The sequence below is a fragment of the Gottfriedia sp. NPDC057991 genome (assembly GCF_042886615.1).
Lineage (GTDB): Bacteria > Bacillota > Bacilli > Bacillales > Bacillaceae_G > Gottfriedia.
On sequence record NZ_JBHVQN010000005.1, the window covers coordinates 1 to 56,080 of the forward strand.

Below are 56,080 nucleotides of genomic sequence, written 5' to 3' on the forward strand. Positions count from 1 at the left end.
ATACAAATGCTGAATTGTTTCCTATAAAGTGAACACATAAAAAAAGAGACTGATGACCAGGACATAAAAATACCCGAATAATAGACTCTTATTTTAAGAGTCTATTATTCGGGTCTAAGACAACCCTTTTTTGTCATTTAGTAGATTTCAATCCCCCTCCAAACTAAGAAACTGTCCATTTCGAAAGCTATAAATCTACTCTCTATTTTGTTTATAAAAGTCGAATTTCAGTTTACAGAGTATAAAAAAAACATGAAATATATTTATATCTCATGTTTAAGTCATTTTCTTATGACTTTATATACTTTTAATCACAATGTAATGAGTTTCAGGGCGTGCATTTAACCTAAGTGGTATAGTCGTTGTTCCATATCCATTACTTATTATTTGAGTTATCCCATTATACACATGCGTTTTACCTTTTTCATATGGACCATATCCGAAAATTCTTATTTGTCCTCCATGCGTATGACCACTAAATACAAGCGATACTCCATGTTCTTCCTTTAAAAACTTCAAGATTCTTGGATTATGACTTACTAAAAGCTTAAATGCATCCTGTTTAACACCTTGAAAGGCAAGATCAATATCCACCTTCCCCGTTTTCAAATCATCTACCCCAATTAATGCCCATTCTCTTTGCAAATGGTTTAAGGTAACAGAAGCGTTCTTCAAAACAGTTACATTCCATTTATTAAAAATAGTCAGTAAATCCCTTTTTTCAATTTCTATATCATTATTACCCCAAACAAAGTAGACCTCACCAAGACTACTTAATTTTCGAATATTTTGTTCAATCCTTTCAAGAGCCACTCCTTTTTCTAATAGATCGCCACCAATAATGACAAGATCAACTTGATTAGACATCTTATTAATAATAGAAGAATCTATTTTTCTTCTATGAATATCAGAAATAAAAAATATTCTAATTGGCTTTTCAAGGGGAATATTTGAAAAAGAGAATTCATGTTTTCGAATTATATTCATATGAGCCTCTATAAACATATACACTAACAACATAAAACCTAGTAATATACAAATAAAAAATAGATAAACCATATAGCACCCCCACTTTCAGGATTGGAAATATTAGATTCACGTTGTATTTATTTCTAAAAAGCCTTCTCGTAAAATCCGTTACTTAATTTCCTTAATAACTCTAGCTGGATTCCCTCCAACAACTACATTATCAGGCACATCTTTTGTAACAACGGCCCCAGATGCAATCACAACATTATGTCCAATCTTTACTCCTGGATTTATGATCGCCCTTCCACCAATCCAAACATTATCACCAATCGTAACTGGTTTACCAAATTCAACTCCACTAGCCCTTTCAACAGGATCAAGTGGATGAGTAGCGGTATAAATATGAACCCCAGGTGCCATAAAGCAATTTACACCAATATGTACTGGGCAAACATCTAAAATGACACAATCAAAGTTTGCATAAAAATTTTCTCCTACATGAATATTGTATCCATAATCACAACGAAAGGTAGGTTCAATATATATGCTTTCACCCGTCGAACCGAATAACTGTTTTAATACACTTTCCCTTTTACTACTTTCCGTTTCAAGCGTCAAATTAAACTCGCGCGTCAAACGCCTTGCATTAACTCTTTCCTCAACCAATTGAGGATCCCCCGCTAAATACATCTCACCATTAATCATTTTTTCCTTCTCACTCATCTAATCACCCTTCATCTATTTCTATTAAGCTTTTCTAAATTCCAAGTACTTGCTGCTTTTCTGACCTTAATCTTTCCCTGCATTTCCTGCCTCTAATTTGTTAAAGTAGAATAATAAAATCTCACAAATATATTAAAAGAGGTATTTAATTAGATTTAACTATTTACTTGTCTTTTATTGGAGTATCCTTCTCATTAATTATAGCACCTGGACCAGATAATATTTTTGTTATGGCACAAAGCATTTCATACGGAAAAAAAGAAGGAATTGCAACGGCATTTGGCCAATGTTCTGTAGTTACAATCCATACACTTGCTGCTTCAATTGGATTATCAGCCATTTGGTATAAGTCAGATATCGCTTTTCCATTTTAAAATACTTAGGTGCTTTTTATTTACTGAACTTAGCTTACCAGGCCTTTCGTTCAAGCAATGAAGTAAGCTCTTTCACGGAACCCCAAAAATAAACTTTACCTTCTTTATATCGTCGAGGATTTTTAATGAACGTACTAAATCCAAAGGTATCTTTATTCTTCCTAGCGTTTTTGCCTCAATTTATAGACAAAAGCGGTATGGCAGTTCCCCTACAAATGATCGTTTAAGGTTGAACTTTTATGGTATTAACTCTCATTGTATTTTCAATTATAGCGATTTTTGCAGGTAGCTTGGGTGAAAAATTGTTACAAAATGAGAAATCATCTAAAATTATCAATCTAGCACAAGGCATTATTTTTACCGGAATTGGATTGAAGCTGTTTTTTATGGATTGATCGTAATCACTAAAACAGAAAAATGAGTACTGTGGATAGTACTCATTTTTTGTTTTGTAGGGAAGGAACTGTATCAATCATGATCCATTTTACTGGATTTCGTTATGTTTTAGTCGATTTACAATCTATTTTATTGTTGTTTCTTTGAATTTAGTAGGTTTCACTCTATTTATTTGTGATTAGTGAGAACTTATTTGCAGATTCCGAAATTTTATTTGCAGTTTTGAATTTTTTAATTGCAGATATGCAAATTTTAATTGCACCCTGATTGATTTATTTGTACTTTCACGGAATTTATTTGCACTTTCAATATCTTTATTTGCAGCTCATCAAACATATAACACTCAATATATTTATAATATTTTCAACTCTCCAGGTTTAATCATATTTGCTTGTTTTAAGAATATATACACAATATACGAAATGATTCCCGGTACTAATATGTAAGTAACAATCATGGGAATTATTACTGCACTCCCATATGTAGCTAATAAATTCATTGGGGCAACTAATGCGCATAACCCTAAGCCTGCGATTTCTTTTGGTGCTTCAATATGAAATAAGAAAGCTGATACTGGTCCTGCCACAGCACTTGCAACAATAGTTGGTATAAGTATCCTAATATTCCTAGTTACATTTGGTAGCTGTAATTTCGGCGTGATGATTAATAAACCAAGAATACTTCCTGGATCGTTTTCTCGTGCAGAGATCACAGCTAAACCAACAAATTGTGCTGCACATCCAGCTAATGCAGCCCCACCAGCAAGTCCATCTAAATTCAATGCGATCGCTAACGCAGCAGAAGACGCTGGCGAAACAATCAATATTCCCCAAACGACTGCTAATACAATCGAAGCAATAATTGGCGAACCTTCTGTTGAACCTTTAATAAAATTCCCAACCGCTATTAAGATTGGAGAAATCCATTTTGATAAATACAAGCCAACCAAACCTGAAATTAAGATGGCAAATAAAGGCACAACCATTAAATCTAGTTTCGTTTTACCTTGAACAGCTTTTCCAATCAGAATTGCAACTAAAGCTGATAATAAAGCTCCTACTGGTTCACCCATTTTAATGGTCATAGCCGTATCTACCATTAATAATGCACCGGATCCGATTAGTGCAGCAGACATTGCAGAAAAAATGATTAATGTACTTGATCCTAATAAAACGGCTATACCTGCGCCAATAGCTGGTGCCATTAATAATTTAGTTGAAAATCCGATTGTCATTAAAGATTCAAAATGAAAAATTTTCCCAAGACTATCAAGTAAAGAACCGATCCCGATCATTACAAAAACAGCATGTGCTATACCTTCTGAAGCTCTAAATACCCTACTTTTTTCTTGCGTACTCATATAATACCTACCTTTTTTTAGTAACTACTTCTAGTATTTGCATAATGAATAGAAAATTATTAATTAGAAGCACAAAAAAACGTCCAAATAGATTGGACGCTCTTAAATAGAAAATTATACCATATTTATTGTGATACTTAAACACTCTTCCGCTTTCATTATTTGTTTCCAAACTTCATTTGTAGATGTTCCACCTTCACTTATTCTTGCTTCCATTACCGTTTTTGGATTTAATGTATGATAAATATCTTCTTCAAACACTTCATTAATCATCTTAAATTCCTCAAGATTTAATTCCCCAAGAAATTTATGATTCTCTATAGCATATAAAACCGTTTTTCCAACGATTTCATGAGCTTGTCGGAATGGGATATTTTTTCGAACTAAGTAATCAGCAAGGTCAGTAGCGTTTGAATAATCATTTTTAACAGCTTCGTACATTCGAGTTTCATTTACTTTCATTGTATCAATAATTCCTGATAGCAATTGCAATGCTCCCACAACAGTATAAACAGTATCAAACATACCTTCTTTATCTTCTTGCATGTCCTTGTTATATGCTAAAGGTAGTCCTTTTAAAACAGTTAATAACCCGATTAAGCTGCCATAAACTCTCCCAGTTTTACCTCGAAGTAATTCTGGGACATCTGGATTTTTTTTCTGCGGCATAATACTAGAGCCGGTACAAAAAGCATCATCTAATTCAATAAACTGAAATTCTTGACTAGACCAAATGACAAATTCCTCTGATAGTCTAGAAATATGCGTCATTAGTAATGACGAATCAGAAAGGAACTCTACGATAAAATCACGATCACTTACTGCATCTAAACTATTATGATAGATATCGCTAAAACCAAGTAATTCAGCGGTACGATGACGGTTAATTGGAAATGTAGTTCCAGCTAATGCACCTGCACCTAATGGTGAAATATCCACTCGTTTTAAACTATCTTTGAATCGGCCTTTGTCGCGCTCAAGCATCCAAAAATAGGCAAGTAAATGATGTGCAAATGAAACAGGCTGTGCTCTTTGTAAGTGCGTATACCCAGGCATAATTGTATTTACATGCTTTTTTGCTTGCGTAACGATTTTATTTTGAACTTCTTCAATTAAATGAATAATGGAAGACGTATTATTTTTTAAAAATAGGTGCATATCAGTTGCAACTTGATCATTTCGACTACGACCTGTATGTAGTTTTCCTCCTACAGGACCGATTTCTTCAATTAACAAGCTTTCGATATTCATATGAATATCTTCATTTTCAATACTAAATTGAACCTCATTTTTCTCTACTTTTTTTAAGATATTATTTAAACCTTCTATTATTAGTTCAGCTTCATTAATTTCAATTATGCCACATTCTCCAAGCATCGTTGCATGTGCAATACTACCTGCTATATCTTCTTTAGCCATTATTTGATCAAATTCAATTGATGCCGTAAATTCTTCTACTAATTGGTTTGTTTCCTTCGTAAAACGTCCGCCCCAAAGTTTTGACATAACTGCCTCCTTAATCCACCCTATATTTTATTTACTTAAAACTGTATTTTTCTGAGTAACTTCGCTATAAACCTTTGTTGGTAATCCCCATAGTTTAATAAAGCCTACCGCTGCATTATGATCAAATAAATCACCCTTTGAATAAGTTGCAAGCTCTTCATTATATAGACTAGTTTCCGATTTTCTACCAACTACTGTATGAGTCCCTTTAAATAATTTCACACGAACAACACCACTCACTGTTTCTTGTGTTGTATTGACAAACGCATCTAAAGCACCCATTAAAGGTGAATACCACAAGCCATCGTAAAGCATTTTAGAAAATTGTTGTTCAATACTTACTTTAAAATTTGTCACCTCACGAGGCAATGTAAGGAACTCTAATTCTTTATGAGCATTGATTAAGATTAGCGCTGCTGGATTTTCATATACTTCACGTGACTTTATGCCTACTAATCTATTTTCAATATGGTCGATTCTTCCAACACCGTGCTTTCCACCTATACCATTTAATTGTTCAATTAGTTGAACTAGTTCAATAGGCTGACCGTTTAAGCTAACAGGTACACCTTTTGAAAATTCAATTTCAATATATTCAGGAACATTCGGAGTATTTTCAATTGCATTCGTCCAATCAAAAGCTTCTTCAGGTGCTTCATTCCATGGATTCTCTAATACACCTGCTTCACAAGCTCTTCCCCATATATTTGCATCAATTGAAAATGGATTGTCTAGATCGACCGGAATTGGAACACCGTTTTCATTTGCATACTGTATTTCCTCATCACGAGTCATGCCCCATTCACGAACAGGCGCCACTACTTTAAGATTCGGATTCAACGCCATTACTGAAACTTCGAAACGAACTTGATCATTTCCTTTTCCTGTACAACCATGTGCTACCGCAACTGCACCTTCTTGCTGGGCTACATCAACTAATAGTTTTGCAATTAAAGGTCTTGATAGAGCAGATGAAAGTGGGTACTTACCTTCATATAATGCATTCGCTTTTAAAGCGGGAACAATATATTCATTTGCAAATAAGTCCTTTACATTGATCATATATGACTTAATTGCTCCTAAATTTAACGCCTTTTGACGAACAGCTTCAACATCTTTTCCTTCACCTAGATCAAGACAAAGTGCAATTACATCGTAGTTGTATTTCTCCTGTAACCATTTAATACAAACTGATGTATCTAAACCACCTGAATATGCTAAAACAATTTTTTCATTTCCCATGTTATTACCCCCGATTAGATTTTTAAAAAATATAATAGATTTTAAGAATTATAAATTACCCATTAAGGCAACTAAGATCGCTTTTTGAGCATGAAGTCGATTTTCAGCTTCATCAAATACTACCGAATGCTTACCATCAATTACCGAAGCTGTTACTTCTTCCCCTCTATGTGCAGGTAAGCAGTGCATGAATAAATAATCTTCTTTTGCGTTTTCTAATAAGTGATCATTTACTTGATAAGGGCTAAAATCTTTTAAGCGAATTTCAGTCTCTTCCTCTTGCCCCATACTGGTCCAAACATCTGTTATCACAACATCAGCTCTACTTACACCATCTACAGGATTATTAACTACTTCAATAATACTTCCAGTTGTTTTTGCAACATGCTTCATCGATTGAAGTACAACTTTATTAGGTTCATACCCAATGGGACATGCAATCGTTAAATAAACACCAAGCTTAGCTGCACCTTCAATTAATGAATGACAGATGTTATTATTTCCATCTCCTACATAAGCAATCTTCAAACCTTTTAATCTACCTTTATGTTCAAGAATTGTTAAGAAATCAGCCATAATTTGAGCAGGATGGTGCAGATCAGTTAATCCATTAACAACAGGAATTGACGAGTGCTCAGCAAACTCCTTCACCATCTCATGAGTATTTGCTCGAATCATGACTCCGTCTACATAACGAGAAAATACTTTCGATGTATCATGGACAGTTTCTCCTCTACCAAGCTGTAAATCTTTACTGCTCATAAAGATTGCATGACCACTTAATTGCATCATCGCGATTTCAAATGATAATCTCGTTCTAGTAGAATTCTTTTCAAAAATCATCCCTAGCACTTTGTCTTTTAAATAAGGATGTGCCTCTCCCGCCTTTTGCATATTTTTCATTTCTAATGATTTTTCAAGTAAGAATAATAATTCACTTGATGAAAACTCACTTATAGTAAGAAAATTTTTCCCTTTAAAGTCCGACCATTTTACAGAGCTAAAATTTCCTTTTGTAACATTCCCTTTTGTCTTTTGAATATAACCATTTTTCTTTACATGGTTTTCTTTCAATACTTTACTCATAAATCCATCCCCTTTTTTTAGAAGCTCAGATTCTTATATAATGAATGATTATACACAAATATAAATAATTATACAATTAATTTTTTAGTTTTTTTTGGTAATTTTTTATTAATAATTTTAACGCGCAATCAAAACCCTTATAAACACTTGTTTTACACTAGGAAACAAGATAAAAAAAAACGGATAAAATAAAAAAAGGTGAACTAACCAATCATATTTAATGATTGGTTAATTCACCCATTTAAATATTTATTCATTTACCAAGAAATGACTTTAACATCCAAAGCATCTTTTCAATTTCAGCAATCTTACCCAAAAATAAGTCAGCTGTTTCTTGATCATCACTTTCTTCTGCAATTGAAATTACATCACGCGATTCTTGTACAACTTTTTCATAGTCTTTAATTAGATCAGATACCATTTCTTCTGCAGAAAATGTATGATTACCTTCTTTAATCGTAGCTGTTTCTAAGTATTCACGAAGTGTTGCAATTGGTTTTGAACCAATTGTTAAAATTCGTTCTCCTAAATCGTCTACCATTACTTTTGCATCGTCATAATACAATTCAAATTTTTCATGTAGCGTAAAGAAATTCGGTCCTTTTACATACCAATGATAGTTATGTAATTTTACATATAACACATTCCAATTCGCAAGTTGTTGATTTAATAAACTTTCTAAATTTGCCAACTTCATTCACACTCCAATTTCTTTGTTAACATACAAAGAAATTTTTCCCAAAAAGTGTGTAGTCTATTCTATTTTTCCCATGAATGTTCAATTGTCGTTCGAAATAATTCATTTAAGTTCCGGATATTCACCTTGTTCGATTCAGTAATCCCCTTTACATACTCTTCAAAAAACTGAATGTTATTTTCAATGAAATCGTTTAATACTTTTTTTCTAGGCTCTAGATCTAATTCTTCACCTTGTTTTTTTCGGATTAATAACTTGCCTACTTCTTCTAAAAATTCCTGTTCTAACCCTTCCATTTCTAGAAGTTCATCAAACAATATTGGAGGAATTTCATTGTATTTTTGGATCCACATACAAGCTAAAATTGGTCTTAATACATAAAAATACTTTTTAATCTTAACTTCTTCCCCTTGCAAATAATCACGGTAATTCCCTTTGGCCATATGGAGATAATGGTAAATACACGCCTTTTTAGAAAGAATTTCATTACCCATTTTTCTTAATACTTCTGAAATCGTTAAGTCATCATGATAAATAATTGGAGATCTTAACCATTCTAATAATGCCGGGTTTGATTTTGCAAAGAGATTAAGAGCCTTTTTTAAGTCCCAGCCACTAAAGTCGAGTAAATCATTGATTGGATATTCAATTACGTCACGTCTTTGGTCAATGCTTAAATACCAATCTTTGCGGTGAACATAAACAAAACGTACATCATAATCGCTGTCTTTAGATGGAAAACCCCACGCTCTACTACCGGACTCAACGGCAAATAGTATTTTTACGTCATGTTCGGCCTCTATTTGCTTTAGTTTTTCTATAATGATTTCCTGCATATTTATCACCCTTATAGTTAATGTTTACGTGCTATAGTATAACTATTATAATCGATAGGATGTGGCTTAAGTGGAAAACTTTATTTATGTTTTAAAACCAGTTCGATCAACTTTTTTACACGATTCAACCGAAGAAGAACGCAATATTGTATCGGAACATTTTCATTATCTACAGAACTTCAATAAAGAAAAGACGGTATCTTTAGCTGGAAGAACCGAACAAGCTGAATTTGGTATTGTCATCTTAAAAACAGAAAGCCTACAGCATGCAAAGGAAATCATGCAAAATGATCCAGCTGTTAAAAAGAATGTAATGACTGCTGAATTATATCCATTTTTAATTGCACTAAATTAAATACAAAAAGTGCATCAAAATTGACTAATTCAAGTCATTCCCGATGCACTTTTTATTGTTAATTACTTAAAATTAAAAAATATATTTTCTAATTCTCTTAACGTAGTAGCTTTCTTAGCTACTTCAGACTTTTCTTGATAGAAACTAATATTACTAAAACGATGTAGTAATAAATAGGTCATTAATTCTATTTGTAAGTCCTCGTTTAATTCGTTATTCGTATAGCCATAGCTTTCTAGAAAAATTTTATTTAGTCCTTCAAATGGATAAAACATAAACGCTATTGGCCCAAGCAAATCATATTTAGAATCTCCTACAAAGCAATCAGCAAAATCAATTAAACCAGTAAACCTCCACATGTCCTCAACTTTATTCATGATTAAATTAAATGGTGTGTATTCTCCGGTTAATAACACGATCTGTTCTTTTCCTTGCAATGCATTATCTTCTACATAGCTTGTTAATTGGGTAAATAATTCATCATTCATACCGTTGTTTCTATGATGATTCTCTACTTGCTCTAATTGATTCATAATAAATTGCTTCCAATGTTCTTGATCATATTCTTTTGTTGAGATCGTTGCGTCATGGATTTCTCTTATTATTTTTCCTAAATCAAACGCAATTTGCTTTTTCTCCTCAAAAGACAGTTCATCAAAAACATCAATTAAAAGAGTCCCTTTTAGTTCACTCATTATTAAATAGCTCCAACCTTCAAATTGACCAGTTGAAATTAATTTAGGAACATCTACAGATAGAGTTCGGCCGTTTAAAAACCCAAGAACCTGCTTCTCCTTTATGAACTCGTCATTCACATATGAAGGATATAATTTAATTACCATTTCACCATCTATACTAAAAACAATATTTCCACCGTACGAAAATCGAGTAAGCTTCTCAAAATCGATCTTTTCTAACTCACAAATTTTACGAATCTTACCTTCCCAAAAACAGTTTTTCTCGCGCATTATTTTATATTTATCTTTTGTTATTTTATAAAGATAGGTCATTCATTCTACCTCAATTAAATTATTTTTTTTAAAATTTTCCTGCTACGCAGAAAGATTCTGATTTAATACCGCTCTTTTTTTAATATTAAGCACAAATAATGTTGCAACTAAACAAAAGATACCTGCTGCAATAAAGATTGATTGGTAGGCATTTAACCAAGAATAAACTAAACCTCCACCATATGCTGCAGCTCCAGCACCTAATTGATGGGCAGTATAAATCCATCCATAGATTACCCCTACCTTCTCTTTCCCAAAATGGTCCGTTGCTAGTTTAATAGTTGGCGGAACCGTAGCAATCCAATCCATTCCATAGAAAATGGCAAAAGCACTTAAATAAATGATTGAATTCGTAGATAAAGCAAAAGGAAGAATAAGTAATGATAATCCTCTTAAACCATAATACCAAAATAATAACCAACGATTATCAAAGCGATCGGAAATATATCCGGATAAAGTCGTTCCAATAATATTAAATATTCCCATGAACGCTAAAATACTAGCAGCCGTGACCTCTTTATATCCATAATCAATACAAAGGGAAATAAAATGAGTACCAATCAAACCACTAGTTGAAAAGCCACAAACGAAAAAACTAGCCGCTAATAACCAAAAAACTTTCGATTTAGCACCTAATTTTAAACCCTCAAAAGCTGCCTTTACTGGATTGATATTGTTTGCTTGCTTCTTATTACTTTTTTCAGCTCCTAAAGGTAAAATCCCTACATCTGACGGATCATTCTTCATAAAAATCCATAGTAAAGCATAAATGAAAACACCAAAAGAGAATATTGTTAAAACTGCACTTCTCCATGAATAGTTTTCAACGATATATGCCATTAACGGTAAAAAAACCAGCTGACCAGCTGCAGAGCTAGACGTTAAAAGACCTAGTGCTAAACCACGCTTTTTTTCAAACCAAGTTGTTGCAACGTAGGCATTTAATACAGTCAAAAATGCTCCTGCACTTAGTCCAATAATAATTCCCCAAATAATAAATAAATGCCATAATTGCGACATAATTGTTGTTAGTAAAATAGCAGCTAATAATGTGCCCATCCCTACTAACAATACATTTCTAACACTAAACTTTTGATATAAACCAGCTATAAATGGACCAGAGAATCCAACAAGAGTTATACAAATCGCAAACGCACCTGAAATTGATGCTCTACTCCAACCGAATTCCTTTTCAAAAGGAATCATCATCACTCCAGACATCGTATTTGTTACAGCAGCAATAATGACGGATAAGAACGTAACAATTAAAATAATCCAAGCATAATGTATTTTTCCGCTTTTCAATCAAACTCCTCCTTCATTCTTAGACCATTATCTTACTCTCATTTAATAACACACTTTTCAAGCGATCTACACTATTAACAATTGCATTCGCTCCTGCATCAGTTAATTCCAACTCACTTCCATAACCGTAAGTTACTCCAATTGCATCAATATTAGCGATTTTTGCACCTTTTATATCGTGAAGTCGATCCCCAACCATCACTGAGTCTTCTTTAGAAAGATCATTATTCATTTCAAAAATATACTCAATAATCTCGCCTTTATCGATTCTTGTGCCGTCTAGTTCACTTCCAACAATTTGAATAAAAAACTCATCAAGTTGGAAATGGCTCAATATTTCCCTTGCGAAAATAGTTGGTTTTGAAGTTGCTACATATAATCTTTTATTCTCTTTTTGCAACTCGCTTAGAAGTTCACGTATCCCATCATATACATTATTTTCAATCATACCACTCTGCGAAAAGTATTCGCGATAAAAACAAACTGCGTTTAACAATTCTTTTTCACTAAATTGACAAATTTCAGAAAATGATTGCTGAATCGGAGGTCCAATAAATTTTAAAAGCTCTGATTCTAATGGAATAGCTTTTTTCATTTTCTGTAATGTATACTTTACCGAGTTCAAAATCCCTACCTTTGGATCCGTCAGTGTACCATCTAAATCGAACAAGATTGTATGATAAGTCATTATTTTTTTCCTCCATCATTATTACTCCATAAAAAAGCGTTAGCATTTTTAGCTAACGCAAAATTGATTCATTTACTTTTTCCAGTCCTTCTTCAACATACTATAAACAGCTATATCATAATACTTTTCTCTAATTTGCTGTGCTTCTCTTTGGATACCTTCTTGATTAAAATTTAAACGTTCAGGAATTGCCCTACTCTTCGCATTTTCAACAGCTGCTCTAATCACTACTCGATTAAGATTAAGCTCATCATAACAATATGAAACTAAACTTTCTACAGCACGAGTCATTATTCCTTTACCTTGCATATGTTCACTTAACCAATAACCTATTTCAGTTGTTTGATTCGACCAGTCTATATAATGTAATCCCAACATGCCTACTAGTTCATTTTTATAAAAAATTCCCGTTTCAAAACCATTATTATCTGCAAATTTTTGTAACCACATAGGTATAATCGATTTTTGATAATCCTCGATCAATGGAATATTTTCAGCCCAAACCAGCCATTCTTTTAAGGAGTTTTGATTTTCCTTTAGCGCCTCTACTAATATTTCTGCATATTTTGGTGTTAATAAATTGATTGATAAATCCTCACTTAATTGAACTTTAAACATGTCCATCCTCCTTTTTTTACAAAGACATTATTCCTAAATAGCTAATTACATTTCTTCAGATTTAGGAGAAGTATTTTACAAAATCTAATTTCTGATTTTATATTAATCTACTTTAATTCCCTATTAACTGTTCTAAATCCTCTGACTTTGAAAAAAAATTCTCTCATACAATGCTATTACAGTGTTCACTAGACATAAAATCTACATTTTATTAGTTATTTGTTTATTATATTTATGGAACAAGTTTCACAATTACTTGCCTAAATCACTAGTTACATAGTATATTTTTTCACAAGGAATATTAAAAACTTCTAATTATTTCTTAAAAATAAAAATCAAACTTGAGGTAATATCATGCAAAACTGGATTATTGAAACAATGGATACATTTGGCTATTTAGGTATCTTTTTATTAATTGCATTAGAAAACATATTTCCTCCAATTCCTTCCGAAGTAATTTTAACGTTTGGCGGGTTCATGACTACAGAATCTTCACTATCTAAAATAGGTGTTATTTTCTTTTCAACTTTAGGGTCAGTAATTGGAGCAATCATACTTTTTTGGATTGGTACTTTACTAGATATAAAAACGTTAGAAAAAATCGTAGGACGCTGGGGGCATTTTTTACGTTTAACTAAAAAGGATGTCCATAAAGCGGACGAATGGTTTTCAAAATACGGTGTTTGGACAGTCTTTTTCTGTAGACTAATTCCATTAATTCGCAGTTTAATTTCTATTCCAGCTGGAATGGCTCGAATGAATTTTTGGATCTTTTTGTTATTTACAACTTTAGGCTCATTAATATGGAATACAATTTTAGTTTTAGTTGGTGCATCAGTTGGTGCATCTTGGGAAAAGATTGTTGAGTATATGGATGTGTATTCAAGTATTATTTATGGAATTTTAGCGATTGGATTGTTCGTTTTTATTTTCCTTTTTATTAAAAAAAGAAAACGCTCTGCTAAATAAGACGAAAAAACTCAGACTAATTTCGTTTAGTCTGAGTTTTTTAGCTTTATTTATGTCTTAATACTCTCATCGAGTTCAATACTGCCAATACAGTAACACCAACGTCTGAAATTACGGCTTCCCACATTGTAGCTATTCCGATTACACCTAGTAATAAGAAAAATCCTTTCACTGCTAAAGCAAAAAAGATGTTTTGCCATACAATTTGTCTTGTACGTTTAGCGATTTTAATTGCATCAACAATTTTTGAAGGTTCATCCGACATTAATACAACATCAGCAGCTTCGATCGCTGCATCGGAACCAATCCCCCCCATTGCAATTCCAATATCTGCTTGAGCTAAAACTGGTGCATCATTAATACCGTCCCCAACAAATGCAATTTTTTCTTTCGATGATTTTATTTTTTCGATCAATTCAAGCTTTTCTACTTTCTGATGTGGAAGAAGCTCTGAATAAATATCATCTATTGCAAGTTCTTTACCAATGCTTTTCGCAACTGAGTTAGAATCACCGGTTAACATGACCGTCTTTTTAATTCCAACTTTTTTAAGCTCAAGTATAGCTTTTTTCGCATCATCTTTTAGTTGATCTGCAATGACAATCGATCCGATATAATGCTTATTTTTTGCTAAATAAACTGTTGTGCCTACTTCTCTTGTTGGTTCATATAAAATTGAATGACTTTCCATTAGCCTTGAATTACCTACTAACAGTGCGTCTCCATTAACCATAACGCTAATTCCATGTCCCGCAATTTCAGTATAGTTAGATAGCTTTGCTTCAACAATATCTTTACCATACTTTTGACGAATTGATAATGCGATTGGGTGAGTAGAATAAAACTCTCCATAAGCAGCTAATTCTAGTAGCTCCTCTTTCGAATGACCACGTGTAGGTATAATCGAGCTTACTTGGAATTGCCCTTTCGTCAACGTTCCAGTTTTATCAAACACAATATATTTCAAATCATTTAATGCTTCTAAATAATTACTTCCTTTTACTAATACTCCTGATTTTGAAGCTGCTCCGATTCCTCCGAAAAATCCTAATGGAATTGAAACAACTAAAGCACATGGGCATGAAATAACTAGGAAAATTAATGCTCGATATACCCAATCGTAAAGTGTTTCACCAGGAATAATAATTGGTGGGATGATTGCAATAATAGCTGCTGTGATCACAACTATAGGTGTGTAAACCTTTGCAAATTTTGTGATAAAGTTTTCAGTAGGTGCCTTTTTATTTGTTGCATTTTGAACAAGTTCTAATATTTTTGATACTGTCGATTCATTAAATTCCTTCGTGACTTCAATTTCAAGTAAACCTTGAACATTTATAAATCCACTTAATACTTCATCACCTTCAAATATTTCTCTTGGTAATGACTCACCAGTTAATGCAGAAGTATTAACACTTGAAGATCCACTTTTTACAATTCCATCTAATGGAACCCTTTCCCCAGGTTTAACGATGATTATGTCACCAATTTGAATCTTTTCAGGAGATACTTGTTCAGTTTTGTCACCATTTTTTAAATTAGCATAATCAGGACGGATATCCATTAATTTCGAAATCGAATTCCGTGATCGATTTACTGCAATACTTTGGAACAATTCACCTAGCTGATAAAATAGCATTACTGCAACAGCTTCAGGGTACTCTCCGATAATAAATGCACCAATTGTCGCTACTCCCATTAAAAAATTTTCATCAAATACTTGCCCTCTGAAAATATTACGAATAGCTTTTAAAACAACGTCAGCACCCGCTATTAAATAGGCCGCTATAAAAATAATCAATTGATAGAGCATTGGTACATTAAGTAATTGAGCTAAAATTAATAAAGCAGTACCGATTCCTAATTTAGCAATAAGTTTTTTTGTTTCATCATTCATTCCCTGTTGCTTCTCTTGCCCAAGTTTTGAATCCATTTTTGAAACAGGATTAATATGCGGTTCTAAAACGCGAATCTTATCTTTAGCGCTCTCGATAACTGATTCTTTTTGTTCCTCACTCGTTGTAATTGTCATCGTTAATGTTGCAAAGTTTACTGAACATGCATCAACGCCTTCAAGTGTGGAAACTCCTTTTTCAATCTTCATTGCACAATTAGCGCAATCAAGTCCTTCTAATTTTAATTCACTATTTACTTGCCTTTGCCCCCTACTCAACAAACTCAACTCCTCTCTCAAGAAACACCTATATTAATCCTCTAAAATATGTTCTAGTGCTTGATTGAAAATTTGCGTAACATGATCATCTGCTAACGAGTAATAAACTACTTTACCTTCTTTACGATTTTTTACTAAATGCGCCTGTTTTAATACTCGTAATTGATGTGATATAGATGATTGAGTCATTTCTAATAAATAAGCTAGGTCACATACGCACATCTCAGATTGACTTAGTGCATGTAATATTCTCGTTCTCGTCTTATCTCCAAGAACTTTAAAAAGTTCGGCTACTCCTATCAGTGTTTCAATATTCAACATGCTTTCTTTTACTGAAAGAATTATATCCTCATGTATAACCGTTTGTTGACAAGCTTCTTCACATACTTCGTCAACTTTCTTCTTTTCTTCAATCATAAACTGTCCTCCTATGAATACCTGAACAATCATTCATATGTTTTCTATAATGTATATTATATGAGTGATTGTTCATATGTGTCAAAATATTATTTGTAAAATTTAAAGGAATATTACATATGATAAAGAAATGATTAGTAATGCATACAAAAGGAGAAAATTAATGACTCTAATCGGATATCTTTTTTGGGGAATTTGCTTAGTAGCCGTATTATTTATGTTTTTAATCGAAAAAAAATTAGGAACAACTCCTCCTTATAAAACAGAGCATCAAGTATTATATGAAGAAATTACGAAAATTGATCGATCTATAATGCAAGAATAAATAGTAGAAATAAAAAAGTCAGACAGTTACTAGAATTTCTCAGTAACTGTCTGACTTTTTATTTACTATCACTTTTTTTCCTATATCCTTAACCCTGTTCTTTTGGCATTGGTGTATTTGTTGGCTTGGCATATCCATCTTTAAATTTATTGTCAATGTATTTTCGAATTTCTAAAGGCGTTTTCCCTTCTTGCTGTAATTTCGCTGATTCAACTGCAATCTCCATACAGTTGACGCATGAAGTTGCATGGCTATCCCATACGATTGAACCGTCTTCTTTTTCATCATGAATAAAGCAATCTAAATTACTTTTATGACCTATACTTTCACCGCAACCACAATAACATGGAATATTTTTAAGTAATTCAGTATGCTGTGCTGCCACCATATAGATTTGCTGAATTTGTTGTTCTTTATCACCTAAAAACTTAGGTAAAGTTTCTTTATTGATTGTTTGTTCTCTAATATCACTTGTTTGAATATGTTCGGCATGATTTTCGTGGCTCTTTGTAGTATTCGTTTCAGCTTGTTGATTACTGCATCCTGTAAATAAAATGGATATCGTTAAAGCTGAAAGTACACTATGAATTGTTTTTCGTTTCATCCTTTCCCTCCAATATTTCCTCTTTTAATCTTATTTTAATAATTATTAGAGTGGAAAACAAATACTTGAACATTCACTATGAATAGATTATTGAATCAATCAACATTTGCAATAAACTTGTAAATAAAAAGAAAAATCTAATCAAAAAACCAGTCCATGCAAAACGTCTATATTTTTCCCAACGTTCCTGATTATCATTACGTTTACAGATCCACATTAATATCCAAAATCCAAGTGGTAAAATTGGTATTTCAATTCGATATTGATCAAAATTCAAATTAATACTAAAGACAAATAAACCGATAAGCATTGCAATAATAGCCTTCCATACTTCTGGCTTCAAATCATTTGTTCTATAGATCCAAATTAGTAAAATTCCAAGAGTTATATAATTTACTAGCGTAATAATAATGGTAGAAACAAAGTGAAATTCATCAAAATGGATATTAAAGTCCATTAGATTCTCCTTTTAGTTAATTTGATGATTTCTAATAATTATGACGGTCTTTACGATAATATTTAGTTAATTCATCATTTTCATCGTCTATTGATTCTAAAATTAAATTAAACCCTTTTTTCTCAAGGATTTTTACTGAATAGATGTTTTTTGCTTCAACGGTAGCTACAATAAAATTTAACTTTCTGATTCCAAAACAATAATCTTCTATTAAACTAGCAATTTCAGAGCCGTAACCATTTCCCCATTCTTCTTCAGCTAATCGATAGCCTATTTCAAACTCTTCTGCTTCATTTTTAATGATCGCACATGTTCCAATCAATTGATTAGTCTCATTTTTACAAACTGCCATCACTTCAAAATCTGAATTTTTCTCCTTATACATTTGCAGAATCTTATTTAATTCATTTTCAGTTTCTTCTAATGTTTTGGGACGATTTGTTATGTATCTCATTACATTTGCATTAGATTGAAGTATGTGTAGATGATCTAGGTCGTCCATTTTAAGCTTTCTTAAGTATAGTCTATTTGATTTCATAATCATGGTTATCTCCCGTTTCTCTCTAATAAAAAGTCACCATATAAATAGGTGACTGATCAATTTAACAAATACATGTTTTTTTCTTTACTCCAAGCTTTCCCCTCGCCTCAACCTTTTCAATATAATCAGTCGCTAAAGGTACCTTACAAGCCGTATCTCCTACGTTCACGTGGACTTTTCCAATCTTTTGACCAACCATCATCGCTTCAACTGTAAGACTTGGTACAAAACTTCCTACTGCAATTACAAACCCATTCATCGTATAACGAACTCTATTTTTTGAAGTATGTATATTATTTTCAATATAATTAAGTAATTTACGAACTTCTTCTTTATCAATCTCTTCATCTGGTGCAATTGATAAATAATGACTATAAGTGCTCCATCCACAATTTTCAATTAATTCATCATCTGACTTCAACCATTCTCTAGCTAATTCGATTGCATATATGCTTTCTGCGGCAACAGCACCTACTATACTTTCAGCAATCATAGACCAGTGAGCTTCTTTCGCCCAATTTTGAAGCTGTTCTTTTGTCATTAACTTTGGATTAATTGATAAACCTGCCAAATACATTGCATCTGAATTTCCAGTTTCAAAAAGTGATAGCGCTAATTCTTGATCCTTTTTAACATATTTAACAAGCTTTTTCAGATCACCAATTTTAACGCCAAAAAAAGGTTCCTTTGCACCATGGCGCAAAAAAGTTTTTTTCGTTTGCTCAGTTCCCATTTCCTCTAATGATTTCATTACTTCTTCTAACGTCATCATTTTCTCCCCCTAATAAATGTTTGTTCCGTAACATCGTTGTCTAAAATGTATCCTATCATACATATCAAGGAAGGAAAGTACAAAATGAACTATTTTTATCTATTCATCATACTATTCAGTCTTACATTCTCAGCCTGTTCAAATAATAAGATCGTGCATGAGGTTCATCTAAATAAATCAACAGTTTCAACTGCAAGAAATGAAGACTGGTCTTACACAGGGAAAACTGGACCTAATTATTGGAGTTCACTCAATAAAGATTATTCACTATGTTCAAATGGGAAACAACAATCTCCAGTTAATATTGATCAAACTATAAAAAAATCACTACCTTTAGGGATAAACTATCATAATGATCTTTTTAAAATAGATAGGTCGCAGTACACGGTAAAATTCATTCCAGTAAATCACTCCAACTCAATTAATTTAAATGGATCAAATTATACATTAAAACAATTTCATTTCCATACTCCAAGTGAGCATACAATAAATGGGAAACAAAGTGATTTAGAGATTCATTTTATAAATGAAAATAAAAAAAAATCTTTAATTACCATCGGAGTACTTGTTGATCGTGGTAGATTGAATAAAGAATTCCAAAAAATCCTTAATGCAAATCCTATGGATGAGGACCTTGGTGGAAAAGTTGTAAAACTAAATTTACAGTCCTTTATTCCATATACTAGTAAAAAGTTTTCATACACTGGCTCTTTTACAACTCCTCCATGTACTGAAGGGATTAAATGGATCGTCTTTAACAAACCTATACAATTTTCCGAAGAACAAGTCCATTCTTTTCAAAATTATTTCGGTCCAAATAGCCGTCCCGTTCAGCCATTATATGGTAGAGATTTATTTGAATCTTGGTAAACATAACGGGTTTATGAGTAAGTATCGTTACTTGATTATGAAAATAACTTACTCATAACAGGTTCATGAGGAACTATTAATGCTCAATTTCCAAATTTACTTCCTCATAACAGGTTTATGAGGAACTATTTAATACTCGAAGTTGAAAATTACTTACTAATAACATCCTGGTGTGAAATCAACGGATAATTCCTATTTAGCTACCATCTTCTTTTTCAACACCACAAAAAAAGTTATCCTACTTAAAGGATAACTTTTTTGTTTAACGTTATTCAGCAGTTTTTTCATCTCGATGAACTACTTCTAATTTTCCTGTATGTGGGTCAATTACTAAACCATGAATTTCAACCTCTTTTGGAACAAGTGGATGGTTTTTAATAATTGAAACGCTGTGGTTAACACTGTCGTATACATTCGTAAAACCAGTTAACCATTTGTCTAAATCTAAACCTGAAAAACCTAAAATTTCTAGGTTTTCTTCTTTAATTCCTCGTTCAACCATTTTTTCTTTCATTCGTGTAGGATTTGTATTACCCATTCCACACTCATGGTGACCGATTACTAATACTTCTTTAGCTCCAAGTTCATAGATTGAAACTAGAATACTTCTCATAACTGAACCAAACGGATGCGCAATAACTGCACCAGCCGTTTTGATCATTTTCACGTCACCGTTTCTAATATCAAGAGCCTTTGGTAAAAGCTCAACTAGGCGTGTATCCATACAAGTAACAACTACAACCTCTTTATTCGGAAACTTTGAAGCTATGTATTGCTCATATTCCTTATTCTCAACAAACTTCTTATTAAAATCTAAAATTTGATCTAACATAATTTCCCCTCCAAACAAAAATAAAGAGCATTTTTCCTATACCTATATTGAAGGAAAAGCTCAAAATATACAACCATTTTGCACTCATTCATAGTATTATTCTAAAATTATGTTTTCATTTATTCCGTTTTATTTTTATTTTTTAGTATGGAACAACACGTTCAGACAATTTAACCAATCGAATTGCTTTTTTATTAAATTACCATTAATTGCTATCAATTTTTTTTATTTTTAAAATTTATATTGTACACTAGACTTAGTCTTTAATAAGGAGGGAATTAAAATGAAGTTTGAACATTCTATTGCATTACATAATGGAGTTAAAATGCCTCAATTAGGTTTAGGTGTGTGGCGTGTGTCACCAGAAGATGGTGTAGATGCAGTCCGAACAGCTATCGAAGTAGGTTATCGTCATATTGATACTGCAGCTGTCTATCAAAATGAAGAGCAAGTAGGTGAAGCAATTCGCCAATCTGGTGTTGCTCGTGATGAACTTTTTATTACAACAAAAGTTTGGAATGCTAATCAAGGTTATGATTCAACTTTAAAAGCACATGAAGAAAGTCTTAAAAAATTAGGCTTGGATTATGTTGATCTTTATTTAATTCACTGGCCAGTAAAAGAAAAATATTTAGATACATATAAAGCATTAGAAAGACTTTACGATGAAAAGCTTGTGCCAGCAATTGGTGTTTCAAATTTTCATGTCCATCACTTAGAAGATATTGCGGCTCATCGCAATATTAAACCAATGGTCGACCAAGTCGAATTGCACCCAATGTTTCAACAAAACGAATTACATGAATATTGTCATAAAAACGGTATTGCATTAGAAGCATGGAGCCCATTAATGCAAGGTGGCGAAGCTTTAACAAATCCTGTTATAAAAGAGATTGCGGATCAGTATGGTAAAACTACTGCCCAAGTCATCATCCGTTGGCACTTACAACGCAATGTAATCGTTATTCCTAAATCAATAACACCTTCACGAATTCAAGAAAACTTTGAAGTATTCAACTTCGAGCTTTCATCAAATGATATGCAACAAATTGCTACACTTGATGCAAATAAGCGTGTAGGTCCAGATCCTGATAATTTTGATTTCTAAGAGGCAGATTTGGGCGTAGAGGAAATTTATAATAATGAATTAGAAATGGCTACCCATCTTTTGAAAGGTAGCCATTTTTTCTTATACATTAGATGCACGAATTTAATATTCATTTTTACTGAATTAATAAATTTATATAATCAAATTAAATAAATTTCGATCCGTTCTTTCCCTCCACCTATATTGTTTCGTTTTAACTTTATTCCTTTAATTTCTCCTGTTCGCTTAATATGTGTCCCACCGCACGAAACTTTACCAAAGCCTTTGATTTCCCAATATCTTCTCTGATTTTTCAGGTCATCAAACTCACTATTTATTTCCAAATCTGCATCAATCAGTTCCTTTGCTTTTGTCTCTAAAAGTGGGAATGTTTCCGAGATTTTTCCATCCCAATAAAAATCAATCCTAGCTTTATCATTAGTAATATTTGCACCAATTTTTTCAGGCTCATTATAGCTTTGATACATTAGCTCCAAGATGATTTCTGCAGCAAAATGTAATTTCATAATTCGATATCGTTTCTCCCAGTCGATCTCTATCACTACTTCCTGTCCTTTTTGAAGATTATGATTTTCTGGCAAAGTGTATCTAATTTCTAATCCTTCCTTCTTAGCTTCAATCACCTCATAATCTCCAATTCTCCCAGAGTCTGATTGTTGCCCACCTGAAAAGGCATAAATAATCGTTTGGTTTAAAGTAACCTCCCTGCCATCTACTTCCGTAACAATTGCAGAGGCTTTTGTAAGATAAGGATCTTGCCAAAAAAGTTTTTTTACTCCCATCGTTTTACTCCTTATTCGTTTTTGGTTTGATGATTTCTTTTTTATGTTTAGTAAAAAAAGGAACAATTTTTATGAATTGTCCCTCTTCTAACTAAACCCTATAACTTACTTTGATACAACTTCACTACTTTTGACTAATTCAATACGCACTTTTTTAAGTCCGTCTTTTTCATCAACATATGTACTTAATTTCCAATTTGCTGCAAGTGTATGATTAATTAGATTAATTGCTTCTTCAGATAAATGAATTCCTTGAATTGCAGTTCCCATATCTTCATAATCTTTTTCAACTTCAATGCCAAATTTATATCTTAATAAAGTCATTAATGAGCCTTTTGTTAAAAATTTGATTTGATAGCCATCATTAATAATTTTTTTAAAATTCTCTTCATTACTTTTGTACAGATTTATCAATGTTTCCCAGTTAGGAAAACCATTACCATATTGATTTAAAAACTCGAAATTCTCTTCTTTCACAGTGTTTATTAACTGAATGTTTTCTACACCAGCACTACGTAGACTTTCAATCATAATTGCATTATTAATAGCAATACTAACAAAGCTCATCTTTGTTCTCCCTCCAAATTAAACGAATTTTCTTTTTATTCAACTTTATCATAAAATATGGCACTAAACTATTAAATTGATGAGATTTACACGGAGATTATGAGGATTGGGAATGCTTTGTGAACTTTACTGTTTATTAAAACAGATTGGTATACGAATAAGTTTAGTCTAAGTTATTGATGATTAAATCGCTTCAATATATTACTAAATACGAAAAAAATCACAAGATCCTGTAACAGATCTTGTGATTTTACTTCTTTTTGGAGAATTTAAATTGTGTTTAAAGTGATGAAGGCAGTTGTGCCTTCTCCATTTATACTTGTAATTTGTAGATTGCCACCATAGTTTTCAATTAGGTCTTTTGCTATTGATAATCCTAAACCATTACCACCGTTAGCTCGACTTCTCGCTTTATCAGCTCGATAAAATCGGTCAAATATATGATTGATATCTTCTTCTTTAATACCGATTCCGTTGTCTTTCACTTTGATTTCGATCTTGTTTGCAACTTGAGAAGTAGTTATATCGATAATGGTGTGATCTTTACTGTATTTAACTGCATTATCAAACAAAATAATTAATATTTGCATTAAATGTTCTCTTGCAATGTTTGCTTTATCAACAATTTGATTAGGAGTATGGAAGTAAATTTCCAAATCTTCATGTAATAGCTGATAATTGTTTATGATCTCATTTAATACTTCATTAATATTTGTTGGAGCATACTGTTCGATCTTTTCGCTATTTTTCTCTAGCTTCGTCAACTGTAGAAGCTCATTCGTTAAAATAATCATTCTGTTTGTTTCATTAATACATGTATTTAATGAGTTTTCTAAAACAGTTTCGTCTTTTTTCCCCCAGCGATTAACTAGTGATAAGTGACCATGAATGATTGCTAAAGGTGTTCTTAATTCATGAGAAGCATCTTCAACAAATCGCTTTTGTCTTGTAATTGATGCCTCTAGCTCATCCATCATTTTGTTAAAAAGTAGACCGAGTTCAGACAACTCATCTTTTGTTTCTCCTACATAAACACGCTCTTTTAATTGATTATTTTTAATTTTAATCATTGTTTGGTTTAAATTTTTAATAGGATTTAATATTTTTTTAGATAAGAAATAACCACTGAGAATACTTAAAATTAACGAAATGGTTGTTCCTAGAACGAGAATCATGAAAGATTCTTTAATTAATTTCGAAAAGATGTCTACATTCATCGCAACTTCTAATACACCGTCAAAATTCTTATAATGTAACACCTTACTATTAATTAATATTTCTTGATTGTTTTTTCTATGTTTTTGAATTTCACCGAAGTCTTTTTTAGTAATAGGAATTTTAGGCATTTTTCTAGAAACTGTAAAAATTACTTTTCCATCTTTATCTAATAATCGGATCATTTCATTATTTTGTATAATTTTTTCAAAATACACTTTATTTTCTACTAAAGAGCTAGCATTTGGTCTCTTTGTTTTATACTCTTCATCTAAATAAGCTGACGTTTCATTTAATCTTTTTTCAATTCGATTTTGCTGCTGTTTCATTACAGACATTTGAATCAATGCAGATTGAATAAAATTACATAATGTAAATATGAAAAACATAAGCACTGCGATTGTAATTGTTATTTTCCATCTAATCGAAAGCTTATTTAACAAGGTAAAATTCACCTCTACATCCTCATTACATACCCAGTACCCCTTACAGTGTGAATATAGGTATTGTTTTTATCATCTAGTTTTGTTCTTAAATAGCTAATATAGACATCTACTACGTTTGTTTCAATTGTAGAGCCATAGCCCCATACAGTTTCTAATAAAATTTCTCTAGTTAATACACGATTTACATTGCTCATTAATAAATACAATAAATCAAATTCTTTTTTAGTTAAATCAATGATTGCTTCATCTTTTTTAACAACTCGAGCTGCAGAATCTAGCGACAAATCTTTAAACTTTAAGCAGTGTAAATTTGTTGAACGATCGATTCGTCTAAAGATTGCTCGCATATGAGCTAAAAGTTCTTCAATAACAAATGGTTTTGAAATATAATCATCTGCACCACTATCCAAACCTGAAATTCGATCAAAAACACTATCTCTTGCTGTAATCATAATAATTGGCGTGTCTTTATGCGCTCTAATTCTTCTGCAAACTTCAATTCCACTTAAATTAGGAAGCATTAAATCAAGCAAGATCAAGTCAAATTCTTGGTCGATTGCTAGGTTTAAACCGTCTCTACCATCATTTGAAATATGAACTTCATTTCCTTCATACTCTAATTCTAAACGTATAAAATTTGCTAATTCTTTCTCATCTTCTATAATTAATATTTTTTTCATTTAATTTATCCCTCATTTTTTTTATAATAACATCTATAAAATTATTATTTGTATTGTATAAGGATATCTGTTTAAGATGAAAATGGCTTTACGAATATTTTAAAATTCAATTAGAGTTTTATTAGAAATTTTTAATATTTTAACTTAATAATCTTGATATTACTACCTATTGTGTACATTTTCTAATAATTCCACTTAAAAATGATTAAAATTTATTTAAGAATATATTTAACGCTTTCCAAAAGATAAGGTAAAAGTTTTATAATTTCCGCTTATTTTATGTAATTTTTAAAGGTTAATTTCTAAGATTTCAAAAAAAATGGCTTTAGCATTTGCTAAAGTCATTTTCATACTAAAAAAATAATTTGTCAATGAAGTAAGTCACACTACAATGATCATCACTGATTTTAAAATCAATTTTCCTAATCTTCCTAACTTATTTATAATTAGGAAACTGAATCGGAATATTTAGTATATGTTCAGGTTGGCCGTCTTTTGCACTTGCTACATATAGTGTAAGTACTCCATTTGGACTAGTTGGCTGGTCATAATTTATCACTAATTTAAAGTTCCCCCATTCTGGAGCCCCTATATCAGCCATTGTGTGACCTTCTGCTAATACATTATGACCATCTTCTATTCGATAAAGAAATGTTGCTTCAAAAACACTAGCTTTCCCTTCAACAATTAACACATTTTTACCTGTTGAGTCATTTACAACTGAAGTAACTTTAAATGCATCGTTTTCAACTGGTGTAAATACTTTTACTGGTGGCTTAGTTTCATCCTTTTTTGGTGGATTATTATTTCCTTTATCAGTATTTTTGTCTTTATCTGGTGTAGTGCCCTTATCAGTATTTTTGTTCTTATCTGGTTTAGTCCCCTTATCAACTTGTGATGACTGATCATCTTTTTTGCCATAACCGTAGTCACTTGACTGACAGCTTGTTAAACAGAATATGCTTAAAATTATAAGTCCAATAAATAAAAATCTTTTCATTCTATTAATCACCCCTAGATTAATTTATTGCTGCAGATTAAAAATTGTTCTGAATCAAACTATTTATTTTTAGTAAAAGATGAAATGCATTTTTACCGAGGATGACTTCTAGGAATAGGAATGAAGTTTTAAATACATTAAAAGAACGTACTAGAAAGCTGTATTACAATTGGTAAAGTTAGACTACTTAATATCGTTGAGGTAATTACAGTTTGTGCTGCAAAACTTGCATGCGGACCTTTGAATGATAGTAATGCGCTGTTTCTTGAACTTGGAAAGGCACTACCTATAAAGAGGGCTTTTGCAACCACGCCTTCAAAACCGAAAATTTTTATAAGAGCAAATGCAATAATCGGACCACCAATTAATCTTAAGAAGTTACTAATCGCTAAATTGTTCCAGCTAATTGCTTTCCCCGATTCAGCTAATTGAGCTCCAAGTGTAATTAGCGCAAATGGGGCGAATGACTCAGTAATAGGATTTAAAATGGTAACTAATTCATGATTTAATTTCACATGAGATAGTTGAAGGATAAAACCAAGTGCTACACTATATATGATTGGTAGTTTAAGCATTTTCAAAATTGCTTCTTTCATTTGGACCGAAGCCTCTGCATTATATACACCAACAGTAAATGTCATTATATTTTGAAACAAAACGATTAAAACTCCAATACTCAATGCAAAAGGATCATTTTTAAAAACTAACGCATTTACAGGTAATCCAAGATTTCCTGAATTATTTAATGCGATGCTATTAGCAAATGTACCTTGCATAGATTTTTCAATTCCTCTCCATCTGCAGATTAATGTTGAAATTAGAGACATGAAGACAAATTGAATTACCAAGTAAAATAAAACGCCACCTGCAACTTTACCTGATAACGGACTATCGTATATTTTCATAAATACTGCTACTGGAAGAAATAAGTAAACTAAGAGGGTTGTTAACGTACGTAAGTGAAGTTTAAAAAGACGATTAAATAAATAACCTAATATAACATAAAAAAATAGAGGTAACATAACTTCTAGTAGTAATTTTAGTACCATTTCTTTTCCTTCTTTCAGATGATAAACCACTTTTTATTTTTCTACATATCTCGGTTAAAAACTTTTTCCTTTTGTTTTTGAAATTCACTTTCTGTGATCACCCCGTCATTTTTTAATTTATTTAATTTATTTAATTTATTTAATTTATTTAATTTATTTAATTTATTTAATTTATTTATTTAATTTATTTAATTTAGGAAGTTTCACTTCAAAGTCCTCTTTTTCTCTTGTAATATACTCTTCAGCATTTACTTCATATTTTGATAAACCGCGAACACTAAAAACGTTATATCCATTAATAAGCGTAATCATTAAAGCAATTCCGATCCATAACAATCCGAACAAACCAGCTTTTGGTATTACAATTGTAAAACCAAGAACGATAAAAATAATGCCAATCATTAAACCAAAAAATGACTGCCCTTTACTTGGTTTAACTCGAATCTTTCTCAAATTTCCACCTCTTTTCATTTTAAAATTACTTTCTGAATGAAATAGAAGCTTTGACCTTTAAATTTGATAAAATATTACTTTGCTTTCGAAATACTATATTCGACAAATTATGTTTAAATACCTATTGCAATAATAAAAAACCACCTAATTAGGTGATTTTTAAAATTTTTTCATTAACTTATTTACACTATTTTATATTCAACCTGAAAGGTTTCTAGAAAATAATTTTCACACTATTTTTCAACAAATATCAAAAGAGTTATTTTGAATATTTTTCTTTCCATTCACTTAAATAGAGAACTTCATTTGTTTTTACAGATTCTCCATCAAGAAGTGAAATAAATTCTAAACTATTTCCATCAAGATCTCGAAAATAAACACTTGCTGCTGGCATCCAAGTATGCACAACTGGTTCAATTGGATTTAGTCCAAAAAAATTTTCAGTTGGTTGAATTCCTCTCTCTTTTAGCCATTCAATACTATTCTCTAGTTCATGTAGACTTACCCCAAAAGCGAAATGACCTTTGTGAAATTCCTTACCTTTCTCTAATTCCCATAGTCCGAGCATTTGTTTGTCCTCACCAATTAAAAAGAAAGCTACTCTTCTTTCTTCAATTTTATGAGCAAGCTTAATACCTAGTTTTTCGTAAAACATAATAGATTCTTCTAAGTTTCTCACTTGTAAATGAGTTTCATATATACTTTTAATCATCGCTTTTTCCCCTCTTTTCAAATGAGTTAACTTTGTATTACTTTATCCTATTAATCTTTATTTCTCCTCGATCACTTACTTTAATTAACTTTTCATTATCGACTGTAATGACGACCGGAAAAATTTCAGCCTGCTTATTTGAAAATAACCATTTTCTATTTGGCGGTCCTAAAAGAATATAACAACCTTTTGCCCCCATAAAATTCAAACTATTTACCATTTCTTTATTATTTCTTACTAAGATACCATTAGAGATTAATTGCTTACCTACTGGAAATACATCAAGTGTAGTTAGGTTTATTTCACTAATATTTATGATTGATTGAATAGAGAATGGTTTAGAACTCTTCGGTGAAATAGAGTGCCTCGAAATAAACTCCACAATATTTCCAGAAGGATCTTCAAAATAAAATGAATGCGCATCTAAAAATTCAAAGTAAATTTCATCAAGTCCATCTTCTATTGTTAATTTTACAAAAGATTGTGCCCATCTCTTTGCTTCTTGAAAGTGATTTGATGAAATATTGAAAGCGAAGTGATAGAAGGGATTAGCGTCTTCTTTTGTTTCTACAAACTCTAATAAACTTTCTCCTACTTCAATTGTGAAGCTATTACTCTTCATGCTTAGGCAGTTGAATTTTAAGTGGTTAATATAAAATTCTTTCGTTTTATTTAGTTGGCTAGTTTGTAAAACTACTTTATTGATTAACATATTGTTCTCACCTACTTATTCATTTAAGTATTTATATTTTAGCACTAAGCTCTTTAATTTTAAAAAATTCTGAATTTAAAACTCCTCAAGAATATCTCCAAGATGATATGATTTAATTAACTTTAACTCCAAATACAAGGAGGTTTGTACGTGATATTCAAAAAAAATAAGCTTACTATTCGTAGGTTAAAAGAAAGTGATGTTCCCCTTCTTGCAAAATGGCTTTCGAATCCTAAAGTTCTTCAATATTATGAAGGGCGTGATAATCCGTTCACCGCTGAAAAAGTTAAACGTATTTTTTTTACGAAAGATCCCTCTATTCAAATGTGTATTGTAGTTTATGAAAATATTGAGATAGGCTATATACAATTTTATAAGTTAGACGAAGAATCAAAAATTGAATATGGATATGAAAATACAAGTGAAGTTATTTACGGTATGGATCAATTTATTGGAGAAATTGATTTTTGGAATCGTGGGATTGGAAGTTTACTTGTCTCATCGATGGTGAATTTCTTAGTGAATAATCAAAACGCAAAGAAAGTAGTAGTAGATCCACAAACATGGAATGTACGCGCGATTAAATGCTACGAAAAATGTGGATTTAAAAAAGTTCGATTACTTCCGAAACATGAGTTACATGAAGGCGAATATAGAGATTGCTATGTGATGGAACATAAAAGGCTGCCTAATTATAATTAGACAGCCTTAATTTTATTTATTTGAAAGATGCATACCCTTCGTCTGCCATTACTACACTACCGTTAATTGCACTTGCTTCTTCTAAAGAAAGTAAGTAAACTGTGTCAGCAATTTGCTCTGGCCCTGTTAATTTATTCCCCATTACTTTTGCTTTCATCATATCAATAATTCCTTTGTCTTTATATCCTTGGATGATTGGTGTATCAACTGCGCCAGGTGCAACCGCAACAACTCGTATACCATATTCAGCTAATTCAAGAGCTGCTGATTTCGTCATCATAATTACAGCACCCTTCGTTGCATGATAAGCAAAAGTACCATGTGATGCTAAAAATCCAAATACTGATGCAGTGTTTATTATCACACCTTTAATCCCTAGCTCTTTCATTTTACGTGAAGCAGCCATAATGCCATATGCAACTCCGTGTTGATTAACAGCAATTGTTTTGTTATAAACTTCTAAATTCATGTCAATTAATGGTGAGTTCGCACCAATCCCTGCATTATTAAACATCACATCAATACGGCCAAATGTTTCAACTGTTTTTTCAACTAAGCTCTCAACATCCTCAAATTTAGAAACATCCGTTTTTACGAATATTGCTTCTCCACCCTCAGATTTAATTAAATCAACTACTTCATTTCCTAGTTCTTCATTGAAGTCTGCAACAACAACTTGGTCGCCTTTTCGTGTAAATTTTAATGCAGTTTCTTTCCCGATCCCACTAGCTCCACCTGTGATTACTGCTACTCTTTTTGTTGTCATTATGTTTTCCCCCTTAAGATCTAATAAATGATTTATTTATGTGTAGAACTTTATTACAACTTAATTGTATCAACGTTTTATATTAAATAAAATTTAGTTATACTTACTAATAATTCACTTAAACTTAATATAGGAGAAAAACATGAATCTTGAACAATTACAATATATTATAGAGGTTTCAAAATCGGGATCTCTAACTTTGGCAGCCCAAAAATCACATATCACTTTATCTGCAATTAGCCAATCAATCTCATTGTTGGAAAATGAACTTGGTGTATCTCTTTTCACGCGCTCTAGAGGTCAAAGTGCAATACCTACTCGAGAAGGTAAAGTAATTATTGAGAAAGCAATTGAAATTTTAATGAAAGTAAATGAGTTAAAAGAAGAAGCAAATGATTTTAAAAATACTTTATCAGGTGAACTTAGAATTGCAACGATTCCTGGTCCAACTCACCTACTTATTAATACTGTTTCTCGTTTTAAACAAGATTTTCCGTATGTAAAAATAGAAATTTTTGAAAGGGGACCAAATGAAATTATCGAAAATATTCAGTCCCACAAAATTGACATTGGGTTAATTGTATCCGAGGATTTAATTCCTAAAAACAGTGGATTAATCTATGAAAGATTACTCGAAGGTAAAATGGTCGTAGGGGTTAGCTCAACTTCACCTTTATCTTCACTAAAATCGCTCTCTCCTGAAAAACTGCAACAAGAAACGCTAATTCTTTATGACGATCCAATTATCAAAAATTTCGTAGAAGAATACATTTCTAAATTTGGGAAGACAAACATTTTATTTACGACGAATAATACTATCGCTATTGAAAATGCGGTAATGAGCGGTTTAGGCTTAACAATCGGTTTAGACTTTTCATTTTTGAAAAATAACGGTCTTGTTCCAATTGAAATTAAATTACCTAATCCATTACCTGTTCATTATGGTTGGGTTCGACACGATGGAAAGTTTTCATCACAAGCCGCTAAAACATTTTTGAACAGACTATCTTTAGAGATATAAGGTTCGGATGTTTTATAGGTTTAAAACAGTATGAGCAGAAATGTGAATCTAATCAATCTAATCTAATTGACTACTGGCAAATAATAAGGGATCTCTCACTTTTTGAGAAATCCCTTATTATCAAATATTTTAAAGTTATTGAACAAAAACTTGTTTTAAAGGTTGATCGGCTGGCCCTTCTAATACTTCACCATAAATTGAAAATCTTGAGCCATGGCAAGGACAATCCCATGATTTTTCACCATTATTCCACTCAACCTCACAACCTAAATGAGTACAAGTTGTGTCTACACAATGAACTTTACCATTTACATCTTTATATGCTCCAACTCTTTTCCCATCTAGTGTTACTACTGAGCCCTCATCATTGTATAACTCTTCTATTTTTCTAGAAACAGGTTCTAATTTCCCTTCAATTAAATGTTTAGCTACATCTATGTTTTGCATTAAGAAATGCTTGATACTAGGGTCTGCTTGAAATCTCGAAGGAGTGAATACATCAGCATCAACAGCTTCTTTTTCTAAAATTAAATTACTAATTAACTGGGCAGAGACTGTTCCAGTTGTCATACCCCATTTACGAAAACCTGTGGCAACATAAATGTTTTGATGTTTTGATGATGATGATAGTCTCCCAATGTATGGCATTTTATCTAAAGTGATTAAATCTTGGGCAGACCATCTGAATTTAACATCTTCAATTCCAAAGGTTTCTTCACCGAAGAGCTTTAAATTTTCATAAAAACTCATTGTACGAGTTTCTACACCAGTTTTATGACTTTCCCCACCAATTAGTACCAATTCTTCATTATTATATTTAAATGATCTTAGAGACCTTTTCGGATTTTCCGCACTTATGTACATGCCTCCTGGATATGCTGTTTTTACTTTTGCAGCTAGGGCATATGAACGATCAGCGTGTAATTTCGTAAAAAACATTTGATTCCCATCGTAGAAAGGAAAATGGGCTGCACTCACAACATGCTTACATTTAATTTTTCTTCCACTTTGAGTGACTACGACTGGACAGTTGCCTGTTTCAACATCAATGACAACAGTTTCTTCGTAAACCTTTAATCCATTTTCAATTGAGGCTTTTAATAAATGAATCAAATATTTTAATGGATGAAACTGGGCCTGATCCCTCATTGTAATCGAATATTTTGTATCAAAAGGTAATAATATTTTTACTGCTCCAAATGAGTCAATTCCTAACTTTTCATAAGCTTTCAATTCATTTTCTAGATTTCTTACATAATCATCTGAAGTCGTATAGATTGTTGCATCTTGGGTCTCATAATTACATTCTATTTGGTTATCATTCGTATATTTTCTAATAAAATCCATTGCATTTTTAGTAGAATGATAAAAGATTTTTGTCTTTTCTAATCCAAAATGTTGAATTAGCTCATCATAAACTAAATCATGCTGAGCTGTTACTTTTGCTGTCGTATGGCCAGTTGTTCCATTAATAATTTTATTCGCTTCAAGTAAAGCAACCTTCATTCCCGCTTGCGTTAAAAAATATGCGGTCGAAATTCCCGTTATTCCGGCACCTACAATTACTGCATCAAACTCTTCGCCATCGTTATATGGTTCAAAAGTAGGGATATTTAGTCCACTTCTCCATATTGGCTTTGAGTGCTTCGGCAAGCCATTATAATCAATCTTTTCATTCATCTTTGAATACCTCCATTTTTGTTATGTGGTTATTATTACCAAATTGATGGATGTTCATTAACCTAACTTTTCAATACTACAAATTAGTAAATATTGTTAAAATGGAGATAATGATGAATGCTCATCTAACAAAGTAAAAAAATAGTTAATAATTAGTAAAGAGGGTAATTTACATGGCTTATAGAATTAAAGACACATTAATTTCTGAAACTGATTTAAGAAATAGAGTAAAAGCACTTGCTGAACAAATTGAAAATGACTTTAATAACGAACCCCTTATCCTTGTAGTTGTATTAAAAGGATCTTTTGTATTTGCAGCTGATTTAGTTCGTGAAATGAAGAGTAATATTAATGTAGACTTTATTTCTGTCTCCAGCTATAGTAATCAAACTGAATCAACTGGAAAAGTCCGACTACTAAAGGATTTAGATGAGAATATCACGGATAAAAACGTAGTGGTAATTGAAGATATTATTGATAGTGGTCTAACATTGCACTTTTTACGTGATCATCTTCAAATGCATAAGCCAAAATCGATTAAGATTTGTACTTTATTAGATAAACCTGAAAGAAGAAAAATTGATCTACCGGTTGATTATGTAGGTTTTGTCATTCCAGATGAGTTCATCGTTGGTTATGGAATTGACTATGCACAGCAGTATCGAAATCTACCATATATCGCAACTGTAGAAGAATATTAATTTAAACAAAAACAGGCCGTTTGATTTCTTATCAAACGGCTTTTTAATTTATTCCTTGTTAACTTTTTTATTAATGAAGTCGATTAATAAGTTTCGATCCTCCGGATAACTAAGCTCTGATACAAGAATTTCCTCTGCTGATTTCCAAGTAATTTCATATATTAATTGATCAGGGTCTTGGATTTTAGCATAACCTCCAAAAATTCTAACCTCAAAATAATGTACTTCCACTTGAAAACCAAACTAGATCCCTTCTTTAATAAATAATTGCTTCATTACTTCAACTTCATATCCCGTTTCTTCGAGTACCTCTCTTTTACAACACTCATCAATCGATTCATTTTTTTCTAAACCGCCTGACGGAACAGCCTAAAGTTTTTTTTCATCAGGCTTGCCTTGAAGAAGCATTAAAATCTGCCCTTTACGATTGATACAAATACAAGCTGCCCCAATCCATTTCTCCATGAAAAGCCACCTCTTTTAGTTTCTTAATCTTAGCTATTCGATCATTTAATGGTTTATCCGGCCTGAAAATGATTGACTTTACAATATCGTCCTTTTGATATTTATATAATTTCTTGGGAAAAATAAATCAAAATAATTAAACGGGGTGAATTTATGAATCGCAAATTACTACTCTCTTTCTTGATCGTTGTTTGTTTAATTTTTCCGAACTTTAGTTACGCCGAAACTACTACTAACTCGTTAAAAATTGCGTTTATTCGCGATGGATTCGTTTGGATAAAATTAAATAATAAAGAGGAAAAAATAACAAAAGCAAAAGGGGTTTATTCGAATCAGCCCGAGTGGTCATTTGATGGAAATTATTTATTGTACCAAAAAGAAATACCTACTGGTCCTACAGCTTCTTATCCTACTCGTTCTGAAATATGGATTTATAATTTGAAAACAAAAAAAGAACAAAGGATTATTTCCGATGGTGAGAATCCTAAATGGTCCCCTACTAAAAATATTTTTGCGTTTCTAGATAGTGGAGTGTTGAATGTCTCTGATTTTAAAAATTTTTACAATATTGCACTAGGTGTGGATGATTATAATTGGATTCCAAATGGTAAAGGTTTTATAGCTTCATCAGCCGCATCGCTAAATCCGGACGGTTGGACAAATCCAGTTTTATATAAAATCACCTTACCAAAGGATTTAAAAAATATTACTAGCGTTACAAACAATGTAAAACAATTTTTTGTTGTTCCCAAAACCTTAACAAAAGGCAATACTTCCATTCCGTCCATAAATGCGTCAACATTTCAATTTTCGCCTGATCAAAAATGGATTTCTTTTATTGTTAACCCAACAGCTTCTTGGTCTATGGATAGTGACATGCTTTGTATCATTTCTTCAGATGGAAAGGTTTTTGAAGTTCAAGATGAAATTATTTTACATTTAGATAATCCAAAATGGGCTCAAACTAAAAATATATTAGGATACATTGCAGGTGGAGGCAGATTAGTTTTCGGATACAAAAATAAAAAGATGAATATTACTGAAATGCCAGCATTTACATCTACAAATTTAACGCCATTACATTATGCTGAATTAGGATTTACTTGGTGTGATGATACATCAATTGTTGTTTCAAGAGTAAAAGAAAGTGAGTGGTCAAATGATGAAAAGAAACGACCAAAACCATCATTAAATGTGATTAATCTTTCCACTCATAAACAATTAAAAATAACGAAACCACCAACTGGAAAGGGAGATTATAACCCAATCTACTCTAAGTCTTCCAATAAAATAACATGGACTAGAAAAGGCGAATTAGATGTTGTCGGTAATGTATGGATCGCCAATTTGGATGGTAGTAAACCTAAAATTTTATTAAAAAATGTTAGTGCATATTCTATTTTTGAGCGTAAATAAAGGATGAATTAGTTTCATCCTTTTTCTATTTCAAGACCATTAACGAAGCAATCATTTTGTAAAACTGGAACTACCTTAAACCGGTTTAATTGACTACAATGTGTAACATCATCTTCAAAGCCCTTCATTCTTAGCTCTCTTCCACTTCCACATTCCCAAATCAATTCTTTAATTTTATGTTTCGAGTGAAGAAACGCACCAATACAGACTTCCGCTTCAGGTGATTTTGTTCCTTCTAACTCTGCTAAAATTGCTCCTGCTCCTAAATAATCTTCAATTGAAGGTCGTAGTGCATCCTCATTTTCATGTAAATCATTCCAAACCTCACCGCACGGAATGACTGTTATATTAACATTTTTTTCGTTTTTTAGGCGATTAGCCAAACTTGCAGCCGAAGACGCATTAAGTAAAGAACCAATCAATAACGCTGGCACCTTTGAAGCGATCCATGAACAAAATGCCCCATTTAGTGAACATAAAACAAATTTATTATTGGCATGACGTTCATTAAATGAGACCGGTGAGAGAGTTGCTTTCCCTAAACTGGCCGCTTCATTTCTTCCTAAAATATACTCCGCTCCGATCTTTTTAGCATAAGCTTTGACATCTAAATTTGGTGGATATGGATAGACGATTGCGTTTTGAAATACTGCTGAAACAACAGTCGATGAAAAACTAAGAACATCAACAATAATTGTGATATCCCCGCGTTCCGCTGCTTCCCTAGCTCCTCTTTTTCCCCACTCTACACGGCATTCATAATTAGATTGATTGAACACTTTTCCACCCCTTTTTTAGTCTTTTAGAATCGTCATCCATAGAAAAAGCAATACTCTTTATAAGTATTGCATCAGTGTGTAGACAAAGTATAAGATTTTCAGACTGATTGCAAGTGTTAGGCGGGCAGTCTGAAACGGTTAACGATATGTAACTTCTGTAAACCCTAAACTATTTTTTGTTGTCTTTATCGGCTTATTAGGATATCATAACTTCCTTATTTTAATTTATTCAGGAAAAGAGCACACCCCTAAACGATTTCCTTCTAAATCTTTAAATTCAAACCATTTAAACGTTTCATCTTCATTCAATTGTTCTAATTCTACATCGTGTTCTTTTAAATGATTATAAGCTTGTTCGATATTTGGAGTATAAAAATTAAAACTCATATGTGTATTTGGATTTTCTACTTGATTTGTTTTTCTCACTAGCGTTAATGCTGTTTCCCCAATATTTAATGCAGCATATCCATTCATCGGATCGTTCCATCTAATCGTAAAACCCAGTACCGAGCAATACCAATCTACTGCTTTCTCAAAATCAGTTACTTGCAGAAAAACTGTATCAATTCTTTTAAAATGCTCTGACATAGCTAAGTCCTCCTTTTTTACTACTTACTATTTATTCAACATTTGTAATCTATTTCCTTTTATAATTTCATGCTAAAAATAAAGGGATTTCATTATAAATAGTCAATTATTTATAACTATTGAAACTAGATATTGGAGGAGAAATTTTGATTAAAATCGTTAAGGTAAAAAAAGAAGAGGAATCAAAATTACACAATTTAATGCAATTTTATATTTATGAATTTATTAAATATCTTCCTGAAATTAAACTCGGGGAAAACGGATCTTTTCATAAGTTTAATTTGGAAAAATACTGGCGGGAACTAGATTATCAGGCTTTTTTTGTGTTGTATAAAGAAGAATTAATCGGTTTCGCTTTAATTGAAACTTCATCAGAATCCACTCCAAATTGTATAGAAGAGTTTTTTATAATTGAAAAATATAAAGGGCATGGTTTTGGCAAAAAAGTAGCAATAGAACTTTTCAATAAATTCCCTGGAAAATGGAGTATTTCACAGATTGAAAAAAATGAACCTGCCCGAGCTTTTTGGAGAAATGTAATTCAATATTATACAAATGGCAACTTTACTGAAAGAGTTGATGAGAATAAAAAGACCATTCAAGAGTTTGATACGTATGAAATTATAGAAAATTAATTTAAAACAAAGCTACCGTATAGGTGGCTTTGTTTTGTAATATAGTTAGAATTAATTTGCTTTGAAATTATAAAGTGGTTTAATAACTTTAATAACTTCGATTGAATCCTTAGTATTTTCAATAATTTCTTTCATTTCCTTATAAGCCATTGGACTTTCGTCAAGCGTACTCTCTAAAACTGAAGTACTCCAAACATCCTTCATTGTTTTCTTAAACTCATCAAGTGAAAGAGTTGCCTTTGCCTTTGTACGACTGAGAATTCGACCTGCACCATGAGGGGCCGAGTAATTCCAATCTGGATTTCCTTTTCCGATTGCAATCAAACTACCATCTCGCATGTTAATCGGAATCAATACTTTCTCACCTTTCTGAGCGGAAATTGCCCCTTTACGAAGAATCATATTTTCGATATCAATATAATTATGAACAGTTGTAAATTGTTCAACCACTGTTAACTCCATATTCTTTACGATTTCATCCATCATTGCCTTCCTGTTCCATAAAGCATATTCTTGGGCAATAGCCATATCGTGCATATATCGATCAAACCATACTCCTTCTAAATACGCTAGATCCTTTGGAATATATTGCGAAGGAAGGTTTTTTAATGCAGCTTCAATTTCTTTTTCACGGCCTTCATCCCTTAATTGTTGAATGACTTTTGAACGATTTTCGGACTGGCTCTTTAATAATTCATACGCCTTTTTCTGATAAAATTCCGCTACAACTTTACCTAAATTTCGGCTTCCGGAATGTATAACAAAATAAATATTTCCGTCCTCATCAGAATTGCACTCAATAAAATGATTTCCACCACCAAGTGACCCTAAGCTAAGCTTTGTTCTTGTTTCATTTAATTCCTTAAAGCAGTAAAGCTGTGAAAAATCAATTTTCTTCACAAAATCATGCTTATTATTTCGAATTGAAAACCCTGATGGTACATGTTTACGAATGACAGCATCTAGTTTTTTAAAATCGATATCTTTTTGTGAAACTCTTATTGTTTCCATTCCGCAACCTATATCGTACTTTAACCTCTAATTTCTTAGAGAGTGGACTATACCTTCTCTACAGTCAGCGGAGTATGCAGCTCCTTATGTAGGCTCGCCGTGTTAATTATTCCATTCGAGATTAGGAAGTAGAATAATTCTGCACAATCGTCTGCTAACAACGTGCAAGTCTCTGAACCATTTGACTATGTCACCATAACCTCTGGCTGCTGATTGCCCTCGACTAGATTTTACGTTAGGGTTTCCAGCAATTGAGCGAGTTTTTTAACGTTGGAGCCGTTTTAGTTAACCCCAACGAGATTTGGAACGATTTTATCTTGAATCGTCATTGTCGTTCCAATCGTGCATCCCTTACCTGCATGAGTATCAGGCATAATTCTAATTTTAGAACTTTTCACGAACTCTTGATTACATAGTTCAATAATTTGTCCAATTGCTCCTTGTTCCACATTATCTGTAAATATTTTAGCTTCATTAAATGAGCCTTTAACTGTAAGCATCATCTTCTCCTTCAAGTTAGTTTTATTTTAAAGCCTGACTTTATTAAACTATTTCAAAGCATTTGATAATAGTTCTTTTTTGACGAAGATTTTCATCAATTTTATTTACTACGATTATTTGAAGATTACCTTAAATTTTCTAAATTTAATGAATACGAAAGAAATTCTTTATCAACTTGATAGCCATTTTTTTCGTATAATGCTTGTGCCGATTTATTATCAATCGCAGTTTGTAAATCCAATGCTTTTGCGTTCGATTCGATTGCAAATTTCTTTGCTGCATTTAACAGCATTTGAGCTACTCCTTTTTGCCTTGCCGTTTCGGTTACATATAAGTCATTTAAAATCCATAACTTTTTCATTGATACCGAAGAAAATGACGGATATAACTGAGTAAATCCTAGAGATTGATTTTCTTCTTTCACAAGAAAAATAACAGAATCTTTGTTATTGATTCTTTCCGTAATAAAATCAATTGCTCCATTTAAATTACTTTCTTGTTTATAAAACATTCTGTACTGATCAAATAAATTTGCTACTTCTGAAATATGCTCTGATTTTGCACGAACTACTTCCATCATGTCACCTCTTCTAACTGTTAATTAATCTATTAGTTAGTTCGGTACTTTTCATTTATTTCCTCTAATCACTGCGAAGGTTACACAGCCTACAATAAATAGTAATTTTTAATTGTAAAGTTAATAATATAAAAATGATCTGCTAATTTTCCAAAATTTAGGTTTTCATATGAATTAACTTATAATAATATTGAAGATGAAAAACTAATTTAATTTTTTCTATTATGTGAAAAAATTAACATTCTTGTTATTTGGGGTGATTAATAAATGGATAAAAAAGCGCTCATTATTATTGATTATACGAATGACTTTGTAGCAGATGCTGGTTCATTAACTTGTGGTAAACCTGCACAAGTTATTGAGCAAAGTATTCTTCAATTAACTAAAAATTTCATAGAAAATCAAGATTATGTTGTATTTGCAGTAGACGTACATGATGAGAATGATCCGTTTCATCCCGAAACAAAATTATTTCCACCTCATAATATTAGACATACTAAAGGAAGAGATTTATATGGTGGATTAATGGACTTATACAATTCATCAAAAGGCAATTCAACTGTTCAATGGCTCGATAAAACTCGTTACTCCGCTTTTGCCAGAACAGACCTTGAGATAAAACTAAATGAAAGAGGCATAAACGAACTTCATTTAATAGGAGTTTGCACTGATATTTGTGTATTACATACCGCGGTCGATGCTTATAATAAGGGTTATAAAATAGTCATTCACCAGCAGGCAGTTGCAAGCTTCAATGCAGCCGGACATGAATGGGCTTTAAGTCATTTCAAAAATACTTTAGGGGCGGAAATAAGATGAATTACACCTTTCAAGATGATAGCTTTGCACTTCATACAGACCTTTATCAAATTAATATGGCAGAAACTTATTGGGGAGACAATATTCACAATAAAAATGCCATTTTTGAACTTTATTTTCGTAAACTCCCATTTGGAAATGGATATGCAATCTTTGCAGGTTTAGAAAAAATAATCAGTTATCTGCAGAACTTTAAATTTAGTAGTTCAGATCTTGACTATTTAAAAGAAGAACTAGGATATAAAGATGAATTTATTCAATTTCTGTCTAATGTAAAATTCACAGGTTCAATTAGAGCAATTCAAGAAGGTGAATTAGTATTTGGCAATGAGCCAATTTTAAGGATTGAGGCCCCGCTAGTAGAGGCACAATTAATTGAAACTGCCTTATTAAACATTGTCAATTATCAAACATTAATCGCTACGAAAGCTTCACGAATTAAACATATCGTTGGTAATGATACGCTAATGGAATTTGGAACAAGACGTGCTCAGGAATTTGATGCTGCTATTTGGGGAGCAAGAGCCGCTTATATTGGTGGATTTCATGCGACTAGTAATGTTCGTGCTGGTAAATTATTTAACATTCCTGTTTCAGGTACACATGCTCATGCGCTCGTGCAAGCATATCGAGATGAATACATAGCTTTCAAAAAATACGCAGATTGTCATTTTAACTGTACATTCCTAGTTGATACATACGATACACTAAAAAGTGGAGTGCCTAATGCGATTAAAGTCGCAAAAGAACTAGGTGATAAAATTAACTTTGCAGCAATCCGACTTGATAGTGGTGACTTAGCCTATTTATCGAAAGAAGCTAGAAAAATGCTCGATGAAGCTGGTTTCGTAAATACGAAAATTGTTGCTTCGAATGATTTAGATGAATATACAATTTTAAATTTAAAATCGCAAGGAGCAAAAATTGATTCTTGGGGAATCGGAACAAAGCTCATTACAGCATATGATCAACCGGCTCTAGGAGCTGTTTATAAATTAGTAAGTATTGAAGATGAAAATGGGAATATGATCGATACAATAAAAATTTCTCAAAACCCTGAAAAAGTAACAACTCCTGGACTAAAGAAATTGTATCGAATTATTAATACAGTTAACCATCACGCTGAGGCTGATTATATTGCTCTTGAAGATGAAGATCCAGGATCTGAAGAAAAAATAAAGTTATTCCATCCGATCCATCCATATATCAGTAAGTTTGTAACTAATTTTGAAGCTAGAGAACTTCATCACCAAATCTTTACTAAAGGTGAATTAGTCTACAAAGTGCCTGCAATTAAAGACATACAGGATTTTGCTGAAAACAACTTAAGTGTACTTTGGGAAGAATACAAACGTGCATTAAACCCTGAAGAATATCCAGTAGACTTAAGTCAAAAATGTTGGGATAACAAAATGGAAAAAATAGCAGAAGCTAGAAAGAAAACAGAGGAAATGAAAAATGGCTAAAATTGGGATTTACGGCAGTTCGTTTGATCCGATTACAAACGTTCATTTATGGACTGCAAGTACGATTGCTCATCGTTGTCAATTAGACAAAGTTATCTTTTTACCATGCTCTTCAAAAAGAAGAGATAAACAATTACATAATACTGATGAACATCGTTGGAATATGTTAAAGTTGGCAATTCAAAACAACTCAAAGTTTATTGCAGACGATTATGAAATGAGTAAAGAGGCTTGGGAAGTTTTCACTTACTATACAATGAACCATTTTAAAGCTACATATAGTGAAGATGAAGTTTATTTCATAATGGGAGCTGATCTCCTAGAAGATATTGCAGAAGGAAAATGGAAATACGGTGATCAATTAGTTTCCGAAAATAAATTCATTGTAATGGCCCGTGATGGAATTGATATGTTAAAAACCATCTCTCGTTCTCCACTATTACGAAACAATGATAATGGTTCAAGATTTCATCTAATTGATAAAGGATTAGCGATGGAAATTAGTTCTACATATATCCGAGAAGAGTTTGCTAAAGGCGGAGAGCCAAGATATTTATTACCTGAGGATTGCTACGCTTATATTAAAAAATACAATCTGTATCAAAAGGAGAATGAAGATTGAACAGTTTACAAAAAGAAATCGTCGAAGAAATGAAAGTAAAGCCAGTTATCAATCCTAAAGAGGAAGTAAGAATAAGTGTTGATTTCCTAAAAAACTATCTTAAAAAACATCCCTTTTTAAATGGTTATGTATTAGGCATTTCAGGTGGCCAAGATTCAACTTTAACTGGTAAACTTGCACAAATGGCAATAGATGAACTAAATAGTGAGCAATCAGAAAAAATATATCTATTTATCGCAATTCGTTTACCATATGGCGTTCAAATGGACGAAGAGGACTGCCAGGAAGCATTAAATTTTATCCAACCAACTAAGACCTACACAGTGAATATTAAAGCTGCTGTAGATGCTAGTGTTAAAACATTAAAAGATATTGGCGTTGACCTTACTGATTTTGCAAAAGGTAATGAAAAGGCTCGTGAAAGAATGAAAGCTCAATATAGCATTGCTGCTATGAATGGATGTGTTGTCTTAGGCACTGACCATTCCGCTGAGGCTGTTACTGGTTTTTATACTAAATATGGCGATGGTGGTTCAGACCTATGTCCGATCTTCCGTCTAAATAAACGCCAAGGAAAGATGCTGCTAAAAGAATTAAATTGCCCACCAAAGCTATATGAAAAAGTTCCGACTGCTGACCTTGAAGAGGATCGTCCACAATTAGCAGATGAAGTCGCTCTTGGTGTTACATACGATGACATCGATGATTATTTAGAAGGTAAAGAAATTAATGGTGACTCTCAAGCAAAAATCGAATCATGGTTTAATAAATCTAGACATAAAAGACAAATGCCTTACACTGTATTTGATAAATTTTAATACAATTCAAACTGCCCGAAAGTGCTCGCTTCACTCAGTCTGAAATCAGGCATTTAGAACTTTATCAATACAACACAAAAGCTACCTATTTTGGTAGCTTTTTCACTTTTGTGCTCAATAAATGGATATGAAAATTAAAATTGGAAAAGGTAATAATACAGTCATTAAGAAAGGAATGTTCATATTATGTGGATTTTATTTTTTATTCTTTTAATCTTATGGGTATTAGGTTATTTTACTTTCCATATCGCAGGCGGACTAATTCATATTCTATTAATTATCGCAATTATTGTATTTATCGTTAACCTATTTAGACGTAAAAAGTAGCAAATTTTCAAAGTCTTTTTCTACAAACTGAGAGCTTGATTTTTCAAGCTCTTTTTCTTATGCCATTTCTATATCTAATCCTGCTTTTAAACTCTTCTATATTCCTCTATTTTTGAATAAACTTCTATGAATGTCATAAATATAAAGGAGCGAAATTATGCCAGTTAGTATGGAGCCTCCTATATCAATGGAAGTAATGCTTCAAACAATTCGTACCGGACTACCAAAAACACTTGAGCCTAAAAATATTATTATTGTTGGTGCTGGGATATCAGGTTTAGTAGCCGCTTCACTTTTAAAAGGAGCAGGACATGAAGTAACAGTTCTCGAAGGAAATGATCGAATTGGTGGTCGTATTTTTACTAATCGTAATTTTTATGCAGGACAGTATATGGAAAATGGTGCAATGCGATTACCGTCTATTCACTTGCTTGTATTAGAATATATTAAGAAATTTAACCTTCCTTTAGAAGAATTCATTAATAGCACTCCAAACGATATTATATACGTAAACAATGTAAGAACCATTCAAAAGCTTTATGAAGAAAATCCCGATATTCTTAACTTCCCTACTTCACCATCTGAAAAAGGTAAAACAGCTGAATATTTGGCTCAATATTCCATGCAACCTGTAACTGACTTCATTAAAAAGAATCCAAAAAAGAATTGGGAAATCGTTATTAAGTTACTTGATCGTTATTCGATGGAATATTATTTAAAATACAATCCATATGGTAGAACATTATCAGTTGGAGCCATTGATATGATTAAGGTTATGCTTGGGATGGAAGGCTTTCCTGAGCTTTCATTCACTGCCTTACTTCGAGAAGTAATGATTCTATTTACTCCTGGACTAAAGTTTTATGAAATAAAAGGTGGAAATGATCACTTACCGTATTCATTCCTACCTGAATTAAAAGAAAATATTTTTTTTCATCAAAAAATGAAAAAAATAGAACAACACGACTCTTCTGTTACGATTCATACAGAGGATACACAAACGTCGCAGGCATATACGGTAACTGGAGACTTAGCCATCATTACGATACCTTTTTCATTACTAAACTTCGTTGAAATCATTCCACGCGATTTATTTTCTTATAACAAATATAAAGCAATTCGACAATTACATTACGTTCCTTCAACTAAAATTGGATTACAATTTAAAACTAGATTTTGGGAGAAAGAAGGTTTTATTGGAGGAAAAATGATTTCTGATCTACCTGTTCGTTATTCCTATTTCCCTAGCCAATCCGTTGGCTCAGAGGGCCCTGGAGTCATATTAGCAAGCTATACATGGGAAGATAATGCATCAATTTGGGATAGCTTAACTGAAAAAGAACAAATAGAGAATGCGCTAGAAGATTTATCCAAAATTTACGGTAAAGAAATATATAATGAGTTTATTACTGGTAATACATTTAGTTGGTCAGAGAATCCTTTTTCAGGTGGAGCTTTTGCAATTTTCAAACCTGACCAGCAAACTGAGATTGCTCCATATATTTCAACTCCTGAAGGACTGATCCATTTTGCTGGTGATCACACTTCTACAGCACCAGGTTGGATTCAAGGAGCAATCGAATCTGGAATAAGGGTCGCTTATGAGGTTAACGATTTACCTAAATCAACGGCAAATGAGAATTTTGAGGCACATGATCAAGGGTAAACATGAGTAAATTTAGTCATAAAAAGTGCACCCCAAAAGTTAGACTGTGTCTAACTTTTGGGGTGCACTTCAACATAACCTAGTGGGTTTTCATCATGATTTTATCCAATTTTCAAATAACCTACTGAAGGAACGAAAGAGTAACCTTGATTTATTACCATATCTGTTATTTCTGTCGTTTCAGTATCTCTGATTTGATGAAACAATTTATATTTTATTGATTTTACTTTCTTTCCTCTTAATACATTATTTAAATAAATTAACTCAATTTCTAAAAAAGGTATTCTGTACTTTAAATTATTCGTGATTCTATTTGTGATTAGTTCATTAAACTCAATATCGGCATTATTAACAGAATTTATTTTCATATCCTCTACTAATTTATTCTGTTTATCAGTAAACTCACTAATAATATATTCGATTTCCACTTTTGATAGGGAACGAGTTTCTTTTAATGGCAATGTAACTTGATTTGTTTTTTCTTTACTAAATAGTCGTTTAAAAAATTTAATCATAGTCCCGTCCTCTTCAATTTTTCTTATTTATATTTTGTCATGATTAAACAAGATTGTAAAAATAATTTTTTAGGCACTAATACTATTCTATTATTAAACCGAAAATCCTTTGTAGAATTGCTGCTCTTTTAAAATTTTTAAGACAAAACTTAATAATTCCAAGAGTCAGGGATTGAATTCGAAAATAAAAGACCTAATCAGATAAAAAACACCTAGAATTAGGTGTTTTTACTCTGTTTCACACGCGTAATTATCATGATCTCGATCCATTTGTGCTTGGTATACTTTATTCCCTTTTGGTACTCCATTTGGATAGACTTTTCTTAAGGCCGCGCAATTTTTAAAATACTGTTTATTATTTTTAGACGAATTATTCGTTTTTGTTTGATTGGTTTTATTTTTGCTCCATAATCCAACACCCTGCTGCTTAGCAGTTGCTTGTAAGCTTCTTAGCTCTGATTCATAGGAATAATTACCATAATCATAAAATTTTTCTACATAGCCTTTTTTTATGATTTCTTTTTGAATTAGTCTACCATCAATCCAAACCCATGCAAGTGTTCGATTATATTTATCCTTTTTTGGACCATCATACTCAAGCTGAATTGTTTTTGCACTTTTTAATAGATTACATGTATATGCTGAAGCTTCTTTTCCATATGGCTCAATCGTCCTTGTACTTTCTGGCGTATCGATATATAAGAATCTTGTTGTACCAACTTCTGTAAATTTGGCAGTATCACCATCAATACATTTTATAAGCGCAACTGTAAATTTTGAATCAGTTTTCGTATTAACTGATGCGGTTGACTGTGAACACCCACTAAGTCCAAGAATAGCCATTACAGTTAATAAAATAAATCTTTTCATGTTGTTCCCCCAATTATTCTTGTTACTACACACTATTTTAACAATAAATACCAATTATGTATCGAAATATAGGGGGATTTTTCAATTTTAGTGAACTTTACTTTGTATTACTTATTTAGGAATATAATGATCTCCATAAATAAAAAGTTACGTAAGCTTCCCAGCCCTTCCATTTTGTAGCCATTTTCTTAATTTCTTCAATTGAAGGTTTTTTCTCTAATGATAGCAGATTTTTTAATGCATTATGTATTCCTACATCGGCTATTGGAAACGCAGATTTCTCTTGTAAACATTTCATCAAAACGTAATCAGCAGTCCAGTTCCCTATTCCGCGAATTTCTAATAACTTATTTAACTTTTTCTCGTATGAATTTAAACGATTGAGAGATTCTTTGGAAATGAATCCTTCTGTCATTAATTTTGCGATTCCAATCACGTATTCAGCTTTTCGTGTAGTAAATTTCAGACTGGTTAAATCGGAAACTTCAAGTTTGGATATTCCATCTGGAGTTGGAAATAGCCAAAAAATTTCATCATTCCATCTAAAGCTTTCTCCATATTTTTCAACAAAGCTTCTTTTTAAAGAAAACGCAAATGACAGATTGATTTGTTGACCCATAATAGCCCATGTAAATGCTTCAAACAAATCCGGAATTCCTATTACGCGAAGTCCAAAATACTGATCAAGTAACAACTTTAGCATTTGATTATCTTTACTTAATTGGTAGAACTCGGTTAGGTCTCTGCTTAAATCAAATAATTCCCATATAAATGCTGCTGCAGCTACTTTTATTTCTTCACTTGGATTTTGGTCTGGAAATTCAATTAATAATTGGTTATGATCACTACTTACTTTTAGTAAAATTAATCTATTTTCTATTTTAATAAGTTTTAAAAAATATTCCCCATTAACTTGATGGAGTACCTCATTCCTAGACCGTGCTAAAAATACTAAGCATTCTTTAAAACTAAAATCTTTTGGTGTTAAGATGGAGATCGAATTCTTATTTTTATCTAATATAAGTGATTCATTGAATTCTTTATACATATTAATCACCTCTTTCCACTAGGGTAGTATTCAAAAAGTATAAGTATTATCATTCTGTTTCGTTATTTGAATTTCACTAAAATAACCTTTCATAAATTAACAGTTTCCCTATCTTGCTGTACGGACTTACCCCTCTGTGAAAGATAACTGTGTAAGATCATTCCAATCATTATAATAATCATTCCAATCCAAGAAATAATAGATGGAGATGCTGATGATAAGAAGATCATTTCACCAATTACCGTGAATAATACTTCCATGGATTGGGTTGCTTCTACTGCTCCTAATTTTTGCATATTTCCCCTTACTAAATCAGTAGCTTGAAAAAATAATACAGTAGCAATTACTCCTGATGAGATCGCTACAATTAATGATTGTGATACTTGGTTCTGACTTGGTAGTCCTTCAGTATATAAACCATAGATTGATAGGATGATCCAAAACGGTAAACTCGCTAAGGTCATTCCTAAAACGCGTTGATATACATCCAGCTTTCCATCACATATTTCCATCATTTTCCGATTGCCAAGTGGGTATGCAAATGAGGCAATAATAACTGGTAAAATACCTGTTAAAACTGTTGAAATAGCTATTTTTGTAGCTAACTCAACCTGCATTAATAAAATACCAAATATGATTAGTAAAGACATTCCTAGTCCTTTAAAAGGAATTTTTCCACGTACCTTTCGGCTTCCATTTGATGTTTGAACTGATATGAAGAAAAATGGTGCTAATAGTGATCCAGATAAAATCGTTATCTGCCATGAACTAGCTATTAGCCATCCTGGAGAATAAATTGCTGCAAGACATATTGGTGCGTAAAATAAACCGAATCCAATTGTTGACCAAATAATCCAACTTTTTAATTTCCCTTTCATTTCTTTCAATAGATCATACAAATTTCTTCTAGCGATTACGATGATCAATAAAAAAGGTACCATAAAAAAGTACCTTAAAGATGCGCTCCAAATCCAACTTCCACCGGATAATTCCATCGAGCGGTTTAAAATAAATGTGATTGAAAAGAAAAATGCCGCTAATACTCCTAATAAAATCGGGCGCATATTACCACCTCTATAACGTTTTCAATACTTTGTTATCTGATTTAAATACAACATCCATGATTAATACCTGACCTTACATTTTATTATAAGAGGCTTTTTCAACTAAATGAACCCCTCCAACCCACCAGTCTATTCCGACTAAATTCATTCGATTTGTTTTTCCCGTTAGTACATCTAATCCCCATCTAGTTAATCCAATTTTTGCTTTTGGGTTATGTTGCTTATAACTTGGTAATTCACTGTCACTACTTATTAATGGGTAATCACCTTTCATTAATTCATTTAGAATTGCTGCGAAATATAAATCGCTTAATCCATCATTTGTTCTTTGTCTTACAAGCTTATTAAATAGTTCTGCAAAAGAGTTAATACCTTCATTGATCATTGATAATGCTAAAAATTCTACTTCATTTGATCCATTTTGTTGAGACGGAAAATAGGTCATATGACTTAATAAAGCGTGTTTTAAAAACGGAAGCGCATAACATTTTTGAATAAATTCATTAAGTTCATCTGGATTATCTGAACAATAAGCTTTCCATCCAGCACATGCTTCTTCTATTTGTTCGTTTGTAATTTCCTGTCTAGTTGGAAGTAATTCAATTAATTGTTCTGATGATAATTGGCCTAATCCGTGAAATGGCTCAATGCCTTCATATTCATTTATACTAACCATCGAAATTTTTTGAAATCCAAGTGCCGATAATTCCGATAATAAATAGAGGATCGTCACTTGATCGTATCGATCATGTTCGAACCATAGAACAACTTCCTCAGAACGAGAGAGTTCATATAATAATTGATATTGGCTTCGGCAATTTTCAATAAAAAAACTCAAAGGAATTTGTAGTTTTTGTTCAAAAAACTCTGCTCTTCTTTTATATGTTTCTTCTAAAGGCCAATCTTGACAAAGCGGCCCAAAATCATACATTTCTCTCCATACGATCATATTACCATTTAAAGACTTTAGTTTTCCTCCAACCACATCACCATTTACAATATGATTCATCTTTTCATCTACTTTCTCCAATAGTTTAATTAAAAAGAAAATACATTACTCCATAATTGTTGTAATGTATGATAACAAGATCATTTAATTAAGTTCTTAATTCTTCTTAACGATCGTAGATTCCTCTTATATATATTTTATTTTTAATCAAAATAAAAAACCACCTATAAATAGGTGGCGAGACATCTTCTTATTAAATAGGATTTTAGTCAGAATGAGTTTAAATGTCCCTTACAATTTCCCAATATTTGAATTCTGACCAATAGTCTTTATTTAATCTCTCTTTTTTGTTTTTTTCTACTAGAAGACATCTCAACACCAGTTTCAGATGTTGTAGTCCCTTGACCTTGTACATTTGGTGATCCTAAGCCAACTCTAGATGGATCTTTTTTAGTTTTTCCCATATTCATCACCTCCATCTTTACTTTTTCTAAACTTAAACTTCTTTATTCAAAGAATATTTTTCCTGTAAATTGCAAATCTTATATATCTGAGGAGGTGTTTTTTATGGCTAGAATCGGAGTAGAACAATCTTTAACGAATGTCCAAGAAGCATTACGTTCAGCGGGACATGATGTTGTTGAATTAAAACAGGAATCAGATGCAAATGGTTGCGATTGCTGTGTAGTAACAGGACTTGATTCAAATGTAATGGGAATGCAAAATGTATCTACACAAGGATCAGTAATCGAGGCAAGTGGCTTAACAGCTGATGAAGTTTGTCAACAAGTTGAAAGTAGATTACAATAACAAATTACAAACAAAAGTTATATCTTAAACATTCTAAAAAACTCGCCAATTGGCGAACTTTAAAGTGATGACCAAAAGCGCAGTTGCACTTTTACATAATTCCAAAATATGCAACTACTTCGAGTCCCCTTCGTCGCTTTAAATTTTATCTTTCTAATGTGCAAAAAAGGGTAAGCAAAATTTGCTCACCCTTTTTTCAATTTATAAATTTAATCCACCGTATAACAAAGCTCCCATTACAATAAAAGCTGGGTGAAGCTTTACTTTCTCCATTAATATGTAACTAATCACTCCTAAAAATAAAAACTGTCCAATACCAATTTGAAAATATGAATCATGAAATGAATTATAAGCCATAACGCCAAGTAAGACTGCGATTGTTGGTTTAACGTAAAGAGTCATTCTCTTTACTTGAATCGAATGTCGATATTTATACAAAATTCCCATTAAGGTCAGCATGAGGATTAGTGACGGTGCAACTGTAGCCAATACAGCCAAAAATGAACCTAGTATACCACCTTCATGGAATCCGATATACCCAGCCATTTTCGTAGCAATCGGTCCAGGTAGAGAATTCCCCATTGCAAGAGCCTCATTAAATTCTTGATGTGTAAGCCATCCCCTTGTGACGACTTCTTTTTGAATAAGAGGAATTGTCGCGGGGCCTCCTCCATACCCTAAAATATTAGCAACAAAAAACGACCAGAAAATGTTCCAATATACCATTATGCAGACAGTCCTTTTGATTTTTTACCTTCAACTGATTTGGTTGGCTTAACGACCGCAAATAACAGAAGCCCTCCAATAATAAATCCTGGATGTATATGAAAATATTGCATTAAAACAATCCCTATTAAAATATGTCCGATTGTAATAGGCCATTTTAGCCCCTTAACGGAAGCTTCTACAAATTGCCAAGTTAGCACAGCAAGCATGACTCCAACTACTGGAACAATTGCTTTCGTCATTCCTTGCACCCATTTTAGATCCTTAAACGTTACTAGAGTAGTTAATAAAACAACCATTAAAATAATCGTCGGCAGAATCGTTGCAATTATTGCATTAATCATCCCAATTTTACCGCCTACTTTGAACCCAATGTATCCAGCCATTTTTGTATTAATCGGTCCTGGCAGTGTGTTTCCAATAGCGAGCACATCTCCGAATTCTTCATCAGTCATCCATTTAAAACGTTCAACCACTTCTTTATGTACTAAAGGAATGGTCGATGGTCCACCTCCGTATCCAAGCATGCTGCTTCTAAAAAAGGCGATAAAGATGTTTAACTGTTTCATAAAATCCATCCCTTTAGTTTATCTTTCTTTTAGTTTGCAATAAGACAAGAACACTTCACACAATTGCCGCATGATTTTTTCTTAACTGGATTAGGTTGATTGACCATGTTCATTAAAAGCGAGGATTCCACATTACAAAACGAGCATGCCTCACCAGTTTGAGTTTTTTGAATTCGAGGCATTTCTACTAACTTTAAGGCTTCTTCCATATGTTTGTCGCATACTAACAACATATCATTCACTCCCGCTCTTAAAATTGGATTTTATGGTGTAGATGTCACTTTCTTTTTCGGATGATCTAATTTTCGTTTTTTTACTTCATCTGTTACTTCTTCATTCCATGAAATCGTAACATCTTCGTCAGTGATGAAAGCTTGGCAACCTAAACGAAACCCTTTGCTTAACCATTCTTCACCAAGTTTTCGACGCTCCTGCACTTTTATATGATCAACAGTCCCCTCTTCAATTTTACAAACGCAGGATCCACAAACGCCTCCACCACATCGATTTGGCAGTTCCCCATCAAATCGAAGAGACATACGTAAAATATTGGAGTTTTCCGGTACTTCTAATACTTTTCCACTAGTAGCAAAATTCAGTTTTGGCATAATTCAAATCCTCCTCTTCACCTCTTTGGTATACAATATACCATATTTATAATTTTCTGACAATATAAAAATTTCATATATTAAGCTATTTTTCTTAATTTATATTACTCTATTTGTTTTTATATACCGGTCTGATATAATATTTTGTATACCAAATACATCTTAATTTTCAAAAAACGAGGTGATGAATGTGCTTAATATTGGTTTAATTGGATATGGAGCGATCGGAAAAGATATCGTCAAATACATAAACGAAGGCAAGGCTGGGGATGTATTATTAAAAGCGGTTCTCGTACGAAGTAAGGATCAATACGAATCGCATATAAGCGATTTATTTTACGACAATGAAGAGGCATTTTTCGGATTGGGATTGGATATTGTTATTGAAGCTGCAGGTCATGAAGCTGTCTATCAGTATGGGAAAAGGGCGCTATCTTCTAGTAGTGATTTTATCATCGCTTCTGTAGGTGCACTAGCAGATGATGCATTATTAGCAGAACTAGAAACAGCTGCAAAACTTACTAATAGCAAGATCCTCATCCCTTCTGCTGCAATTGCCGGATTGGATCGTGTTGCTGCCTCAATGTTACATAGTGTTGATGAAGTAAAACTTGTAACGAGAAAACCACCGAGTGCTTGGCGAGGAACAATTGCAGAAGAAAAGGTAGATTTAAACACAGTTAAAGAGCCTTTTTGCATTTATAGTGGCGTTGCTAGAGAATCTTCTAAGCTTTTTCCGGAAAGCACAAATATTTCAGCAACCTTGAGTCTTGCTGGAATCGGATTTGATAAAACAAAAGTTCAAGTTTATGTAGATCCAAGCATAACCAGTAATACACACCAAATTTTCGTAAAGGGATATTTTGGTGAAATGGAAGTAAAGGTGCAAAATATTCCTTCTTCTACTAATCCAAAGACGGGGTATATTGTAGCAATGAGTATTTGTAATACTTTAAAAAATAGAACGTCTTCAATCGTTATTGGGATCTAGTATTTTTCTTTTACTATTTATGAAATACGAAACTAAAATAAAAAGCCCCCATAGTCTAGACGTTCTAACAGTCTAACTAATAGGGGCTTTTATTATTTTTAGAAAAATGATTTTTTCCATACAAGAAAAGTGACGAAAACATCCACAAACTATTTTTATGTCGTTTTTTCTTTTCTTTTTTCTATGTAATTCATGTACGCACGTCTAGAATTTTCGATATGAATTTTCGTTAAATACTCCGACATTTCTATTTCTTTATTTCGTACTGCTTTCATGATTTCAATATGTTCCCTCAATGATTCCTTACGTCTTCCAGGCGTTTCGTACCCCATATTAGCAGACATATGGATATAATCTGTTAAGCCAGATAAAATTTCAAATAGCTTCGGACTTCTCGCTGCCTTATATAGAAGGAGATTCATTTCAATATGTTCGTTCTCAAATGTCTCGTCTGAGTGTTCCTCAATATAAAGAAGCTCTTCGATTTTCTGATCAAACTCTTGTTGAATTTCGTCCGTCATTTTTTTAGCAGCTAATTTTGCTGCTAACACTTCTAGTGATGATAAAATCGTAAACACTTCCATAATATCTTCATCAGAAATATTCGAAACGATGACACCCTTACGAGGAACCGTTTTTACAAACCCTTGTGATTCTAAGCGGAATAAAGCTTCTCTAATAGGTGTACGACTAATGTTTAGCTTAACAGCAAGCTCCCGTTCAATTAAGCGATCACCTGGCTTATAATGCCCTTCTAAAATCAATTCTTTTAAATATCTATACGCATGTTCCCGGATTGAAAGAAAATTAGTTTCCATCTCCATTCCATTCACCTGCCTCCCATTTCTTGCCTATTTTAAAATAGTGTATCATCATTTTGTTAAAAGTAAATCGATATTTCTATTATAGTATCTTTTAAATAAGTAATCGAGTAGTTAGGTGGAAATAAATACCATTCAACCACTCATTCGGATCTTCGCTTTATAGTCCTTTTATCTCTTAAACCTATATTTTGATAAGTAGATCTTCTTATAGCTAACTACTTTTATTGCCTACAAATATGAACTTTACTCCCAGTTATTTTACTATGCGAATGTTTGTAAACCAAAAAAGGCGATGTAGGAACAACACCTAACCGCCTCCAAAGTATTATTTTTTAATGTCTGCATCAGTAACAACTTCATAACCGTCATTTGAAAGGAACTCTTGCAATGCTTGCAGGGCAGCTGTTCCGACCGCTGTATCCTGCTCTCCATTTCCACCGCTGATCCCCACGCCACCAATGACTTCTCCATTTACTACAATTGGAAAACCGCCGACAAAGATTGCAAACTTTCCATTTAGCATATGTTGTATTCCAAATGCTTCATTGCCCGGTAGAGCTGGTCCGTTTGGTTCTGTATTAAATAAATGAGTCGAGCGTTTATGGCCCGCTGCCGTATATGCTTTTGCAATAGCAATTTCAGGACCAGTAATTCGAGCACCATTCATTCGTTCAAGTGCAATGACATATCCACCTTC

The 56,080-nt window shown here is 32.4% G+C and carries 67 protein-coding genes and 2 pseudogenes (1 of these 69 cut by a window edge); 21 read left to right on the forward strand and 48 right to left on the reverse strand.

Translation table 11 applies throughout. From position 1 onward, the window contains the following. Nucleotides 1-297 precede the first annotated feature (297 nt). Both ACFVR2_RS16570 and ACFVR2_RS16575 read right to left on the reverse strand, forming a co-directional pair. Nucleotides 298-1,059, reverse strand: coding sequence for a metallophosphoesterase (locus ACFVR2_RS16570; protein WP_387363904.1), 762 nt, complete (start codon nt 1,057-1,059; stop codon nt 298-300). 78 nt (nt 1,060-1,137) lie between these two features. Next, nucleotides 1,138-1,692 carry a maltose acetyltransferase domain-containing protein gene (locus ACFVR2_RS16575; protein WP_387363907.1) on the reverse strand — a complete coding sequence of 185 codons (555 nt, stop codon included), beginning with the start codon at nt 1,690-1,692 and terminating at the stop codon, nt 1,138-1,140. A 167-nt stretch (nt 1,693-1,859) separates the two neighbouring features. Here ACFVR2_RS16575 and ACFVR2_RS16580 point away from each other — a divergent pair, with 167 nt between their 5' ends. The 3 genes from ACFVR2_RS16580 (at nt 1,860) to ACFVR2_RS16590 (ending at nt 2,461) form a co-directional block, all read left to right on the forward strand. Next, nucleotides 1,860-2,066 carry a LysE family translocator gene (locus tag ACFVR2_RS16580; protein ID WP_387363910.1) on the forward strand — a complete coding sequence of 69 codons (207 nt, stop codon included), beginning with the start codon at nt 1,860-1,862 and terminating at the stop codon, nt 2,064-2,066. Nucleotides 2,067-2,191: 125 nt separating this feature from the next. Further along, on the forward strand, nt 2,192-2,293 hold the full coding sequence (locus ACFVR2_RS16585; RefSeq protein WP_387363913.1) for a hypothetical protein: 102 nt from the start codon (nt 2,192-2,194) through the stop codon (nt 2,291-2,293). Between the two features lie 12 nt (nt 2,294-2,305). Beyond that, nucleotides 2,306-2,461: a hypothetical protein gene (locus tag ACFVR2_RS16590; RefSeq protein WP_387363916.1), complete on the forward strand. Its 156-nt coding sequence runs from the start codon at nt 2,306-2,308 to the stop codon at nt 2,459-2,461. Between the two features lie 353 nt (nt 2,462-2,814). On the opposite strand, the gene ACFVR2_RS16595 is transcribed toward ACFVR2_RS16590, so the two are convergent. The 6 genes from ACFVR2_RS16595 to ACFVR2_RS16620 form a co-directional block, all read right to left on the reverse strand. Next, complete coding sequence (locus ACFVR2_RS16595) at nt 2,815-3,822, reverse strand: PTS sugar transporter subunit IIC (protein ID WP_387363919.1); 1,008 nt, start codon at nt 3,820-3,822, stop codon at nt 2,815-2,817. Between the two features lie 114 nt (nt 3,823-3,936). Further along, a complete protein-coding gene (gene argH / locus ACFVR2_RS16600; RefSeq protein WP_387363922.1) occupies nt 3,937-5,328 on the reverse strand; it encodes an argininosuccinate lyase in 1,392 nt (463 codons plus the stop codon). 27 nt (nt 5,329-5,355) lie between these two features. Further along, entirely contained in the window at nt 5,356-6,570 is a 1,215-nt protein-coding gene (locus ACFVR2_RS16605) for an argininosuccinate synthase (RefSeq protein WP_387363925.1), read from the reverse strand. Nucleotides 6,571-6,618: 48 nt separating this feature from the next. Beyond that, a complete protein-coding gene (argF, locus tag ACFVR2_RS16610) occupies nt 6,619-7,656 on the reverse strand; it encodes an ornithine carbamoyltransferase (RefSeq protein ID WP_387363928.1) in 1,038 nt (345 codons plus the stop codon). A gap of 253 nt (nt 7,657-7,909) precedes the next feature. After that, nucleotides 7,910-8,353 carry a Dps family protein gene (locus ACFVR2_RS16615; protein ID WP_387363931.1) on the reverse strand — a complete coding sequence of 148 codons (444 nt, stop codon included), beginning with the start codon at nt 8,351-8,353 and terminating at the stop codon, nt 7,910-7,912. 62 nt (nt 8,354-8,415) lie between these two features. After that, entirely contained in the window at nt 8,416-9,189 is a 774-nt protein-coding gene (locus tag ACFVR2_RS16620) for a nucleotidyltransferase domain-containing protein (RefSeq protein WP_387363934.1), read from the reverse strand. 70 nt (nt 9,190-9,259) lie between these two features. On the opposite strand from ACFVR2_RS16620, the gene ACFVR2_RS16625 reads away from it, so the two are divergent. Further along, nucleotides 9,260-9,544, forward strand: coding sequence for a YciI family protein (locus ACFVR2_RS16625; RefSeq protein WP_387363937.1), 285 nt, complete (start codon nt 9,260-9,262; stop codon nt 9,542-9,544). A 62-nt stretch (nt 9,545-9,606) separates the two neighbouring features. Here the strand turns inward: ACFVR2_RS16625 and ACFVR2_RS16630 are convergent, their stop codons facing one another. From ACFVR2_RS16630 to ACFVR2_RS16645, 4 genes are all read right to left on the reverse strand, one after another. Further along, nucleotides 9,607-10,554, reverse strand: coding sequence for an aminoglycoside phosphotransferase family protein (locus ACFVR2_RS16630; RefSeq protein ID WP_387363940.1), 948 nt, complete (start codon nt 10,552-10,554; stop codon nt 9,607-9,609). A gap of 42 nt (nt 10,555-10,596) precedes the next feature. Then, nucleotides 10,597-11,859, reverse strand: a complete 1,263-nt coding sequence (locus tag ACFVR2_RS16635) for an MFS transporter (protein ID WP_387363943.1) — start codon at nt 11,857-11,859, stop codon at nt 10,597-10,599. A 19-nt stretch (nt 11,860-11,878) separates the two neighbouring features. Then, a complete protein-coding gene (locus ACFVR2_RS16640) occupies nt 11,879-12,547 on the reverse strand; it encodes an HAD family hydrolase (protein ID WP_387363946.1) in 669 nt (222 codons plus the stop codon). A 72-nt stretch (nt 12,548-12,619) separates the two neighbouring features. Further along, nucleotides 12,620-13,165 carry a GNAT family N-acetyltransferase gene (locus tag ACFVR2_RS16645; RefSeq protein ID WP_387363949.1) on the reverse strand — a complete coding sequence of 182 codons (546 nt, stop codon included), beginning with the start codon at nt 13,163-13,165 and terminating at the stop codon, nt 12,620-12,622. 354 nt (nt 13,166-13,519) lie between these two features. Here ACFVR2_RS16645 and ACFVR2_RS16650 point away from each other — a divergent pair, with 354 nt between their 5' ends. Continuing rightward, nucleotides 13,520-14,134 (forward strand): DedA family protein, encoded by a 615-nt coding sequence (locus ACFVR2_RS16650; protein WP_387363952.1) that lies wholly within the window; start codon nt 13,520-13,522, stop codon nt 14,132-14,134. 46 nt (nt 14,135-14,180) lie between these two features. Here the strand turns inward: ACFVR2_RS16650 and ACFVR2_RS16655 are convergent. Together ACFVR2_RS16655 and ACFVR2_RS16660 are read right to left on the reverse strand one after the other, a co-directional pair. Beyond that, a pseudogene (locus ACFVR2_RS16655) lies at nt 14,181-16,268 on the reverse strand (heavy metal translocating P-type ATPase); the annotation flags it as partial. A 72-nt stretch (nt 16,269-16,340) separates the two neighbouring features. After that, nucleotides 16,341-16,724, reverse strand: a complete 384-nt coding sequence (locus ACFVR2_RS16660; RefSeq protein ID WP_387363958.1) for an ArsR/SmtB family transcription factor — start codon at nt 16,722-16,724, stop codon at nt 16,341-16,343. A 163-nt stretch (nt 16,725-16,887) separates the two neighbouring features. On the opposite strand from ACFVR2_RS16660, the gene ACFVR2_RS16665 reads away from it, so the two are divergent. Next, a complete protein-coding gene (locus ACFVR2_RS16665; protein ID WP_335412748.1) occupies nt 16,888-17,049 on the forward strand; it encodes a hypothetical protein in 162 nt (53 codons plus the stop codon). 88 nt (nt 17,050-17,137) lie between these two features. Here the strand turns inward: ACFVR2_RS16665 and ACFVR2_RS16670 are convergent, their stop codons facing one another. From ACFVR2_RS16670 to ACFVR2_RS16685, 4 genes are all read right to left on the reverse strand, one after another. Further along, nucleotides 17,138-17,653: a PCYCGC motif-containing (lipo)protein gene (locus tag ACFVR2_RS16670; RefSeq protein ID WP_387363962.1), complete on the reverse strand. Its 516-nt coding sequence runs from the start codon at nt 17,651-17,653 to the stop codon at nt 17,138-17,140. Nucleotides 17,654-17,729: 76 nt separating this feature from the next. Further along, complete coding sequence (locus tag ACFVR2_RS16675) at nt 17,730-18,110, reverse strand: hypothetical protein (RefSeq protein WP_387363965.1); 381 nt, start codon at nt 18,108-18,110, stop codon at nt 17,730-17,732. 31 nt (nt 18,111-18,141) lie between these two features. Continuing rightward, nucleotides 18,142-18,648, reverse strand: coding sequence for a GNAT family N-acetyltransferase (locus ACFVR2_RS16680; protein ID WP_387363968.1), 507 nt, complete (start codon nt 18,646-18,648; stop codon nt 18,142-18,144). Between the two features lie 64 nt (nt 18,649-18,712). Further along, entirely contained in the window at nt 18,713-19,420 is a 708-nt protein-coding gene (locus ACFVR2_RS16685) for a DNA alkylation repair protein (protein ID WP_387363971.1), read from the reverse strand. A gap of 87 nt (nt 19,421-19,507) precedes the next feature. Between ACFVR2_RS16685 and ACFVR2_RS16690 the strand changes: the two genes are divergently transcribed. Next, nucleotides 19,508-20,293, forward strand: a complete 786-nt coding sequence (locus ACFVR2_RS16690) for a carbonic anhydrase (protein WP_387363974.1) — start codon at nt 19,508-19,510, stop codon at nt 20,291-20,293. A 268-nt stretch (nt 20,294-20,561) separates the two neighbouring features. Here the strand turns inward: ACFVR2_RS16690 and ACFVR2_RS16695 are convergent, their stop codons facing one another. Further along, nucleotides 20,562-21,125, reverse strand: a complete 564-nt coding sequence (locus ACFVR2_RS16695) for a beta-class carbonic anhydrase (RefSeq protein ID WP_098427824.1) — start codon at nt 21,123-21,125, stop codon at nt 20,562-20,564. A 283-nt stretch (nt 21,126-21,408) separates the two neighbouring features. Here ACFVR2_RS16695 and ACFVR2_RS16700 point away from each other — a divergent pair, with 283 nt between their 5' ends. Then, nucleotides 21,409-22,233: an aldo/keto reductase gene (locus ACFVR2_RS16700; RefSeq protein ID WP_387363977.1), complete on the forward strand. Its 825-nt coding sequence runs from the start codon at nt 21,409-21,411 to the stop codon at nt 22,231-22,233. Between the two features lie 140 nt (nt 22,234-22,373). On the opposite strand, the gene ACFVR2_RS16705 is transcribed toward ACFVR2_RS16700, so the two are convergent. From ACFVR2_RS16705 to ACFVR2_RS16750, 10 genes are all read right to left on the reverse strand, one after another. Continuing rightward, nucleotides 22,374-23,015, reverse strand: a complete 642-nt coding sequence (locus ACFVR2_RS16705; RefSeq protein ID WP_387363980.1) for an alanyl-tRNA editing protein — start codon at nt 23,013-23,015, stop codon at nt 22,374-22,376. A gap of 105 nt (nt 23,016-23,120) precedes the next feature. After that, the gene (locus tag ACFVR2_RS16710) at nt 23,121-23,582 is read right to left on the reverse strand and encodes a hypothetical protein (RefSeq protein ID WP_387363983.1); all 462 of its coding nucleotides are present in this window, start codon (nt 23,580-23,582) and stop codon (nt 23,121-23,123) included. 269 nt (nt 23,583-23,851) lie between these two features. Next, a complete protein-coding gene (locus ACFVR2_RS16715) occupies nt 23,852-25,240 on the reverse strand; it encodes a HAMP domain-containing sensor histidine kinase (RefSeq protein WP_387363986.1) in 1,389 nt (462 codons plus the stop codon). Nucleotides 25,241-25,254: 14 nt separating this feature from the next. After that, complete coding sequence (locus ACFVR2_RS16720) at nt 25,255-25,923, reverse strand: response regulator transcription factor (RefSeq protein WP_056471929.1); 669 nt, start codon at nt 25,921-25,923, stop codon at nt 25,255-25,257. A 436-nt stretch (nt 25,924-26,359) separates the two neighbouring features. Further along, nucleotides 26,360-26,923, reverse strand: a complete 564-nt coding sequence (locus tag ACFVR2_RS16725; RefSeq protein WP_387363989.1) for a Gmad2 immunoglobulin-like domain-containing protein — start codon at nt 26,921-26,923, stop codon at nt 26,360-26,362. Between the two features lie 137 nt (nt 26,924-27,060). Further along, the gene (locus ACFVR2_RS16730) at nt 27,061-27,972 is read right to left on the reverse strand and encodes an AEC family transporter (protein WP_387363992.1); all 912 of its coding nucleotides are present in this window, start codon (nt 27,970-27,972) and stop codon (nt 27,061-27,063) included. Nucleotides 27,973-28,013: 41 nt separating this feature from the next. Further along, nucleotides 28,014-28,151, reverse strand: coding sequence for an SHOCT domain-containing protein (locus ACFVR2_RS16735; RefSeq protein ID WP_387365065.1), 138 nt, complete (start codon nt 28,149-28,151; stop codon nt 28,014-28,016). After that, entirely contained in the window at nt 28,144-28,425 is a 282-nt protein-coding gene (locus ACFVR2_RS16740; RefSeq protein WP_387363995.1) for a hypothetical protein, read from the reverse strand. The genes ACFVR2_RS16735 and ACFVR2_RS16740 overlap by 8 nt, the downstream gene beginning before the upstream one ends. Before the next feature lie 259 nt (nt 28,426-28,684). Beyond that, entirely contained in the window at nt 28,685-29,137 is a 453-nt protein-coding gene (locus tag ACFVR2_RS16745; RefSeq protein WP_387363998.1) for a VOC family protein, read from the reverse strand. 37 nt (nt 29,138-29,174) lie between these two features. Then, nucleotides 29,175-29,849, reverse strand: a complete 675-nt coding sequence (locus ACFVR2_RS16750; RefSeq protein ID WP_387364001.1) for a VOC family protein — start codon at nt 29,847-29,849, stop codon at nt 29,175-29,177. A gap of 150 nt (nt 29,850-29,999) precedes the next feature. Here ACFVR2_RS16750 and ACFVR2_RS16755 point away from each other — a divergent pair, with 150 nt between their 5' ends. Beyond that, nucleotides 30,000-30,551: a GNAT family N-acetyltransferase gene (locus ACFVR2_RS16755; protein ID WP_387364004.1), complete on the forward strand. Its 552-nt coding sequence runs from the start codon at nt 30,000-30,002 to the stop codon at nt 30,549-30,551. 16 nt (nt 30,552-30,567) lie between these two features. On the opposite strand, the gene ACFVR2_RS16760 is transcribed toward ACFVR2_RS16755, so the two are convergent. Further along, the gene (locus tag ACFVR2_RS16760) at nt 30,568-31,317 is read right to left on the reverse strand and encodes an SDR family NAD(P)-dependent oxidoreductase (RefSeq protein WP_387364007.1); all 750 of its coding nucleotides are present in this window, start codon (nt 31,315-31,317) and stop codon (nt 30,568-30,570) included. 142 nt (nt 31,318-31,459) lie between these two features. Between ACFVR2_RS16760 and ACFVR2_RS16765 the strand changes: the two genes are divergently transcribed. Then, the gene (locus ACFVR2_RS16765; protein ID WP_387364010.1) at nt 31,460-32,338 is read left to right on the forward strand and encodes a LysR family transcriptional regulator; all 879 of its coding nucleotides are present in this window, start codon (nt 31,460-31,462) and stop codon (nt 32,336-32,338) included. A gap of 135 nt (nt 32,339-32,473) precedes the next feature. On the opposite strand, the gene ACFVR2_RS16770 is transcribed toward ACFVR2_RS16765, so the two are convergent. After that, nucleotides 32,474-34,018 (reverse strand): FAD-dependent oxidoreductase, encoded by a 1,545-nt coding sequence (locus tag ACFVR2_RS16770; RefSeq protein ID WP_387364013.1) that lies wholly within the window; start codon nt 34,016-34,018, stop codon nt 32,474-32,476. A 173-nt stretch (nt 34,019-34,191) separates the two neighbouring features. Between ACFVR2_RS16770 and hpt the strand changes: the two genes are divergently transcribed. After that, complete coding sequence (gene hpt, locus ACFVR2_RS16775; RefSeq protein ID WP_387364016.1) at nt 34,192-34,719, forward strand: hypoxanthine phosphoribosyltransferase; 528 nt, start codon at nt 34,192-34,194, stop codon at nt 34,717-34,719. Nucleotides 34,720-34,767: 48 nt separating this feature from the next. Here the strand turns inward: hpt and ACFVR2_RS16780 are convergent. Next, nucleotides 34,768-35,184, reverse strand: a pseudogene (locus ACFVR2_RS16780) (NUDIX hydrolase). Between the two features lie 153 nt (nt 35,185-35,337). Here ACFVR2_RS16780 and ACFVR2_RS16785 point away from each other — a divergent pair. Beyond that, complete coding sequence (locus ACFVR2_RS16785) at nt 35,338-36,600, forward strand: TolB family protein (RefSeq protein ID WP_387364019.1); 1,263 nt, start codon at nt 35,338-35,340, stop codon at nt 36,598-36,600. A 14-nt stretch (nt 36,601-36,614) separates the two neighbouring features. On the opposite strand, the gene ACFVR2_RS16790 is transcribed toward ACFVR2_RS16785, so the two are convergent. Continuing rightward, nucleotides 36,615-37,379 carry a 2-phosphosulfolactate phosphatase gene (locus ACFVR2_RS16790; RefSeq protein WP_387364022.1) on the reverse strand — a complete coding sequence of 255 codons (765 nt, stop codon included), beginning with the start codon at nt 37,377-37,379 and terminating at the stop codon, nt 36,615-36,617. 225 nt (nt 37,380-37,604) lie between these two features. After that, a complete protein-coding gene (locus ACFVR2_RS16795; RefSeq protein WP_387364025.1) occupies nt 37,605-37,967 on the reverse strand; it encodes a VOC family protein in 363 nt (120 codons plus the stop codon). A gap of 146 nt (nt 37,968-38,113) precedes the next feature. Between ACFVR2_RS16795 and ACFVR2_RS16800 the strand changes: the two genes are divergently transcribed. Continuing rightward, nucleotides 38,114-38,602 carry a GNAT family N-acetyltransferase gene (locus ACFVR2_RS16800; protein WP_387364028.1) on the forward strand — a complete coding sequence of 163 codons (489 nt, stop codon included), beginning with the start codon at nt 38,114-38,116 and terminating at the stop codon, nt 38,600-38,602. A 51-nt stretch (nt 38,603-38,653) separates the two neighbouring features. On the opposite strand, the gene ACFVR2_RS16805 is transcribed toward ACFVR2_RS16800, so the two are convergent. From ACFVR2_RS16805 to ACFVR2_RS16815, 3 genes are all read right to left on the reverse strand, one after another. After that, a complete protein-coding gene (locus ACFVR2_RS16805) occupies nt 38,654-39,613 on the reverse strand; it encodes an RtcB family protein (RefSeq protein ID WP_483867306.1) in 960 nt (319 codons plus the stop codon). Between the two features lie 281 nt (nt 39,614-39,894). Further along, entirely contained in the window at nt 39,895-40,113 is a 219-nt protein-coding gene (locus ACFVR2_RS16810; protein ID WP_056471883.1) for an RtcB family protein, read from the reverse strand. Between the two features lie 125 nt (nt 40,114-40,238). Continuing rightward, the gene (locus ACFVR2_RS16815; protein WP_387364031.1) at nt 40,239-40,691 is read right to left on the reverse strand and encodes a GNAT family N-acetyltransferase; all 453 of its coding nucleotides are present in this window, start codon (nt 40,689-40,691) and stop codon (nt 40,239-40,241) included. A 267-nt stretch (nt 40,692-40,958) separates the two neighbouring features. Here ACFVR2_RS16815 and ACFVR2_RS16820 point away from each other — a divergent pair, with 267 nt between their 5' ends. The 6 genes from ACFVR2_RS16820 to ACFVR2_RS16845 all read left to right on the forward strand — a co-directional run bounded on the left by ACFVR2_RS16820 (nt 40,959) and on the right by ACFVR2_RS16845 (nt 46,409). After that, nucleotides 40,959-41,510 (forward strand): cysteine hydrolase family protein, encoded by a 552-nt coding sequence (locus ACFVR2_RS16820; RefSeq protein WP_387364034.1) that lies wholly within the window; start codon nt 40,959-40,961, stop codon nt 41,508-41,510. Next, nucleotides 41,507-42,976: a nicotinate phosphoribosyltransferase gene (locus tag ACFVR2_RS16825; protein WP_387364037.1), complete on the forward strand. Its 1,470-nt coding sequence runs from the start codon at nt 41,507-41,509 to the stop codon at nt 42,974-42,976. The genes ACFVR2_RS16820 and ACFVR2_RS16825 overlap by 4 nt, the downstream gene beginning before the upstream one ends. Continuing rightward, nucleotides 42,969-43,598, forward strand: coding sequence for a nicotinate (nicotinamide) nucleotide adenylyltransferase (gene nadD / locus ACFVR2_RS16830; protein ID WP_387364040.1), 630 nt, complete (start codon nt 42,969-42,971; stop codon nt 43,596-43,598). Before ACFVR2_RS16825 ends, nadD begins: the two co-directional genes overlap by 8 nt. Further along, the gene (gene nadE, locus ACFVR2_RS16835; RefSeq protein ID WP_387364043.1) at nt 43,595-44,416 is read left to right on the forward strand and encodes an ammonia-dependent NAD(+) synthetase; all 822 of its coding nucleotides are present in this window, start codon (nt 43,595-43,597) and stop codon (nt 44,414-44,416) included. Before nadD ends, nadE begins: the two co-directional genes overlap by 4 nt. A 186-nt stretch (nt 44,417-44,602) precedes the next feature. Next, the gene (locus ACFVR2_RS16840; protein ID WP_170927396.1) at nt 44,603-44,743 is read left to right on the forward strand and encodes a lmo0937 family membrane protein; all 141 of its coding nucleotides are present in this window, start codon (nt 44,603-44,605) and stop codon (nt 44,741-44,743) included. Between the two features lie 157 nt (nt 44,744-44,900). Next, entirely contained in the window at nt 44,901-46,409 is a 1,509-nt protein-coding gene (locus ACFVR2_RS16845) for a flavin monoamine oxidase family protein (RefSeq protein WP_387364047.1), read from the forward strand. A 101-nt stretch (nt 46,410-46,510) separates the two neighbouring features. Here ACFVR2_RS16845 and ACFVR2_RS16850 read toward each other — a convergent pair whose 3' ends face one another. The 6 genes from ACFVR2_RS16850 to ACFVR2_RS16875 form a co-directional block, all read right to left on the reverse strand. Then, on the reverse strand, nt 46,511-46,924 hold the full coding sequence (locus ACFVR2_RS16850; RefSeq protein WP_387364049.1) for a hypothetical protein: 414 nt from the start codon (nt 46,922-46,924) through the stop codon (nt 46,511-46,513). Nucleotides 46,925-47,152: 228 nt separating this feature from the next. Then, a complete protein-coding gene (locus ACFVR2_RS16855) occupies nt 47,153-47,794 on the reverse strand; it encodes a thermonuclease family protein (protein ID WP_387364052.1) in 642 nt (213 codons plus the stop codon). 115 nt (nt 47,795-47,909) lie between these two features. Further along, nucleotides 47,910-48,842, reverse strand: coding sequence for a DNA-3-methyladenine glycosylase family protein (locus tag ACFVR2_RS16860; protein ID WP_387364055.1), 933 nt, complete (start codon nt 48,840-48,842; stop codon nt 47,910-47,912). Nucleotides 48,843-48,931: 89 nt separating this feature from the next. Next, on the reverse strand, nt 48,932-49,906 hold the full coding sequence (locus tag ACFVR2_RS16865) for a DMT family transporter (protein ID WP_387364058.1): 975 nt from the start codon (nt 49,904-49,906) through the stop codon (nt 48,932-48,934). A 73-nt stretch (nt 49,907-49,979) separates the two neighbouring features. Next, nucleotides 49,980-50,915: a DUF1835 domain-containing protein gene (locus ACFVR2_RS16870; RefSeq protein ID WP_387364061.1), complete on the reverse strand. Its 936-nt coding sequence runs from the start codon at nt 50,913-50,915 to the stop codon at nt 49,980-49,982. Nucleotides 50,916-51,184: 269 nt separating this feature from the next. Continuing rightward, nucleotides 51,185-51,319 carry a YuzL family protein gene (locus ACFVR2_RS16875; RefSeq protein ID WP_082459488.1) on the reverse strand — a complete coding sequence of 45 codons (135 nt, stop codon included), beginning with the start codon at nt 51,317-51,319 and terminating at the stop codon, nt 51,185-51,187. A gap of 103 nt (nt 51,320-51,422) precedes the next feature. Between ACFVR2_RS16875 and ACFVR2_RS16880 the strand changes: the two genes are divergently transcribed. Next, nucleotides 51,423-51,665 carry a YkuS family protein gene (locus ACFVR2_RS16880; RefSeq protein ID WP_098863158.1) on the forward strand — a complete coding sequence of 81 codons (243 nt, stop codon included), beginning with the start codon at nt 51,423-51,425 and terminating at the stop codon, nt 51,663-51,665. Between the two features lie 201 nt (nt 51,666-51,866). On the opposite strand, the gene ACFVR2_RS16885 is transcribed toward ACFVR2_RS16880, so the two are convergent. The 3 genes from ACFVR2_RS16885 to ACFVR2_RS16895 all read right to left on the reverse strand — a co-directional run bounded on the left by ACFVR2_RS16885 (nt 51,867) and on the right by ACFVR2_RS16895 (nt 53,568). Continuing rightward, on the reverse strand, nt 51,867-52,391 hold the full coding sequence (locus ACFVR2_RS16885) for a chromate transporter (protein WP_387364065.1): 525 nt from the start codon (nt 52,389-52,391) through the stop codon (nt 51,867-51,869). After that, nucleotides 52,391-52,960 carry a chromate transporter gene (locus ACFVR2_RS16890; protein ID WP_387364068.1) on the reverse strand — a complete coding sequence of 190 codons (570 nt, stop codon included), beginning with the start codon at nt 52,958-52,960 and terminating at the stop codon, nt 52,391-52,393. The genes ACFVR2_RS16885 and ACFVR2_RS16890 overlap by 1 nt, the downstream gene beginning before the upstream one ends. 263 nt (nt 52,961-53,223) lie before the next feature. After that, nucleotides 53,224-53,568, reverse strand: a complete 345-nt coding sequence (locus tag ACFVR2_RS16895) for a 2Fe-2S iron-sulfur cluster-binding protein (protein ID WP_056471833.1) — start codon at nt 53,566-53,568, stop codon at nt 53,224-53,226. A 184-nt stretch (nt 53,569-53,752) separates the two neighbouring features. Here ACFVR2_RS16895 and ACFVR2_RS16900 point away from each other — a divergent pair, with 184 nt between their 5' ends. Beyond that, complete coding sequence (locus ACFVR2_RS16900) at nt 53,753-54,559, forward strand: aspartate dehydrogenase (RefSeq protein WP_387364071.1); 807 nt, start codon at nt 53,753-53,755, stop codon at nt 54,557-54,559. A 155-nt stretch (nt 54,560-54,714) separates the two neighbouring features. Here ACFVR2_RS16900 and ACFVR2_RS16905 read toward each other — a convergent pair whose 3' ends face one another. Next, the gene (locus ACFVR2_RS16905; protein ID WP_056471828.1) at nt 54,715-55,383 is read right to left on the reverse strand and encodes a GntR family transcriptional regulator; all 669 of its coding nucleotides are present in this window, start codon (nt 55,381-55,383) and stop codon (nt 54,715-54,717) included. A gap of 325 nt (nt 55,384-55,708) precedes the next feature. Next, nucleotides 55,709-56,080, reverse strand: partial view of a GlcG/HbpS family heme-binding protein gene (locus ACFVR2_RS16910; RefSeq protein WP_387364074.1) — the 3' portion only. Its footprint extends 108 nt past the window's final position; the window shows 372 of its 480 coding nt (coding positions 109-480); its start codon lies beyond the right edge, outside the window — the gene reads right to left on this strand; its stop codon occupies nt 55,709-55,711.

Excerpts from the sequence above, each read along its gene's own strand:
- ACFVR2_RS16570 (WP_387363904.1), bottom strand. The coding sequence starts at position 1,059 with ATGGTTTATCTATTTTTTATTTGTATATTACTAGGTTTTATGTTGTTA.
- ACFVR2_RS16720 (WP_056471929.1), bottom strand. The coding sequence starts at position 25,923 with ATGAAAAAAATATTAATTATAGAAGATGAGAAAGAATTAGCAAATTTT.
- ACFVR2_RS16700 (WP_387363977.1), top strand. The coding sequence starts at position 21,409 with ATGAAGTTTGAACATTCTATTGCATTACATAATGGAGTTAAAATGCCT.
- ACFVR2_RS16900 (WP_387364071.1), top strand. The coding sequence starts at position 53,753 with ATGAATGTGCTTAATATTGGTTTAATTGGATATGGAGCGATCGGAAAA.
- ACFVR2_RS16620 (WP_387363934.1), bottom strand. The coding sequence starts at position 9,189 with ATGCAGGAAATCATTATAGAAAAACTAAAGCAAATAGAGGCCGAACAT.
- ACFVR2_RS16860 (WP_387364055.1), bottom strand. The coding sequence starts at position 48,842 with ATGTATAAAGAATTCAATGAATCACTTATATTAGATAAAAATAAGAAT.
- ACFVR2_RS16845 (WP_387364047.1), top strand. The coding sequence starts at position 44,901 with ATGCCAGTTAGTATGGAGCCTCCTATATCAATGGAAGTAATGCTTCAA.
- ACFVR2_RS16805 (WP_483867306.1), bottom strand. The coding sequence starts at position 39,613 with ATGGAAACAATAAGAGTTTCACAAAAAGATATCGATTTTAAAAAACTA.
- ACFVR2_RS16685 (WP_387363971.1), bottom strand. The coding sequence starts at position 19,420 with ATGACGTTAGAAGAAGTAATGAAATCATTAGAGGAAATGGGAACTGAG.
- ACFVR2_RS16815 (WP_387364031.1), bottom strand. The coding sequence starts at position 40,691 with ATGGAAGTAGTTCGTGCAAAATCAGAGCATATTTCAGAAGTAGCAAAT.
- ACFVR2_RS16605 (WP_387363925.1), bottom strand. The coding sequence starts at position 6,570 with ATGGGAAATGAAAAAATTGTTTTAGCATATTCAGGTGGTTTAGATACA.
- ACFVR2_RS16765 (WP_387364010.1), top strand. The coding sequence starts at position 31,460 with ATGAATCTTGAACAATTACAATATATTATAGAGGTTTCAAAATCGGGA.
- ACFVR2_RS16645 (WP_387363949.1), bottom strand. The coding sequence starts at position 13,165 with ATGTTTAAAGTTCAATTAAGTGAGGATTTATCAATCAATTTATTAACA.
- ACFVR2_RS16705 (WP_387363980.1), bottom strand. The coding sequence starts at position 23,015 with ATGGGAGTAAAAAAACTTTTTTGGCAAGATCCTTATCTTACAAAAGCC.
- ACFVR2_RS16575 (WP_387363907.1), bottom strand. The coding sequence starts at position 1,692 with ATGAGTGAGAAGGAAAAAATGATTAATGGTGAGATGTATTTAGCGGGG.
- ACFVR2_RS16855 (WP_387364052.1), bottom strand. The coding sequence starts at position 47,794 with ATGAAAAGATTTATTTTATTAACTGTAATGGCTATTCTTGGACTTAGT.
- ACFVR2_RS16820 (WP_387364034.1), top strand. The coding sequence starts at position 40,959 with ATGGATAAAAAAGCGCTCATTATTATTGATTATACGAATGACTTTGTA.
- ACFVR2_RS16650 (WP_387363952.1), top strand. The coding sequence starts at position 13,520 with ATGCAAAACTGGATTATTGAAACAATGGATACATTTGGCTATTTAGGT.
- ACFVR2_RS16795 (WP_387364025.1), bottom strand. The coding sequence starts at position 37,967 with ATGTCAGAGCATTTTAAAAGAATTGATACAGTTTTTCTGCAAGTAACT.
- ACFVR2_RS16630 (WP_387363940.1), bottom strand. The coding sequence starts at position 10,554 with ATGACCTATCTTTATAAAATAACAAAAGATAAATATAAAATAATGCGC.
- ACFVR2_RS16865 (WP_387364058.1), bottom strand. The coding sequence starts at position 49,906 with ATGCGCCCGATTTTATTAGGAGTATTAGCGGCATTTTTCTTTTCAATC.
- ACFVR2_RS16710 (WP_387363983.1), bottom strand. The coding sequence starts at position 23,582 with ATGAGCTTTGTTAGTATTGCTATTAATAATGCAATTATGATTGAAAGT.
- ACFVR2_RS16850 (WP_387364049.1), bottom strand. The coding sequence starts at position 46,924 with ATGATTAAATTTTTTAAACGACTATTTAGTAAAGAAAAAACAAATCAA.
- ACFVR2_RS16745 (WP_387363998.1), bottom strand. The coding sequence starts at position 29,137 with ATGATTAAAAGTATATATGAAACTCATTTACAAGTGAGAAACTTAGAA.
- ACFVR2_RS16660 (WP_387363958.1), bottom strand. The coding sequence starts at position 16,724 with ATGATTGAAGAAAAGAAGAAAGTTGACGAAGTATGTGAAGAAGCTTGT.
- argH (WP_387363922.1), bottom strand. The coding sequence starts at position 5,328 with ATGTCAAAACTTTGGGGCGGACGTTTTACGAAGGAAACAAACCAATTA.
- ACFVR2_RS16825 (WP_387364037.1), top strand. The coding sequence starts at position 41,507 with ATGAATTACACCTTTCAAGATGATAGCTTTGCACTTCATACAGACCTT.
- ACFVR2_RS16665 (WP_335412748.1), top strand. The coding sequence starts at position 16,888 with ATGACTCTAATCGGATATCTTTTTTGGGGAATTTGCTTAGTAGCCGTA.
- ACFVR2_RS16895 (WP_056471833.1), bottom strand. The coding sequence starts at position 53,568 with ATGCCAAAACTGAATTTTGCTACTAGTGGAAAAGTATTAGAAGTACCG.
- argF (WP_387363928.1), bottom strand. The coding sequence starts at position 7,656 with ATGAGTAAAGTATTGAAAGAAAACCATGTAAAGAAAAATGGTTATATT.
- ACFVR2_RS16890 (WP_387364068.1), bottom strand. The coding sequence starts at position 52,960 with ATGAAACAGTTAAACATCTTTATCGCCTTTTTTAGAAGCAGCATGCTT.
- ACFVR2_RS16870 (WP_387364061.1), bottom strand. The coding sequence starts at position 50,915 with ATGAATCATATTGTAAATGGTGATGTGGTTGGAGGAAAACTAAAGTCT.
- ACFVR2_RS16880 (WP_098863158.1), top strand. The coding sequence starts at position 51,423 with ATGGCTAGAATCGGAGTAGAACAATCTTTAACGAATGTCCAAGAAGCA.
- ACFVR2_RS16885 (WP_387364065.1), bottom strand. The coding sequence starts at position 52,391 with ATGGTATATTGGAACATTTTCTGGTCGTTTTTTGTTGCTAATATTTTA.
- ACFVR2_RS16670 (WP_387363962.1), bottom strand. The coding sequence starts at position 17,653 with ATGAAACGAAAAACAATTCATAGTGTACTTTCAGCTTTAACGATATCC.
- ACFVR2_RS16810 (WP_056471883.1), bottom strand. The coding sequence starts at position 40,113 with ATGCTTACAGTTAAAGGCTCATTTAATGAAGCTAAAATATTTACAGAT.
- ACFVR2_RS16770 (WP_387364013.1), bottom strand. The coding sequence starts at position 34,018 with ATGAATGAAAAGATTGATTATAATGGCTTGCCGAAGCACTCAAAGCCA.
- ACFVR2_RS16725 (WP_387363989.1), bottom strand. The coding sequence starts at position 26,923 with ATGAAAAGATTTTTATTTATTGGACTTATAATTTTAAGCATATTCTGT.
- ACFVR2_RS16590 (WP_387363916.1), top strand. The coding sequence starts at position 2,306 with ATGGTATTAACTCTCATTGTATTTTCAATTATAGCGATTTTTGCAGGT.
- ACFVR2_RS16905 (WP_056471828.1), bottom strand. The coding sequence starts at position 55,383 with ATGGAGATGGAAACTAATTTTCTTTCAATCCGGGAACATGCGTATAGA.
- ACFVR2_RS16840 (WP_170927396.1), top strand. The coding sequence starts at position 44,603 with ATGTGGATTTTATTTTTTATTCTTTTAATCTTATGGGTATTAGGTTAT.
- ACFVR2_RS16680 (WP_387363968.1), bottom strand. The coding sequence starts at position 18,648 with ATGAAATCAAATAGACTATACTTAAGAAAGCTTAAAATGGACGACCTA.
- hpt (WP_387364016.1), top strand. The coding sequence starts at position 34,192 with ATGGCTTATAGAATTAAAGACACATTAATTTCTGAAACTGATTTAAGA.
- ACFVR2_RS16640 (WP_387363946.1), bottom strand. The coding sequence starts at position 12,547 with ATGACTTATCATACAATCTTGTTCGATTTAGATGGTACACTGACGGAT.
- ACFVR2_RS16690 (WP_387363974.1), top strand. The coding sequence starts at position 19,508 with ATGAACTATTTTTATCTATTCATCATACTATTCAGTCTTACATTCTCA.
- ACFVR2_RS16750 (WP_387364001.1), bottom strand. The coding sequence starts at position 29,849 with ATGTTAATCAATAAAGTAGTTTTACAAACTAGCCAACTAAATAAAACG.
- ACFVR2_RS16675 (WP_387363965.1), bottom strand. The coding sequence starts at position 18,110 with ATGGACTTTAATATCCATTTTGATGAATTTCACTTTGTTTCTACCATT.
- ACFVR2_RS16615 (WP_387363931.1), bottom strand. The coding sequence starts at position 8,353 with ATGAAGTTGGCAAATTTAGAAAGTTTATTAAATCAACAACTTGCGAAT.
- ACFVR2_RS16785 (WP_387364019.1), top strand. The coding sequence starts at position 35,338 with ATGAATCGCAAATTACTACTCTCTTTCTTGATCGTTGTTTGTTTAATT.
- ACFVR2_RS16730 (WP_387363992.1), bottom strand. The coding sequence starts at position 27,972 with ATGGTACTAAAATTACTACTAGAAGTTATGTTACCTCTATTTTTTTAT.
- ACFVR2_RS16595 (WP_387363919.1), bottom strand. The coding sequence starts at position 3,822 with ATGAGTACGCAAGAAAAAAGTAGGGTATTTAGAGCTTCAGAAGGTATA.
- ACFVR2_RS16875 (WP_082459488.1), bottom strand. The coding sequence starts at position 51,319 with ATGGGAAAAACTAAAAAAGATCCATCTAGAGTTGGCTTAGGATCACCA.
- ACFVR2_RS16760 (WP_387364007.1), bottom strand. The coding sequence starts at position 31,317 with ATGACAACAAAAAGAGTAGCAGTAATCACAGGTGGAGCTAGTGGGATC.
- nadD (WP_387364040.1), top strand. The coding sequence starts at position 42,969 with ATGGCTAAAATTGGGATTTACGGCAGTTCGTTTGATCCGATTACAAAC.
- ACFVR2_RS16585 (WP_387363913.1), top strand. The coding sequence starts at position 2,192 with ATGAACGTACTAAATCCAAAGGTATCTTTATTCTTCCTAGCGTTTTTG.
- ACFVR2_RS16695 (WP_098427824.1), bottom strand. The coding sequence starts at position 21,125 with ATGTTAGATCAAATTTTAGATTTTAATAAGAAGTTTGTTGAGAATAAG.